The sequence below is a fragment of the Catellatospora bangladeshensis genome, from assembly GCF_016862575.1.
In the GTDB taxonomy this organism is placed as follows: Bacteria; Actinomycetota; Actinomycetes; order Mycobacteriales; family Micromonosporaceae; genus Catellatospora; species Catellatospora bangladeshensis.
The window spans coordinates 226,201-281,516 of the sequence record NZ_BONF01000005.1 but is presented as its reverse complement, the minus strand read 5'-3'; the positions used below and the strand labels follow the sequence as shown (position 1 = coordinate 281,516).

At 72.8% G+C, this 55,316-nt stretch carries 51 protein-coding genes and 2 pseudogenes (1 of these 53 running past the window's edge); 25 read left to right on the top strand and 28 right to left on the bottom strand.

The features are described 5' to 3' along the window. The 3 genes from Cba03nite_RS04175 to Cba03nite_RS04165 form a co-directional block, all read left to right on the top strand. Positions 1 to 1,065, top strand: partial view of an NAD-dependent epimerase/dehydratase family protein gene (locus tag Cba03nite_RS04175; protein ID WP_203741938.1) — the 3' portion only. It extends 21 nt beyond the left edge of the window; only the last 1,065 of its 1,086 coding nucleotides appear in the window; its start codon lies beyond the left edge, outside the window; it ends in the stop codon at positions 1,063 to 1,065. Beyond that, the gene (locus Cba03nite_RS04170) at positions 1,062 to 1,934 is read left to right on the top strand and encodes a lysophospholipid acyltransferase family protein (protein WP_203741936.1); all 873 of its coding nucleotides are present in this window, start codon (positions 1,062 to 1,064) and stop codon (positions 1,932 to 1,934) included. Before Cba03nite_RS04175 ends, Cba03nite_RS04170 begins: the two co-directional genes overlap by 4 nt. An 83-nt stretch (positions 1,935 to 2,017) precedes the next feature. Beyond that, positions 2,018 to 3,472: an AAA family ATPase gene (locus Cba03nite_RS04165; RefSeq protein ID WP_203741934.1), complete on the top strand. Its 1,455-nt coding sequence runs from the start codon at positions 2,018 to 2,020 to the stop codon at positions 3,470 to 3,472. A 3-nt stretch (positions 3,473 to 3,475) separates the two neighbouring features. Here Cba03nite_RS04165 and Cba03nite_RS04160 read toward each other — a convergent pair whose 3' ends face one another. The 4 genes and pseudogenes from Cba03nite_RS04160 to Cba03nite_RS04145 form a co-directional block, all read right to left on the bottom strand. Next, positions 3,476 to 4,570, bottom strand: a complete 1,095-nt coding sequence (locus Cba03nite_RS04160) for a TolB-like translocation protein (protein ID WP_203741932.1) — start codon at positions 4,568 to 4,570, stop codon at positions 3,476 to 3,478. Continuing rightward, positions 4,567 to 5,463 (bottom strand): HAD family hydrolase, encoded by an 897-nt coding sequence (locus Cba03nite_RS04155; RefSeq protein ID WP_203741930.1) that lies wholly within the window; start codon positions 5,461 to 5,463, stop codon positions 4,567 to 4,569. Before Cba03nite_RS04155 ends, Cba03nite_RS04160 begins: the two co-directional genes overlap by 4 nt. 362 nt (positions 5,464 to 5,825) lie before the next feature. Continuing rightward, positions 5,826 to 6,662, bottom strand: a pseudogene (locus Cba03nite_RS04150) (DUF5667 domain-containing protein); the annotation flags it as partial. 142 nt (positions 6,663 to 6,804) lie between these two features. Then, positions 6,805 to 7,731 (bottom strand): ECF subfamily RNA polymerase sigma factor, BldN family, encoded by a 927-nt coding sequence (locus Cba03nite_RS04145; protein ID WP_203741927.1) that lies wholly within the window; start codon positions 7,729 to 7,731, stop codon positions 6,805 to 6,807. Between the two features lie 442 nt (positions 7,732 to 8,173). Here Cba03nite_RS04145 and Cba03nite_RS04140 point away from each other — a divergent pair, with 442 nt between their 5' ends. The 8 genes from Cba03nite_RS04140 (at position 8,174) to hemB (ending at position 16,745) form a co-directional block, all read left to right on the top strand. Continuing rightward, entirely contained in the window at positions 8,174 to 9,682 is a 1,509-nt protein-coding gene (locus Cba03nite_RS04140; RefSeq protein ID WP_203741925.1) for a class I adenylate-forming enzyme family protein, read from the top strand. Positions 9,683 to 9,707: 25 nt separating this feature from the next. Continuing rightward, on the top strand, positions 9,708 to 9,944 hold the full coding sequence (locus Cba03nite_RS04135; RefSeq protein ID WP_203741923.1) for a glutaredoxin family protein: 237 nt from the start codon (positions 9,708 to 9,710) through the stop codon (positions 9,942 to 9,944). A gap of 9 nt (positions 9,945 to 9,953) precedes the next feature. Continuing rightward, on the top strand, positions 9,954 to 10,610 hold the full coding sequence (locus Cba03nite_RS04130; RefSeq protein WP_203741921.1) for an HAD family hydrolase: 657 nt from the start codon (positions 9,954 to 9,956) through the stop codon (positions 10,608 to 10,610). 397 nt (positions 10,611 to 11,007) lie between these two features. Continuing rightward, the gene (locus Cba03nite_RS04125) at positions 11,008 to 11,877 is read left to right on the top strand and encodes a redox-sensing transcriptional repressor Rex (protein WP_203741914.1); all 870 of its coding nucleotides are present in this window, start codon (positions 11,008 to 11,010) and stop codon (positions 11,875 to 11,877) included. Further along, complete coding sequence (locus tag Cba03nite_RS04120; protein WP_203741912.1) at positions 11,874 to 13,202, top strand: glutamyl-tRNA reductase; 1,329 nt, start codon at positions 11,874 to 11,876, stop codon at positions 13,200 to 13,202. Before Cba03nite_RS04125 ends, Cba03nite_RS04120 begins: the two co-directional genes overlap by 4 nt. Continuing rightward, positions 13,202 to 14,116, top strand: coding sequence for a hydroxymethylbilane synthase (hemC, locus tag Cba03nite_RS04115; RefSeq protein ID WP_203741910.1), 915 nt, complete (start codon positions 13,202 to 13,204; stop codon positions 14,114 to 14,116). The genes Cba03nite_RS04120 and hemC overlap by 1 nt, the downstream gene beginning before the upstream one ends. Then, positions 14,113 to 15,693 (top strand): bifunctional uroporphyrinogen-III C-methyltransferase/uroporphyrinogen-III synthase, encoded by a 1,581-nt coding sequence (locus Cba03nite_RS04110; protein ID WP_203741909.1) that lies wholly within the window; start codon positions 14,113 to 14,115, stop codon positions 15,691 to 15,693. The genes hemC and Cba03nite_RS04110 overlap by 4 nt, the downstream gene beginning before the upstream one ends. A gap of 68 nt (positions 15,694 to 15,761) precedes the next feature. Next, the gene (gene hemB, locus Cba03nite_RS04105; protein ID WP_203741907.1) at positions 15,762 to 16,745 is read left to right on the top strand and encodes a porphobilinogen synthase; all 984 of its coding nucleotides are present in this window, start codon (positions 15,762 to 15,764) and stop codon (positions 16,743 to 16,745) included. Positions 16,746 to 16,872: 127 nt separating this feature from the next. Here the strand turns inward: hemB and Cba03nite_RS04100 are convergent, their stop codons facing one another. The 3 genes from Cba03nite_RS04100 to Cba03nite_RS04090 form a co-directional block, all read right to left on the bottom strand. Further along, positions 16,873 to 17,091, bottom strand: coding sequence for an FmdB family zinc ribbon protein (locus Cba03nite_RS04100; RefSeq protein WP_203741905.1), 219 nt, complete (start codon positions 17,089 to 17,091; stop codon positions 16,873 to 16,875). 4 nt (positions 17,092 to 17,095) lie between these two features. Continuing rightward, positions 17,096 to 18,121, bottom strand: a complete 1,026-nt coding sequence (locus Cba03nite_RS04095) for a GNAT family N-acetyltransferase (protein WP_239125442.1) — start codon at positions 18,119 to 18,121, stop codon at positions 17,096 to 17,098. 153 nt (positions 18,122 to 18,274) lie between these two features. After that, complete coding sequence (locus Cba03nite_RS04090; RefSeq protein WP_203741901.1) at positions 18,275 to 19,252, bottom strand: lytic transglycosylase domain-containing protein; 978 nt, start codon at positions 19,250 to 19,252, stop codon at positions 18,275 to 18,277. A 265-nt stretch (positions 19,253 to 19,517) separates the two neighbouring features. Here Cba03nite_RS04090 and Cba03nite_RS04085 point away from each other — a divergent pair, with 265 nt between their 5' ends. Next, a complete protein-coding gene (locus Cba03nite_RS04085; protein WP_203741899.1) occupies positions 19,518 to 22,208 on the top strand; it encodes an ATP-binding protein in 2,691 nt (896 codons plus the stop codon). Between the two features lie 77 nt (positions 22,209 to 22,285). Here the strand turns inward: Cba03nite_RS04085 and Cba03nite_RS04080 are convergent, their stop codons facing one another. Both Cba03nite_RS04080 and Cba03nite_RS04075 read right to left on the bottom strand, forming a co-directional pair. After that, on the bottom strand, positions 22,286 to 22,816 hold the full coding sequence (locus tag Cba03nite_RS04080) for a phospholipase (RefSeq protein WP_203741897.1): 531 nt from the start codon (positions 22,814 to 22,816) through the stop codon (positions 22,286 to 22,288). Positions 22,817 to 23,050: 234 nt separating this feature from the next. Continuing rightward, positions 23,051 to 24,691 (bottom strand): glycoside hydrolase family 10-like protein, encoded by a 1,641-nt coding sequence (locus tag Cba03nite_RS04075; protein WP_239125441.1) that lies wholly within the window; start codon positions 24,689 to 24,691, stop codon positions 23,051 to 23,053. Between the two features lie 161 nt (positions 24,692 to 24,852). On the opposite strand from Cba03nite_RS04075, the gene Cba03nite_RS40200 reads away from it, so the two are divergent. Then, on the top strand, positions 24,853 to 26,100 hold the full coding sequence (locus tag Cba03nite_RS40200; RefSeq protein ID WP_275411532.1) for a hypothetical protein: 1,248 nt from the start codon (positions 24,853 to 24,855) through the stop codon (positions 26,098 to 26,100). Positions 26,101 to 26,163: 63 nt separating this feature from the next. Here the strand turns inward: Cba03nite_RS40200 and Cba03nite_RS04065 are convergent, their stop codons facing one another. The 3 genes from Cba03nite_RS04065 to Cba03nite_RS04055 all read right to left on the bottom strand — a co-directional run bounded on the left by Cba03nite_RS04065 (position 26,164) and on the right by Cba03nite_RS04055 (position 31,047). Then, positions 26,164 to 27,195, bottom strand: coding sequence for a 2-oxoacid:ferredoxin oxidoreductase subunit beta (locus tag Cba03nite_RS04065; protein WP_203741893.1), 1,032 nt, complete (start codon positions 27,193 to 27,195; stop codon positions 26,164 to 26,166). After that, positions 27,188 to 29,020 carry a 2-oxoacid:acceptor oxidoreductase subunit alpha gene (locus Cba03nite_RS04060; protein ID WP_275411535.1) on the bottom strand — a complete coding sequence of 611 codons (1,833 nt, stop codon included), beginning with the start codon at positions 29,018 to 29,020 and terminating at the stop codon, positions 27,188 to 27,190. Before Cba03nite_RS04060 ends, Cba03nite_RS04065 begins: the two co-directional genes overlap by 8 nt. 257 nt (positions 29,021 to 29,277) lie before the next feature. Next, positions 29,278 to 31,047, bottom strand: coding sequence for a SigE family RNA polymerase sigma factor (locus Cba03nite_RS04055; RefSeq protein ID WP_203741889.1), 1,770 nt, complete (start codon positions 31,045 to 31,047; stop codon positions 29,278 to 29,280). Between the two features lie 81 nt (positions 31,048 to 31,128). Between Cba03nite_RS04055 and Cba03nite_RS04050 the strand changes: the two genes are divergently transcribed. The 3 genes from Cba03nite_RS04050 to Cba03nite_RS04040 all read left to right on the top strand — a co-directional run bounded on the left by Cba03nite_RS04050 (position 31,129) and on the right by Cba03nite_RS04040 (position 32,647). Further along, positions 31,129 to 31,500 carry an NADH-quinone oxidoreductase subunit A gene (locus Cba03nite_RS04050; RefSeq protein ID WP_203741887.1) on the top strand — a complete coding sequence of 124 codons (372 nt, stop codon included), beginning with the start codon at positions 31,129 to 31,131 and terminating at the stop codon, positions 31,498 to 31,500. A 119-nt stretch (positions 31,501 to 31,619) separates the two neighbouring features. Further along, positions 31,620 to 32,174 carry a DivIVA domain-containing protein gene (locus Cba03nite_RS04045; protein ID WP_203741886.1) on the top strand — a complete coding sequence of 185 codons (555 nt, stop codon included), beginning with the start codon at positions 31,620 to 31,622 and terminating at the stop codon, positions 32,172 to 32,174. Next, on the top strand, positions 32,171 to 32,647 hold the full coding sequence (locus Cba03nite_RS04040) for an SRPBCC family protein (protein ID WP_203741884.1): 477 nt from the start codon (positions 32,171 to 32,173) through the stop codon (positions 32,645 to 32,647). Before Cba03nite_RS04045 ends, Cba03nite_RS04040 begins: the two co-directional genes overlap by 4 nt. Before the next feature lie 103 nt (positions 32,648 to 32,750). On the opposite strand, the gene Cba03nite_RS04035 is transcribed toward Cba03nite_RS04040, so the two are convergent. Then, complete coding sequence (locus tag Cba03nite_RS04035) at positions 32,751 to 33,602, bottom strand: sterol desaturase family protein (protein ID WP_203741882.1); 852 nt, start codon at positions 33,600 to 33,602, stop codon at positions 32,751 to 32,753. A gap of 42 nt (positions 33,603 to 33,644) precedes the next feature. Between Cba03nite_RS04035 and Cba03nite_RS04030 the strand changes: the two genes are divergently transcribed. Next, positions 33,645 to 34,226 (top strand): DNA-3-methyladenine glycosylase I, encoded by a 582-nt coding sequence (locus tag Cba03nite_RS04030; RefSeq protein ID WP_203741880.1) that lies wholly within the window; start codon positions 33,645 to 33,647, stop codon positions 34,224 to 34,226. Between the two features lie 15 nt (positions 34,227 to 34,241). Then, positions 34,242 to 34,439 (top strand): annotated as a pseudogene (locus Cba03nite_RS04025) (hypothetical protein); the annotation flags it as partial. Positions 34,440 to 34,463: 24 nt separating this feature from the next. On the opposite strand, the gene Cba03nite_RS04020 reads toward Cba03nite_RS04025, so the two are convergent. Both Cba03nite_RS04020 and Cba03nite_RS04015 read right to left on the bottom strand, forming a co-directional pair. Then, positions 34,464 to 35,249 (bottom strand): enoyl-CoA hydratase-related protein, encoded by a 786-nt coding sequence (locus Cba03nite_RS04020; RefSeq protein ID WP_203741875.1) that lies wholly within the window; start codon positions 35,247 to 35,249, stop codon positions 34,464 to 34,466. Continuing rightward, positions 35,249 to 36,040, bottom strand: coding sequence for a PaaX family transcriptional regulator (locus Cba03nite_RS04015; protein WP_203741873.1), 792 nt, complete (start codon positions 36,038 to 36,040; stop codon positions 35,249 to 35,251). The genes Cba03nite_RS04020 and Cba03nite_RS04015 overlap by 1 nt, the downstream gene beginning before the upstream one ends. 287 nt (positions 36,041 to 36,327) lie before the next feature. Between Cba03nite_RS04015 and Cba03nite_RS04010 the strand changes: the two genes are divergently transcribed. Together Cba03nite_RS04010 and Cba03nite_RS04005 are read left to right on the top strand one after the other, a co-directional pair. Further along, complete coding sequence (locus Cba03nite_RS04010) at positions 36,328 to 36,495, top strand: DUF3117 domain-containing protein (RefSeq protein ID WP_120317235.1); 168 nt, start codon at positions 36,328 to 36,330, stop codon at positions 36,493 to 36,495. 341 nt (positions 36,496 to 36,836) lie between these two features. Further along, a complete protein-coding gene (locus Cba03nite_RS04005) occupies positions 36,837 to 38,288 on the top strand; it encodes a leucyl aminopeptidase family protein (protein WP_203741871.1) in 1,452 nt (483 codons plus the stop codon). Positions 38,289 to 38,480: 192 nt separating this feature from the next. On the opposite strand, the gene Cba03nite_RS04000 is transcribed toward Cba03nite_RS04005, so the two are convergent. Then, positions 38,481 to 39,095, bottom strand: a complete 615-nt coding sequence (locus Cba03nite_RS04000; RefSeq protein ID WP_203741869.1) for an O-methyltransferase — start codon at positions 39,093 to 39,095, stop codon at positions 38,481 to 38,483. Between the two features lie 81 nt (positions 39,096 to 39,176). On the opposite strand from Cba03nite_RS04000, the gene Cba03nite_RS03995 reads away from it, so the two are divergent. Further along, positions 39,177 to 40,448 carry a trypsin-like peptidase domain-containing protein gene (locus tag Cba03nite_RS03995; protein WP_203741867.1) on the top strand — a complete coding sequence of 424 codons (1,272 nt, stop codon included), beginning with the start codon at positions 39,177 to 39,179 and terminating at the stop codon, positions 40,446 to 40,448. A gap of 65 nt (positions 40,449 to 40,513) precedes the next feature. Beyond that, a complete protein-coding gene (locus Cba03nite_RS03990; protein ID WP_203741865.1) occupies positions 40,514 to 40,933 on the top strand; it encodes a twin-arginine translocase TatA/TatE family subunit in 420 nt (139 codons plus the stop codon). Positions 40,934 to 41,156: 223 nt separating this feature from the next. Here the strand turns inward: Cba03nite_RS03990 and Cba03nite_RS03985 are convergent, their stop codons facing one another. The 5 genes from Cba03nite_RS03985 to Cba03nite_RS03965 all read right to left on the bottom strand — a co-directional run bounded on the left by Cba03nite_RS03985 (position 41,157) and on the right by Cba03nite_RS03965 (position 45,766). Beyond that, positions 41,157 to 42,299: an Mrp/NBP35 family ATP-binding protein gene (locus tag Cba03nite_RS03985; RefSeq protein ID WP_203741863.1), complete on the bottom strand. Its 1,143-nt coding sequence runs from the start codon at positions 42,297 to 42,299 to the stop codon at positions 41,157 to 41,159. Between the two features lie 130 nt (positions 42,300 to 42,429). Further along, positions 42,430 to 42,972 carry a DUF1003 domain-containing protein gene (locus tag Cba03nite_RS03980; protein WP_203741861.1) on the bottom strand — a complete coding sequence of 181 codons (543 nt, stop codon included), beginning with the start codon at positions 42,970 to 42,972 and terminating at the stop codon, positions 42,430 to 42,432. A gap of 25 nt (positions 42,973 to 42,997) precedes the next feature. Next, positions 42,998 to 44,248: a magnesium transporter MgtE N-terminal domain-containing protein gene (locus tag Cba03nite_RS03975; RefSeq protein ID WP_203741859.1), complete on the bottom strand. Its 1,251-nt coding sequence runs from the start codon at positions 44,246 to 44,248 to the stop codon at positions 42,998 to 43,000. A 39-nt stretch (positions 44,249 to 44,287) separates the two neighbouring features. Beyond that, positions 44,288 to 44,764 (bottom strand): hypothetical protein, encoded by a 477-nt coding sequence (locus Cba03nite_RS03970; RefSeq protein ID WP_203741857.1) that lies wholly within the window; start codon positions 44,762 to 44,764, stop codon positions 44,288 to 44,290. Positions 44,765 to 44,830: 66 nt separating this feature from the next. Beyond that, positions 44,831 to 45,766, bottom strand: a complete 936-nt coding sequence (locus tag Cba03nite_RS03965) for a DMT family transporter (protein ID WP_203741855.1) — start codon at positions 45,764 to 45,766, stop codon at positions 44,831 to 44,833. 129 nt (positions 45,767 to 45,895) lie between these two features. On the opposite strand from Cba03nite_RS03965, the gene Cba03nite_RS03960 reads away from it, so the two are divergent. Beyond that, positions 45,896 to 46,621, top strand: a complete 726-nt coding sequence (locus Cba03nite_RS03960; RefSeq protein WP_239125439.1) for an HAD family hydrolase — start codon at positions 45,896 to 45,898, stop codon at positions 46,619 to 46,621. Positions 46,622 to 46,756: 135 nt separating this feature from the next. On the opposite strand, the gene Cba03nite_RS03955 is transcribed toward Cba03nite_RS03960, so the two are convergent. Next, the gene (locus Cba03nite_RS03955) at positions 46,757 to 47,524 is read right to left on the bottom strand and encodes an SDR family NAD(P)-dependent oxidoreductase (RefSeq protein ID WP_203741853.1); all 768 of its coding nucleotides are present in this window, start codon (positions 47,522 to 47,524) and stop codon (positions 46,757 to 46,759) included. Between the two features lie 89 nt (positions 47,525 to 47,613). Here Cba03nite_RS03955 and Cba03nite_RS03950 point away from each other — a divergent pair, with 89 nt between their 5' ends. Both Cba03nite_RS03950 and Cba03nite_RS03945 read left to right on the top strand, forming a co-directional pair. Beyond that, the gene (locus Cba03nite_RS03950) at positions 47,614 to 48,057 is read left to right on the top strand and encodes a DUF4190 domain-containing protein (RefSeq protein ID WP_203741851.1); all 444 of its coding nucleotides are present in this window, start codon (positions 47,614 to 47,616) and stop codon (positions 48,055 to 48,057) included. 33 nt (positions 48,058 to 48,090) lie between these two features. Next, positions 48,091 to 49,227, top strand: coding sequence for a class I SAM-dependent methyltransferase (locus Cba03nite_RS03945; RefSeq protein ID WP_203741848.1), 1,137 nt, complete (start codon positions 48,091 to 48,093; stop codon positions 49,225 to 49,227). Between the two features lie 166 nt (positions 49,228 to 49,393). On the opposite strand, the gene Cba03nite_RS03940 is transcribed toward Cba03nite_RS03945, so the two are convergent. The 6 genes from Cba03nite_RS03940 to Cba03nite_RS03910 form a co-directional block, all read right to left on the bottom strand. Continuing rightward, entirely contained in the window at positions 49,394 to 50,416 is a 1,023-nt protein-coding gene (locus Cba03nite_RS03940) for a hypothetical protein (protein ID WP_203741846.1), read from the bottom strand. Positions 50,417 to 50,441: 25 nt separating this feature from the next. Next, positions 50,442 to 51,380 (bottom strand): biliverdin-producing heme oxygenase, encoded by a 939-nt coding sequence (locus Cba03nite_RS03930; protein WP_239125438.1) that lies wholly within the window; start codon positions 51,378 to 51,380, stop codon positions 50,442 to 50,444. Between the two features lie 108 nt (positions 51,381 to 51,488). After that, positions 51,489 to 53,213, bottom strand: a complete 1,725-nt coding sequence (locus Cba03nite_RS03925; protein ID WP_239125437.1) for a DEAD/DEAH box helicase — start codon at positions 53,211 to 53,213, stop codon at positions 51,489 to 51,491. Positions 53,214 to 53,513: 300 nt separating this feature from the next. Further along, positions 53,514 to 54,170 carry a ferritin-like fold-containing protein gene (locus Cba03nite_RS03920; RefSeq protein WP_239125436.1) on the bottom strand — a complete coding sequence of 219 codons (657 nt, stop codon included), beginning with the start codon at positions 54,168 to 54,170 and terminating at the stop codon, positions 53,514 to 53,516. Between the two features lie 71 nt (positions 54,171 to 54,241). After that, positions 54,242 to 54,469, bottom strand: a complete 228-nt coding sequence (locus Cba03nite_RS03915) for a DUF3107 domain-containing protein (protein ID WP_203741842.1) — start codon at positions 54,467 to 54,469, stop codon at positions 54,242 to 54,244. 85 nt (positions 54,470 to 54,554) lie between these two features. Next, positions 54,555 to 55,208, bottom strand: a complete 654-nt coding sequence (locus Cba03nite_RS03910; protein WP_203741840.1) for a TetR/AcrR family transcriptional regulator — start codon at positions 55,206 to 55,208, stop codon at positions 54,555 to 54,557. Positions 55,209 to 55,316 lie beyond the last annotated feature (108 nt).

Sequence of the window (55,316 nt, the reverse complement as noted above, 5' to 3'; positions counted from 1 at the left end):
TCTGCCGGTGACCGCGCACGCGCACCCCGGGTCGTCATCGTCACCGGCGTCAGCCGGTTCCTCGGCGCGACCGTCGCCGCCCGCATCGCCGCCGACCCCCGGGTTCAGCGGGTGATCGGCGTCGACCGCACGGATCCGCCCGCCGAGCTGGCGCCGCTGCTCAGCGGCATCACCCTGCGCAAGGTCGATCTGACCGAGGGCGCCGCCTCGCTGATCGGCACGGGCGCCGAGGCGCTGGTGCACCTGGCCATCATGTCCTCGCCCGACCCGGCCGCGGGCGGGCGCGCGGCGATGAAGGACCAGAACGTCATCGGCACGCTCCAGCTGCTGGCCGCCTGCCAGCAGATGCCGTCGCTGCGCCGGCTGGTGGTGCGCTCGTCCACCGCGGCGTACGGGGTGTCGTTCCGCGATCCGGCCGTGTTCACCGAGGACACCGAGCCCCGGGACGTGCCGCGCGGCGGCTACGGCCGGGACATCCTCGACATCGAGTCGTACGTGCGCGGCTTCCGCCGCCGCCGTCCCGGCGTGGTCACCACGGTGCTGCGCTTCGCCCCGTTCATCGGGCCGCAGGCCGACACCGCGCTGCTGAAGTTCCTGGCCCGGCCCATGGTGCCGACCGTGCTGGGGCGCGATCCGCGGCTGCAGTTCATCCACGTCGACGACGCGCTGGAGATCCTGCGCCGCTCGGTGCTGGAGGACCACCAGGGCACGTTCAACGTGGCCGGGCGGGGCACGCTCACGCTCTCGCAGGCGGTGCGCCGGTCCGGGCGGCTGGAGCTGCCGGTGCCCGAGCCGGCCATGCACGCCGCCGCCTCCTTCCGCCGCGGCGTCGCCGGGCTGAGCCTGGACCAGGTGGACCTGTTCGTGCACGGACGGGTGGTCGACACCGCCCGGCTGGTCCGGCAGTATGGCTTCACGCCCCGCTCGACCGCCGCCGCCTTCGACGACTTCGTCCGGGCCCAGGAGCCCGGCGCGGTCATCACCCCGGCCCGGGTGGCCGCCGCCGAGCAGCGGCTGCTCGACATGATCCGGACGGTACGCGAACGGAGAGGGGCTGCCAGGTGACCAGGCCCGAGATCGCGCCCGAGATCGACGACGAGTTCGACGAGCGGGTCGCCGCCGGGCTGGCCTTCCTGCGCCGCCGTCTGTCCGGGCAGTACGAGATCGACGAGTTCGGCTTCGACCCTGAGCTGACCGACCAGGTGTTCCAGCCGCTGCTGCGCCAGCTCTACCACCGCTGGTTCCGCACCGAGGTGATCGACGTCAAGAACCTGCCCGCCGAGGGCGGGGCGCTGGTCGTCGGCAACCATTCGGGCACCATCGCGCTGGACGCGCTGATGCTCTCGGTCGCCTGCCACGACGAGCACCCGGCGCACCGGCACCTGCGGCTGCTCGGCGCGGACTTCGTGTTCCGCATGCCGTTCGTGTCGGAGCTGGCCCGCAAGTCGGGCGCGACGCTGGCCTGCAACCCCGACGTGGAGCGCCTGCTGCTGCAGGAGGAGCTGGTCGGCGTCTTCCCGGAGGGGTTCAAGGGCGTCGGCAAGCGCTTCGCCGACCGATACCAGCTGCAGCGCTTCGGCCGGGGCGGGTTCGTCTCGGCGGCGCTGCGCACCGGCCGGCCCATCGTGCCGGTGGCCATCGTCGGGGCCGAGGAGATCTACCCGCTGCTCGGCAACATCAAGCCGCTGGCCCGGCTGATCGGCGCGCCGTACTTCCCGGTGACCCCGACGTTCCCGTGGCTCGGGCCACTGGGGCTGGTCCCGCTGCCGAGCAAGTGGCTGATCCGATTCGGCGAGCCCATCGACACGGAGCCGTACGCCGACGCGGCCGACGATCCCGCGGTCGTCTTCAACCTCGCCGACCAGGTCCGCGAGACCATCCAGACGATGCTCCGCGAGACCCTGGAGCTGCGCCCCGACCCCTTCGGCGAGTGATGCCGAGGTTTGTGGGAGTACAGTTACCATAACTGTGGTCCCACAAATCCAGGAGGGCGCGGATGCTGTCCAGGCCGCCGGCGATGTTCGATCGGGCTCACGAATGGGCCGCGCTGAGCCGCTTCATCCTCGACGAGCAGGCCGGAGCGACCCTCGGCGTGGTGTCCGGCCGACGCCGCCAGGGCAAGACCTTCCTGCTGGACGCGGCCTGCCGGGCAGCAGGGGGCTTCTTCTTCGGGGCGACCGAGGCGACCGACGCCGACTCGCTGCACCGGCTGGGCGAGGCGCTCACCGAATACACCCGTCCGGCCACGCCGATCCGGCTGACCTCGTGGTACGAAGCGGTGGACGCGCTGCTGGCCCTCGGTCGGGAGCGGCCGGTGCCGGTGGTGCTGGACGAATTCCCTTACCTGGCCAAGGCGAACCCCTCCCTGCCGTCGATCATCCAGGCGGCATACGGGCCGCTGCGCACGGAACGGGTCGAGTCCCGCACCCGGCTGCTGCTCTGCGGCTCGGCGATGTCGTTCATGGGCGGCCTGCTCGCGGGCAACGCGCCGCTGCGCGGCCGGGCGGGACTGGAGATGGTGGTGCGCACCCTCGACCACCGGCTGGCCGCCGAGTTCTGGGGCTTGAGCGACCCCCGGCTGGCCCTCATGGTCAACGCGGTCGTCGGTGGCACCCCCGCCTACCGGCGTGAACTGGCCCGCAACGACTCGCCCGCCGACGCCGGCGATTTCGACGCCTGGGTGACGCGCACCGTGCTGAACCCGGAGAGCCCGCTGTTCCGCGAGGCGCGCTACCTGCTCGCCGAGGAGCCCGACCTGCGGGACACCGCCCTCTACCACTCCGTGCTCGCCGCGGTCGCCGAAGGCAACGCCACCCGCGGCGGCATCGCCAGCTTCCTGGGCCGGAAGGCGGCGGACGTGGCTCATCCGCTGGACGTGCTGGAGGACGCCGGCCTGATGGCCCGCGACGCGGACGCCTTCCGGGACAACCGCAGCAGCTACCGCATCGCCGAACCGCTGATCAGCTTCTACGGCGCGGTGATGCGCCCGGTCTGGAGCCAGCTGGAGCGGCCGGGCAGCGCGACCCGCGTCTGGCAGCAGGCGAAACGGCGCTTCGAAAGCAACGTGATCGGACCCCGCTTCGAGCAGGTCTGCCGCGAGTGGGCGCTGTACCACGACGATGCCGAGCTGCTGGGCGGCCTGCCCGCCCGGGTCGGCACGGGAGTGGTCAACGACGCCGCCGCGAAGGCGGCGCACGAGGTGGACGTGGCGGTCGTCGGGGTGTCCGACGGTGCGCAGAAGCCGCCGCTGCTGTCCGTCGGCGAGGCGAAATGGAACGAGGTGATGGGCGTGCCGCACCTGACCCGGCTGCGGCGCATCCGCGACCTGATCGTCGCTGGTGGCCGCTACGACACGGCGGCCACCAGGCTGGCCTGCTACAGCGGCGCGGGCTTCACCCCGGAGCTGCGCTCCGCGGCGGACCGTGGCGAGGTCGTGCTCGTCGACCTGGCCACGCTCTACGGCCTGCGGTAGCGATCAGAGTCCGCGCAGGTCGAGCGCGTGCCAGACGAGGGTCTCGTTGTCGCCGGTGGACCACCACAGCACGCCGCCGCGGGCGACCACCCGACCCGCGTTGTCGCTGACCTGGACCAGCTCGCGGGTGCTCAGGTCGTAGAGCAGCAGGCGGCTGCCGGTCACCACCGGGCTGGAGCGGGTGTAGATCTCGAACCGGTCCAGCAGCGCGACGTCGGCCACGGCCGAGGCGACCGCGCCGCTGACGGTGCGGACCCGTTCCGCGCCCTCCGGGCGGGTCAGCTCGATGACCGTGGACGCCTCCGTGCTGCCGATCACGATCGACCGGCACCAGGACGGGGAGCAGGTCAGCAGCTCGTTGGGGCGTACGCCGACGGTGAAGCGGCGGCCGGAGTCGATGTTGGTCGCGGTCACCTCGCCCGCGTCGGCGGCCGATTCGCTGACCAGCCACGGCCAGGCGCTGATGGCGTACCCGCCGGCCAGTTCCCGGACCTCGGGGGTGCCACCGGCCAGCGGCACGGTGCGCAGCGCGGAGTAGCCCTCGCGGCCGCTGTCGGCCATCCAGCTCACCCGGCCGTCGTGCAGGGCCAGGTCGCCCTGCTTGTCGAACAGCATCACCGCACCGGTGTCCTCGGTGACCACCCGCGCCGGGCCGCCGTCCAGCCGGGCCGCCCAGATGCGGCTGCGCCCGGCGCCGTCGGGATCGCTGGTCAGCTCGACCCAGACCAGCTCGGCTCCGTCGCTCGCGAATCCGGCGAACTCGCCCGCCTGGTCCCGCGGCAGCCGGCGCAGCTCGCGCAGGCCGTCCCCGGAGCGCAGCAGCAGGCGCACGTCGGCCCCGCCGGGGCTGGCCGCCGTGCCGACCGAGCGTCCCGCGTCCAGGAAGAACAGCGGGGTGTACGCGGCACCGTCCGGCAGCGTCCCCGGCGTGTCGAGCACGTGCGCACCGGCGTACGCGACCGACAGCGGCACCTCGCCGGTGCGGCGTGGGGGCGGCGGCTGCCGGGGGTCCAGGGCGAGCATCGCCGCGCTCGCGCCGAGCGCCGCGACCAGCGAGACGACGCGGGTAAGCGGCGGCCGGTCCGCGGTGGCGGTCACAGCTTCTTACGGCGGCGGGACAGCGCCATGCCACCGGCGACCGCGCCCGCCAGCACGCCCGCGCCGAGCGCGACCGGCACGGCGACCTTGGCGGCCTTGCGGCCGTGCCGGAAGTCGCGGATGTCCCAGCCCTGCGTACGGGCCATGCGGCGCAGCGCCCCGTCCGGGTTTACGGCGACCGCGGTGCCGACCGTCGTCAGCATCGGCACGTCGTTGATCGAGTCGCTGTACGCGGTGCAGCGGGCCAGGTCCAGCCCCTCGGCGGCGGCGAGCGCCTCGATCGCGTGCGCCTTCGCCGGGCCGTGCATCATCTCGCCGACCAGGCGGCCGGTGTACGCCCCGTCGCGGATCTCGGCGACGGTGCCCAGCGCCCCGGTCAGGCCCAGCCGGGACGCGATGACCCGGCCCAGCTCGACGGGGGCGGCGGTGACCAGCCACACCCGCTGCCCGGCGGCGAGGTGCTGGTCGGCCAGGGCCCGGGTGCCGGACCAGATGCGGTCGGCCATCAGCTCGTCGAAGATCTCCTCGCTGAGCCGCTGCACGTCGTCCACCTGCCAGCCCTGGATGAAGGCGAGCGCGGCCTCACGGGCCTGCGAGATGTCGCCGGAGTGCTCGGCCGCCAGCAGCCGGAAGCGGGCCTGGCTGATGGCGAACCGGGCCAGGTCGATCGTGGTGAAGTAGCGGCGGGAGGCCAGGCCGCGGGCGAAGTAGTACAGCGAGGCGCCTTGCATCATCGTGTTGTCCACGTCGAAGAAGGCGGCCGCGGTGCGGTCGGGCGCGGTGACCGGCGTGGTGCCGGGCACGGATATCGGCGCGGACACGGGCGCGGGCACCGCGGGACCCGCCTCGCTCGCGATAGCGGCGGTCGGCGCGGGACTGCGACGGTGTGCCATGGCCCCTCCTTCTGCGGACGGCGTCCTTCGTGCCACGTGACGGCTAGAGCGTATGCGCCGGAGGCCGCTACACGCAGTAGGGGCGCGGCACCTCATCGGTGCCGCGCCCCTGATCCGAACGTGCGTTTCCGCTAGCCGAGCAGGCCGCCGAGGATCCGGCCCAGCTCGTCGAGCAGGCCCTCGTCCTGCGTCTGCTCGGGCTGGCCGTCGGGTGCCGGAGCCGGGGAGGCGGACGCGCTGGGCGCCGCGGAGGCGGCCGGGGCGCTCGGGCCGCCGTTGGCCTCGGGCTTGCCGCTCTCCTTGCTCGGCTGCGGCTCGCGCTGCTGCTCGGGCCGGTTCGGCTGGGACGACACCGCGTTGGCGCAGGCTCCCGGCACGGCACCGAGCTTGTCGCTGCCGTTGGTGCCGGCGCCGCAGGCCAGCGCGGTGCGGGCGGCGGCGGAGCGCTTCTCGATCCGGTCCAGCAGCGCCAGCGAGCCGGTGACCTTGTCCCGGTCCGTGGTGCCGCCGTCGAGCAGCTGCCCGACGAGCATGCGCTGGTCGGCGACGAACCGGTCGACCGCGTCCAGGGCGGAGGTGTCCCGCCGCGCCATGGCGGCGGTGACGAGCATCCGTACGCCCTGGGTGGTGTCGCTGTCCATGTCCGTCAGCGCCGCGGCGAACCCGCCGGCGTCGGTGCGCACGGCGTGCGCCTCGTTGAGCCGGGTCCGGGCGAACTCCAGGTAGAGCCGGCCCCGGGACAGGTCCGAGCCGGCCAGCGCCAGCTGCGCCTTCTCGGTCTGCCGCTTGACGCCGTAGAGGGCGTCGCCGGGGATCGCCTCACCGCTCGCCACCGACACGCCGGACAGCGCCAGCGTGCCGGCGGCGATGCCGACCACGATCGCACCCCGGGCGCGGGCCCGCCCTGAGGTGCGGGCCGACCACGCCGCGTTGCCGCGGTCGCCGGCCTCCGGTCGGGCGGTGACGCCGATGCCGTCGCGTTCCGCGGTGGCGATCAGCTGTGCACGCAGATCCCGTTTGAACGCGGCCTCGGGCACGCCGGGCAGCGTCACGGTGCGCAACTGCTGCCCGACCACGACCAGCTCGGTGAGCTGGTCGTCGACCCGGGACCGGGTGTGGTGACGGCGGCCACCGTTGGCCTCGTCGAGTAGCTGGGCGAAGCGCTCGGCGCGCCGGCGATCGAACAGGGACGTGTTCACCGCGGGCACCCCCCTTCGCTGATCGCGGTGTTTGCTGAGGCGAGCGTCGAGATTGCCGCTCGCACCCGGTCAAACGGGACCAGGGCACGATCAGTTACGGCTGCTCGAAGCCTGTGACCGCTCCGAGTGACATGAATCACGTTCACGGCTGGAACCCCTCGGGGAGCAGGCGGGCGAGCGCGCGCACGGCGCGGTACTGCAGGGCCTTGATGGCGCCTTCGTTCTTGCCCATCGCCTGGGCCGTCTCCGCGACGGAGAAGCCCTGCAGGAAGCGCAGCACGATGCACTCCTGCTGCTCGGGGTTGAGCTGCTTGACCGCGGTCAGCAGGGCGACGTTGGTGATGTGGTCGACGACGGCGGTCTCCGGGCTGCCCTCGGGGCCCCGGTCCTCGCGGTCGGCGTCGAGCACGTCGCCGGTGGTGACCTCCAGCCGGTAGCGGCCGGACTTGAAGTGGTCGGCGACCAGGTTGCGGGCGATGGTGACCAGCCACGCGCCCAGGTCGCGCCCCTGCCAGGTGAAGCTGCTGATGCGCTTGAGCGCGCGCAGGAAGGTGTCCGAGGTCAGGTCCTCGGCCAGCGGCCGGTTGCCGACCCGGAAGTAGATGAACCGGAACACCGTGTCGACGTACCGGTCGTAGATGAGCCCGAACGCCTCGGCGTCGCCCTGCTGGGCCCGCTCGACCAGCGTCCACACCTCGTGGGCGGCGTCGCTGGGATCGGGCCGGTCGGGGTAGCCGGTGCCGCCGGTGCCGGCGCCGCCCTCCTCGACCGCGGGCAGCACCTGGGTGTCCCCGTCGGCCGCGGTGGCTCCGCTCACCTGGGTGGGCATGCCGCTGCGGGTGCCGTTGACCCGGCCGCCGACCGGCTTGGTGCCGGGGGGCTGGTGCCGGACCGCGGCGTCGTTGCCCTGCCGGGTGCGGATCCGCTGGGTGCCGCCGTCGCCACGTACCGCCGTGGCCAGCATCTCGTTGAGCGAAGTGCGGAGCAGGCTCAGGCCGTCGACCAGGGCCCGGCGGGCCGCCGCCACTTCGCTGGTGACCAGCTCATCGCCGAACAACAGAGAACTCATCCCGCCACCTCCGCATGCCCCCAGACCGATCCGCTCCGGCTGTGCGGCGGGCGCGTGCGACCACCGTCATACCGGGCAGTCTCCACCATAAGCCGCACAACACCCGTTACGTACTCGTTCGGTGCGATAAACGGCACAAAGGCCTCCTCTGGCTGAGGGGTGTCGACTCATGGCAAAAGGGGTGAACCGACCCTGAGGATGATAGGGCCACAGCTCACCCAGCGGTGTGGAGTCAGTTGCACGCCGGACCGAAATGTTGTCCGCTCACCCGCAGGTGTCGTCGCACAACGTGTGCGCCCTGCCCCGCTGCGTGTGTCAGGTCTGTGCCAATGACGGGGGTGCACCTCACCCGGCCGGGTGAACCTGCTGTCACGGCCCGGTGTCGCGGATGTGAAACGACGGGGATAGGCGGGGGCCGTCCGCTGTGGAAAACTCAGCCCCCGTGAACCTCGCCACACTGCTGCGAAACCATGCCGCCGCACGGCCGGACCGCATCGCGCTGCGCGCGGGCGAGGAGACGCTGACCTGGGCGCAGTGGGACGCCCGGGTCGACGCCGCCGCCCGCGGCCTGCGCGCGCTCGGCCTGCCCGCTTCCGCCGGGCATCCCGCGCGTGTCGCGATCGCGCTGCGCAACGACCTCGACTTCGCGGTCACCCTGCTGGCGGTGCTGCGCGCCGGGCACGTCGCGGTGCCGTGCAACCCCGGCCTCACCCCGCGCGAGCTGCGCCACGTGCTCGCCGACAGCGGCGCCGAGCTGCTGGTGGCGCCGGAGGCGCTGCGGGCGGGCCTGGCCGGCGCGGTGCCGCAGGGGCTGGACCGGCTGCCGTCGGCCGAGGGCGAGCCGCCCGCCGAGGAGGCGGGGGAGGGACTCGCCCTGCTGCTCTACACCTCGGGCACCGAGGGCGCGCCCAAGGGCGCGATGCTGCCGCATCGGGCGCTGCTGGCCAACCACCGCCAGCTGGCCGCGGTCGAGCCGCCGCCGCTCGGCCCCGGCGACGTGGTGCTGCTGGCCATCCCGCTGTTCCACGCGTACGGCCTCAACACCGGCCTCGGCGAGGTGCTCTTCCACGGCGCGTGCGGCGTGCTGGTGGCCGACTTCGACGCGGCCGGGACCGCCGCGCTGATCGCCGAGCACCGGATCACCGTGCTGGTCGGCGTGCCGCCCATGTTCCTGGCCTGGAGCGCGCTGCCCGACATCGGCGAGCGGCTGGGGTCGGTGCGGCTCGCGGTGTGCGGCGCGGCCGCGCTGGAGCCGGCGGCCGCCGCCCGCTTCACCGAGCTGACCGGGCACACCGTGCAGATCGGGTACGGCCTGACCGAGACCGCCCCGGTGCTCACCTCGACCATCGCCGCGCCCGCGGTCAAGCCCGGCTCGATCGGCCGCGCGCTGCCCGGCGTCGAGCTGCGCCTGGTCAACCGGGCGGGTGAGGACGTGTGGCGGGCGGGCGAGGCGCTCGCCGCCGACGACGAGGACGACCTCGACCTCGGCGTGCCGGACTCGCCGGGCACCGACCCGGGCGAGATCGTGGTGCGCGGGGAGAACGTGTTCGCCGGGTACTGGCCCGACGGCCGGGACGGCCCGGACGCGGCGGGCTGGTGGCCCACCCGCGACGTGGCGTACGCCGACGGCGACGGCGACCTGTTCCTGGTGGACCGGCTCGGGGAGCTGATCCTGGTCAGCGGGTTCAATGTGTACCCGGCCGAGGTGGAGCAGGTGCTGCTGGCGCACCCGGCGGTGGCGCAGGCCGCGGTGCTCGGCGCGCCGCACCCGATGACCGGCCAGCAGGTGCGCGCCGTGGTGGTGCCCGCACCGCGCAGCGAGGTGACGGCGGCCGAGCTGGCCGCGCACTGCGCGCGCAACCTGGCCCGGTTCAAGTGCCCGAGCGAGATCGAGTTCGCCGACACCCTGCCCCACTCGGTGATCGGCAAGGTCCGCAAGGGCATGCTCTGACACGCGGACCCCGCTCCTTGCGAGAATGACGTCCGTGACGACGAGGCTGACTCTCTACACCCGGCCCGGCTGCCACCTGTGCGAGGTGGCGGTGGAGGCGCTCGAGCGCATCGGCGAGCCGTACGAGGAGATCGACATCACCGGCGACCGGGAGCTGGAGGCCGAGTACGGCGACCGCATCCCGGTGGTCATGCTCGATGGTCGGGAACACGGCTACTGGCGGGTGGAGGAGGAGCGGCTGCGCCGTGATCTCGCACGGTAAATTGGCACGATGAAGCGCGGCACGAAGCACCTGGTGTGGGACTGGAACGGCACCCTGATCGACGACCTGCACCTGGTCGTGTCGTCCACCAATGCGGCGTTCGCCGCGGCCGCGCCGGGCCGGTCCATCGCGGTGACCGCCGACGAGCACCGCCGCGACTTCCGCCGTCCCATCAGCGAGTACTACGGCTCGGTGCTGGGCCGGACGGTGGACGAGATGGAGTTCGCCGCCCTCGACCGGGTGTTCCACGACAACTACCGGACCGGCCTGGAGTCCCTGCTGCTGGCCGCCGACGCGCTCGATGCGCTGCGCGGCTGGACCGGCACGCAGTCGCTGCTGTCCATGTGGTTCCACCGCGAGCTGATCCCGACCGTGCACCGCTACCAGCTCACCTCGCATTTCATCCGGGTCGACGGCCTGCCCGAGCGGCTGGGCGGTGAGCAGGCGCACAAGGCCGGCCACCTGAAGCGGCACCTGGGCGAGATGCGCCTGGACGGGGCGGACGTGGTGCTGATCGGCGACTCGATCGACGACGCCGACGCGGCGAAGTCGGTCGGCGCCCGCTGCGTGCTCTACACCGGCGGCTTCACCGACCCCGACCGGCTGCGCGCGTACGGCGTCCCGGTGGCGGACACGCTGCTGGAGGCCGTCGCTCTCGCGGCGTGACGTTCATCTCGCCGCCCCACCTGGTGATCGATGTCTGCGGGCGCTTGGTGGCTATTTGCCGCTTTTACCCGTATATGCAGTGATTCGGGTGGGCGTGTTTTGTGGGTCGATGTCATGGTTGCGACATAATCGCGGAGCAGCGCCCATCCGGATACCCGTGGCGAACCGCCGTTTCGGCGACTCTCCGTGACGGGTGGAGAGCGGTTCGGCCAGAGTGGGGGCACACATGCCGCGGGGGCATTCTGGCCGATTCGTGATCCCGGATGGGCGCGCTTTCAAGATCGCGATTTGTGCACCCCTTCACAAGCGCCTACTCTGTTACCTCGACGTTCCCCGCTAGCACAGAGCCGTTCGGCCATGTGATCGGGGGTCTAAGCCTTGTTCGGCACGGAGTCTCATGAGTCAGCAGCGCACCGGTCACGAAGCCGGGATCACCGGCCGTGTCGGCGCGGTCACTCCCTCGGCGGTCCCGGATTTCCCGGACCTCCCCGAGGCGACGGTGGCCCGCCTGCCCGAGTATCTGCGTGCCCTGCACCACCTCGCCGAGACCGGGCACGACACGGTGTCCAGTGAGGGGCTGGCCAGCGCCGCCGGGGTGAACTCGGCCAAGCTGCGCAAGGACCTCTCTCACCTCGGGTCGTACGGCACCCGCGGCGTCGGCTACGACATCGAGCCCCTGGTCGGCCAGATCGAGTACATCCTCGGCCTGAACATGCGCCGCGCCGTCGCCCTGGTCGGCGTCGGTAACCTCGGCCACGCGCTGGCCGGGTACGCCGGCTTCGCCAGCCGCGGCTTCCGTATCGCCGCGCTGTTCGACGCGGATCTCAGCCGGGTCGGCGAGCTGATCAACGGCCTCGCGGTCCGGCACGTCGCCGACATCCCCGAGGTCGTGAAGACCGAGGGCATCTCCATCGCCGTGCTCGCCACGCCCGCCGGGGCCGCCCAGGCGGTCGCCGACCAGCTCGTCGCGGCCGGTGTCACCAGCATCCTGAACTTCGCCCCGGTCGTGCTGAACGTGCCGGAGCAGGTGGACGTCCGCAAGGTCGACCTGGCGGTCGAGCTGCAGATCCTTTCGTTCCACGAGCACCGCAAGTCGGCCCGTAACGGGGCCGACCAGAACGGCTCAGGGGCCCGCAACGGGGCCGACCAGAACGGTGCCGAGGCGCGCAACGGCGCCAAGGGCACGACGTCGCGGGGACGGGTGGCCCGCGTCATCGCGGAGGTCAACGGCACGGCGGTGGCCGCGCGGGGGGAGGTGGCCGCGTGAACCTGATCGTGGTCGGCGCGTCGTACCGGACCGCGCCCGTGGAGCTGCTGGAGCAGCTGTCCCGGGTCGACGGCCCGCAGGCGCTGCCGAAACTGCTGTCCGGCGGCGAGCTGGCCGAGGCCGTGGTGGTCTCCACCTGCAACCGGGTGGAGGTCTACGCCGCGGTCCCCGCGTTCCACGCCGGTCTCAGCCGCCTCGGCGAGGTGCTGTCCGAGCTGTCCGGCGTGCCCGCCGAGCAGCTCGCGAACACCCTCTACGTGCACCACGGCCAGGACGCCGTGCGCCACGTGTTCCGGGTCGCGGCCGGGCTCGACTCGATGGTGGCCGGCGAGGCCCAGATCCTCGGCCAGCTCCGCGAGGCGTACCAGCAGTCGACCGAGGCCGACGCGACCGGCAAGGTGCTGCATGAGCTGCTGCAGCAGGCGCTGCGGGTGGGCAAGCGGGCGCACGCCGAGACCGGCATCGACCACGCCCCCCGCAGCATGGTCAGCGCCGCGCTGGATCACGCCGTCACCGCCGCCGACGGCGACTGGCTGGTGGTGGGCGCGGGTGCGATGGGCGCGCTGAGCGTCGCCGAGCTGACCCGCCGCGGCGCGGGCACGGTCACCGTGCTCAACCGCGGCCTGGACCGGGCGCAGCGGCTGGCCGACGCGTACGGCTGCGCCGCCGCCCCGATGGACCGGCTGCCCGAGCTGCTGGCCACGGCCGACGTGGTGATCACCGCGACGGCGTCGGCCGAGCACGTGCTCACCGTGGAGAACGTCGGAGCGGCGCGCGCCGGGTCTCCCAAGATCCTGACTATCATCGATCTGGCGCTGCCGCGCGACGTCGAGCCGGCGGTCGCCGCTCTCGACGGGGTGCGGCTCGTCGACGTCGCGCGCTTGGGCACCGTGCTCGATCCGGGCGCGGCCGGGGCTCCGGTCTGCCGCCGCTCGGCCGCCGACCGCGAGGTCGCGGCGGTGGAGGAGATCGTCGCGGGCGAGGTCGAGACGTATGCGAGCTGGCTGCGCGGCGCCGAGGTGGCGCCGACGGTCGCCGCGCTGCGGGCGCGGGCCGAGGACGTGGTCAGCGCGGAACTGCGCCGGCTCGCCCAGCGCCGCAGCGACCTCACCGACGAGCAGCGCGCCGACGTGGCGCACACCGTGCACCGGATCGTGCAGCGGCTGCTGCACCAGCCGACCGTGCGGGTGCGCCAGCTCGCCGCCGAGCCCGGTGGTGAGGCGTACGCGCGCCTGCTGCGTGACCTGTTCGACCTTTCGGTGATCCCCGGATCGCCGGACCACACGACCGTCGCCGACGTGCCGGATCTGAAGGGGGGTGCCTGATGGGTACCAAGCTCCGCCTCGGCACCAGGGGCAGCGCCCTCGCCATGGCGCAGTCCCAGACCGTGGCCGACCTGGTCACCGAGGTGACCGGGCAGCCGGTCGAGCTAGTGGAGATCACCACCGCGGGGGACCGGTCCACCGCGCCGGTGCAGCAGCTCGGCGTGGGCGTGTTCGTGTCCGCGCTGCGGGACGCGCTGCTCGCGAAGGAGATCGACTTCGCGGTGCACTCGTACAAGGACCTGCCCACCGCGCCCGCGGACGGCCTGGCCATCGCGGCCGTGCCGGAGCGGGCCGACCCGCGCGACGCGCTCGTCGCCCGCGACGGGCTGACCCTGGCCGAGCTGCCCGCCGGCGCCGTCATCGGCACCGGGGCGCTGCGCCGCATCGCGCAGATCGCGGCGCTCGGCATGCCCGTGACCACCGTGCCCATCCGCGGCAACGTGGACACCCGCCTGCGCAAGGTCGCCGACGGCGAGCTGGACGCGGTCGTGCTGGCCCGCGCCGGGCTGGCCCGGCTGGGCCGCGCGGGCGAGGTCACCGAGATCCTGGACCCGATGCTGATGCTGCCTGCGCCCGCCCAGGGTGCGCTGGCCGTCGAGTGCCGGTCCGCAGATACCGACCTGGTCGAGGCCCTGGCGGCGCTCGACCACCGGGCCACCCGGGCGGCGGTCACCGCCGAGCGGGCTTTCCTGGCCACGCTGGAGGCAGGGTGCAGCGCACCCGTCGCCGCGCTGGCCGAAGTGACCGAAGACGACGAGATCTACCTGCGCGGTGCGGTGATCAGCGTGGACGGGCGGTTCGCCCTCCGGCTGTCACGCACCGGAACGCTCGCCGACGCCGAGGAGATCGGTCGCGCGCTCGCCGCCGACCTGCTCGAAGACGGTGCCGAGAATGTACTTGGGAGTGCAGAATGACCCGCACCCGTAAGCCCGCCGGGCACGTCGCGTTCGTCGGGGCCGGACCCGGCGACCCCGGACTGCTCACCCGCCGTGCGTACGACACGCTGCTCGAGGCCGACCACATCGTGTACGACCGCAGCGTGCCCGACGCGCTGCTGGACACGCTGAAGGCCGAGACCGGCGAGCAGACCGAATACAGCCCCGCCGAGGGTGTGCCCGGCGACGTGGCGAAGGTGCTGCTGTCGGAGGCGCGTTCGGGCCGCAACGCGGTGCACCTGGTGACCGGCGACCCGTTCGGCCACGACGCCGTGGTCAAGGAGGTCCAGGCGGTGGCCCGGACCAACGTGCGCTTCGCCGTGGTGCCCGGGGTGCCGCAGTCGGCCGGTGTCGCGACCTACGCGGGCGTGCCGCTGTCCGGCGTGCGCACCGCCGCCGACGTGGACGACGTGACCACGCTCGACTTCGACGGGCTGGCCGCCGCGGTGCGGCACGGCTCGGTCGCGCTGGCCGTGGACGCGGGCGACCTCGCCTCGGTGCGCGACGGCCTGCTGGCCGCGGGCGTCGACGGCGCCGCCCAGGTGGCCATCACCGGCGACGGCACCGGCGACACGCAGTACACGACCACCTCGTCGGTGGACAGCTTCGTCGCCGCGGCGCTCGGCTTCAGCGGCCGGGTCGTGGTGACGGTCGGCTCGGGCGTCGCCCACCTAGACAAGCTCGGCTGGTGGGAGCGGCGGCCGCTGTACGGCTGGCGCGTGCTGGTCCCGCGCACCAAGGAGCAGGCGGGCGTGATGAGCGCGCGGCTGCGGGCGTACGGCGCGATCCCGTGCGAGGTGCCGACGATCGCGGTCGAGCCGCCCCGGACCCCCGCCCAGATGGAGCGGGCGATCAAGGGCCTGGTCGACGGCCGCTACGCGTGGGTCATCTTCACCAGCGCCAACGCGGTGCGTGCGGTGTGGGAGAAGTTCGGCGAGCACGGCCTCGACGCGCGCCACTTCGGCGGCGTGAAGATCGCCTGCATCGGCGAGGCGACGGCCGAGGCGGTTCGCTCGTTCGGCATCCAGCCGGAGCTGATCCCGGCCGGCGACCAGACCAGCGAGGGCCTGCTGGCCGAGTTCGCGCCGTACGACGAGATCTTCGACCCGGTGGGCCGGGTGCTGCTGCCCCGCGCCGACATCGCGACCGAGACGCTGGCCGCCGGGCTGACCGAGCGCGGCTGGGAGGTCGACGACGTCACGGCGTACCGGACGGTCCGCGCGGCGCCGCCGCCGGAGGAGATCCGCAACGCCATCAAGTCGGGTGGGTTCGACGCGGTCCTGTTCACGTCCAGCTCGACCGTGCGTAACCTCGTCGGCATCGCCGGCAAGCCGCACCAGCGCACGGTCGTGTCGGTGATCGGCCCGAAGACGGCGGAGACCGCGATCGAGTTCGGCCTGCGCGTCGACGTGCAGCCCGAGCACGCCTCGGTGCCCGACCTGGTCGAGGCGCTCGCCATGTACGCCGTCGAGCTGCGCGAGCGGCTGGCCGCGATGCCCGCCAAGCAGCGCCGCGGCTCCAAGGTGCAGGGCCCGACCGCCCTGCGGTTCCGCTAGGTCACGAGATCGGCGCGTCCTCGATCACCACTGGGGACGCGCCGAAACCGACAGCCAGGGAGTGCCCGATGTCCTTCCCGAACGTGCGGCCCCGCCGGCTGCGCACCACCGCGGCGATGCGGCGCATGGTCAGCGAGACCAGGCTGCACCCGGCAGAGCTGATCCTGCCGCTGTTCGTGAAGGAGGGCATCACCGAGCCGCGCCCGGTGAAGTCCATGCCCGGCATCGTGCAGCACTCCCGCGAGTCGCTGCGCAAGGCCGTCGCCGAGGCGGCCCAGGCGGGCGTCGGCGGCGTCATGCTGTTCGGCATCCCGACCGAGAAGGACGCCGTCGGCTCCGGCGGCATCGACCCGTCCGGCATCCTCAACGTCGCGATCCGGGACGTGGTGAGCGAGGTCGGCGACAGCGTCGTGGTGATGAGCGACCTGTGCCTGGACGAGTTCACCTCGCACGGGCACTGCGGCCTGGTGCGCCCCGACGGCTCGGTGGACAACGACGCGACGCTGTCCGCGTACGCCCGGATGGCGGTGGCCCAGGCCGCGGCCGGGGTCCACGTGGTCGGCCCGTCCGGCATGATGGACGGCCAGGTCGCCGTGGTCCGCCGCGCCCTCGACGAGGCCGGGTTCCGCGACACGAGCATCCTGGCGTACGCCGTGAAGTACGCCTCCGCCTTCTTCGGCCCGTTCCGCGACGCGGTCGAGTCGTCGCTGGAGGGCGACCGGCGCAGCTACCAGCAGGACCCGGCGAACCTGCGCGAGTCGCTGCGCGAGGTCGAGCTGGACGTCGCCGAGGGCGCCGACATGGTGATGGTGAAGCCGGGCCTGCCGTACCTCGACGTGATCTCCGCGGTGCGCGACCGGGTCGACGTGCCCGTCGCGGCGTACCAGGTCAGCGGCGAGTACGCGATGGTCGAGGCCGCGGCCGCCAATGGCTGGCTCGACCGCGACCGGGTGATGATGGAGACGCTGTACTCCATCCGCCGCGCGGGCGCGCAGCTGATCCTCACCTACTGGGCCGTCGACGCCGCCCGCCGCCTGCGCGCCGAGTTCTAGCCGCCCCACGGGTGGCGTGGGTCTCGGGGCGGACAGTCATGATCGGAGTTTCGTGTCCAAAGCTGGGGTCTGACCACAGGTTCTGACACGAGACAGCGATCTTCGCGCCTGCCGGCCGCTTCCGGCGTCAGCTGCAGCAGCCGCCGCCGCAGCAGCCGCCACCGCCGGACGGGGCAGGCGCGGGGGAGCCGGCGCCCGCGCGGCCGGCGAGGCCGACGGTGGTCAGCAGCTTCACGGTGTCGTCGTGACCGGCCGGGCAGGGCGCGGGGTCGCCCGCGGCCACCATCGGCCGGTTCACCTCGAACGTGTCGCCGCAGGCGCGGCAGCGGAAGTCGTAGCGTGGCATCGGATCAGCTTATGCCCAGGCGGTGGGCCAGTTCCAGGACGTCGCCCTCGTACTCCAGCCATTGACGATCGGCGACGAAGCCCAGCTCCTGGTTGACCTTGATGAGCGGCTCATTGATGGCGGCGTTCCAGGTCTGCACCTCGGTGAGCTTCGGCTCGGCCGAGCGCAGCTCGAACAGCATGCGCGCCTTGATGGCGCGGCCCACGCCGTAGCCGCGGTGCCGGGGCACGACGACGGTGTCGTACTGGTCGGCGCGGCCGGGGCGCTGGGCGGGCACGACGACCTCGGTCAGGCCGGCCACCTCGCCGGTCTTCTCCTGGACCGCGACCACCACGTAGAGCTTGAGCCCACGCGCGGCCAGCGTGTGCAGGCTGGCCTGCAGCCGCTCCGGCTCGTACGAGCTGGGCCGCAGCTCCAGGTCGCCGAGGTCGTAGTTCTCGCGCACCTCGGCCTTGGCCGCCGCGTACGGCGCGATCAGGTGCTCGGGCGGCCCGTCGGCGTAGAACTCGATCTGATACCCGGCGCCCACGCCGCCGGCGAGGTCGCCGAGCGTGAACCAGTCGACCGTGTCCAGCCGCAGCACGCTGCGGATCTCGGTGAAGGCGAGCATGAAGCCGTACGACGTGTAGAAGTCGACCGCGACGGTGCCGCCGGCCACCTCCACGCCCAGGGTGGTGAAGTTGTGCCGCAGGGCCGTCCGGACCTGCTCGACGAGCAGGGCGCGGCCGATGTTCTGGCGGCGCGCCTTGGGGTGGACCAGAATCTCGACGACGCCGATGTCTCCGAGCAGGAGGATGCTGCCCGCGCCCAGCGGCGGCACGCCCCGCGCGGCGTCCCCCTCGTGCTCCTCGACCAGCCACATCAGCTTGCGTTCACCGGGCATGGTGACCGCCAGGTAGTCGCGCATCATGCCGTCTTGCCACAGCGGATCATCAGGTAGGTCGACCGCCGACACCTCGTTGAGGAGGGCTACCAGAGAGGTGATCTCAGTGGCGGCGGCGGTACGGGGATCCCATTCGCGCACCTTCACCTGTCCAGCTTGCACATTGGGAACGCGAAACGGAAGGGTCCCACCTGTCATCGTATGCAAACCATTACTCTGAGTGTCGGTTGATGGCAGCTGCGGTGGCACACGGTAGTGTTATGGGCCGTTTCGCTGATCTGTGCCCGGACGTCCGGATGCTTACGCCTGGCTGCTCCGGCCGTACGCCTGCGCCGTGTCGTACACCTTCTGCAGGTACACCCCGACGTTGTTGTACGACAGCACCACGGACTTCCAATTGGCGACGACCGACAGGTCCTTGCCCGAGGCGCAGAGGTAGTACGCCGCGGCCAGTGACGCGTCGTCGAGATCGTGGGGATCGGCGAGCTGGTCGTTGTCCGCGTCGACCGCGTACGCCACCCAGGTCGACGGGATGAACTGCATCGGCCCGACGGCGTGGTCCCACTTCTTGTCGAAGTCGAGCGTGCCCGCGTCGGTGTCCGCGATGCGCTTGTTGTTCTTCGTGCCGTCCAGGGCCGGCCCGAGGATCGGCGGCAGCGCCTTGGCGTCCTCGCCGAGCTTGGCGCCCTTGGTGCGGCCGTGGTCGGACTCGATCTTGCCGATCGCCGCGAGCGTGGTCCAGCGCAGCTTGCAGGTGGGCTTGGTGGAGGTCAGCACCCACTCGGCGTACGCGTACGCCTGCAGCGCGGTCACCGGCACGTTGACCTTCGGCGAGGCGGCCTCCGCCCAGCGGCGGAACGCCTCGGCGGGGCGGGCCGCCGGGCTCGCCGAGGCCGTCGCGGTGGGCATGGGCGAGAAGCTCGGGCTCGGCGTCTCGCTGGAGGGCGCCTCGCTGGAGGCCGAGGGCTCCGCGGCGGCCGGGGGCTTCGCGCCGCCCAGCGCCGGGATCAGCAGCGCGCCGGTCACCGTCGCCGCCGTCACCAGCGCGACCAGCGTGCCCGCGATGGTGGTGAGCCGCCCCACCGGCCGCCGTGACTCGCGCACCACGGCCCGCCCGGCGTCCATCGCGGCCGAGCGCAGCCGCACCAGCGCCTGTCCAACGGAGACCGTCTCAGCGGGCGGCGCGCCCTCAGCCGCCGTGGTCGCGGCGGCAGCGGGCGCGGCGGGGGGCTCGTGGCCCGGCGCCGTCGCCTCGTTCTTGTCCTCCCCGTCACGCACGCGTCCGAGTATGCCTTGCCCGCGCCCGGCTCGTCATGCGCACGAGGTGTCCGTCGGGTGATCCGGTTGTGACCTGACGGACCACATCCGCCCCGCGGTGTCGTCGTTACGACGGTTGGCAGCTCGACACGCGAGTGATCGTCTGCTTCGGTCCGAGGTGGTGGCACCTCGGGCGGCTCGATCAACCCGTTCTCACGATGTCCCGCGCAGGTGGGGGTACGGCAGCATGAACCGCGACTTCCAGGGGGGCGGAGGTTATCCGCGCGTGCCGCAGCGTTCACACCTGCCGCGTGGGCAGGTGACGTTCTTGTTCACCGACATCGAGGGCTCGACCCGACTGGCCCAGATGCTCGGTGACGGCTATCGGCCGGTGCTCCACGAGCATCGGCGGGTGCTGCGCGCCGTCCTCGCGTCCGCCGGCGGCGTGGAGCTGTTCACCGAGGGCGACTCCTACTTCTTCGCCTTCGCCGACGCGGCGACCGCCGTGGAGGCCTGTGCGGGCGCGCAGCGGGCGCTCGACGCGCACGCCTGGGCGGACCCGCAGGCACAGCCGAAGGTCCGGATGGGACTGCACACCGGCTTCGCCGAGCCGCACGGCCGCGAGTACGCCAGCCCCGAGGTGCACCGCGCGGCCCGGGTCGCGGCGGCCGCGCACGGCGGCCAGATCCTGCTGTCCGCCTCCACCGCCGAGGCCGCCACCAGCCTGCCCGACCAGGCCTGGCTGCTCGACCTGGGGCTGCACCGGCTGCGCGGCTTCGACGGCCGGGAACGTCTCTTCCAGCTGGTCGCCCCCGACCTGGAGCAGCACTTCCCCCGTCCGCGCACCGAACGCACCGCGCCGCACAACCTGCCCTGCCCGCTGACCTCCTTCGTGGGCCGCACCGCCGAACGCGCCGAGCTGGCCGAGCTGCTGTCGGCGCACCGGCTGGTGACCGTGGTGGGCGCGGGCGGCGCGGGCAAGAGCCGGCTGGCCGTCGCGGTCGCGCACGACCTCATCGAGTCCTATCCGGACGGCATCTGGTCGGTCGATCTGGCCACGGTGACCGACCCGGGGCTGCTGGCGTTCACCATCGCCACGGTGCTGGGGCTGCGCCCGGAGCCGGGCCGCCCGGTCTCGGAGACCCTGGTGGAGCACGCCTCCACCCGCCGCCTGATGCTGGTGCTGGACACCTGCGAGGCGCAGCTCGGGGTGGTGGCGGCGCTGATGGCGCAGCTGCTGGCCGGGGCGCGGGAGGTCACCGTGCTCGCCACCAGCCGGGAGCCGCTCGGCATCCCGGGCGAGCTGGTCTGGCGTATCCCGTCGCTGTCCCTGGCCCCTGCCGACGGCGGCCTGAGCGACGCGGTGACACTGCTGGCCGAGCGCACCGCCGCGGCCCGCGGTGGGCGCGCGGTCGAGCCCGCCGAGCTGGCCGACCTGGCCCGGGTCGCGGCCCGGCTGGACGGCCTGCCGCTGGCCATCGAGCTGGCCGCGGCGCGGCTGCGGGTGCTGTCCGGCAGCGAGCTGGCGGCGCGGCTGCACGCCGAGCTGACCGCGGAGGAGAGCGACCCGCTGCGGGCGCTGGACGCGGGCGCCTCGCCGTCCGGCGCGCACGCCCGGCACGCCACCATGCAGGCCACCGTCACCTGGTCGTACCGCACGCTCACGCCGGAGGCGGCGCGGCTGCTGCGCTGGATGTCGGTGTTCGCCGGGCCGGTGCGGCTGTCCAGCGTGCAGTGGCTGATGGACGGCGACCCGCTCGACGCGCTCACCGTGCTGGTGGACAAGTCGCTGGTGCAGGCCGAGCCGGGCGCGCAGGGCACGACGTACCGCATGCTCGACCCGATCCGCGGCTACGCCGCGCGGCGGCTGGCCGAGCACGGCGAGGAGGCGGCGGCCCGGGACCGGCACGTGGCCTGGGCGCTGCGCGCCCTGCACAGCGTCGGCAGGGGTGCGGACGGGCAGCCGGTGACGCTGTCGCTGTACTCGATCGACCCGCTCGCCGCCGAGCTGCGGACCGCGCTGCGCTGGTGCGGCACCGGCGGCAGCGCCCGCTCCGGCCTGCACATCTCGGCCGGGCTGGACCAGTGGTGGCGCGAGCGGGGGCTGGCGCGGGAGGGCCGGCTGTGGCTGTTCCGGCTGTACGCGCGGCTGTCCGAGACCGGCGAGCAGGTGGCCGACGCGGAGCTGGCGCGGGCGTACCACGCGCACTCCGGGCACGCCGCCGTGGACGGGGAGTTCGCCGAGGAGCTGCGCTTCAGCCGCCGGGCCGAGGCGTCCGCCCGGCGGGCCGGCGATCCGGGCCTGCTGGCGCGGGTGCTGGCCGGGCGGTCGGGCGCGCTGCGGCACGCGGGCAGACCCGACGAGGCCGAGACGGCCTGCCGGGAGGTGATCGCCTGGGCCACCCGCTACGAGGTGGCGCCGGACGCGCTGTTCGCCGTGTGCAACCTGGCCGAGCTGCTGTGGCTGCGCGGCGCGCTGGACGAGGCGGCGGCGCTGCTTGCCGCCTCCCGCCAGCTGGAGCAGCTCCGCCCGGCCGAGCGCGGCCGCCGCACGCTGGACCTGCTGCTGGGCATGGTGGCGCTGCGCCGGGGCGACCTGGTGGCCGCGCACGAGCACCTGACCGTGGCGCTGCGCTCGCGCATGGCGTACGGCTTCCAGGGCCGCGCCTGCGTCGCGATCAAGGCGATGGCGGCGCGCTGCGTGCAGGGGGGCGACCCGACGACGGCGGCGATGCTGTTCGGCGCGGCGGAGCAGGCGACGGTCCGGCTGCACTGCGGCCCCGGCATCTTCGCCGCCTACTGGGCCGCGCAGCAGGAGGCGGCCCGCGCCGCGCTGGGCGACGCGGTGTTCGACGAGGCGTACGCCCAGGGCGCGGCGCTGTCGCTGGGCGAGACGGCGTCGCTGGCGCTCGCGGTCGAGCACCCGGACATGGCGGTGGACTCCAGCCGCTTCGCCGAGCTGCCCAGCGGCTCCTGAGGCGAAGACGAGACCGCGCGGCCTTCCCGGAGACGGATCGGGAAGCCCGCGCGGTCTTTCACGGTGGGAGCGGGTCGTCAGCCCTCGGCGGCGGCGGCGCGCAGCGCGCTCTCCTTCATGCGCTGGGCACGCGCGATGTCGGCCTTGCTCACGGCGACGCTGCCGAAGTTCTTCACGGCCTGGTAGTACGTCCAGGCCAGGCTGTAGCAGGCGGGCCGCACGACCACGTTGTACGTGGCGCACTTGCGCTTGAGGTCCTCGTAGAACGCGCTGTCGAGGCGGGCCTTGTTCGCGGAGAACTGGCCCATCTCCTTGTAGTTGCGGTAGCCGAAGTCGTGCCGGTAGCAGGACAGCTTGAAGTCGAACCCGATCGGGTTGTCCGGGCTCGACGAGCAGTAGTCGGTGCTCCAGTTGAAGGCGTACGCCGACCACGCGCCCTGGTTCTGCCGGGCGCTGTTCCATGCGTTGTAGCTGGTCGAGCTGGTCTGGGTCCAGCTGGACAGGACGGACAGCTTCTCCGCCGTGGTCACGGCGGCGGCCGGCGACGCGGTTGCCAGTACGGCGATCGCGGCGACGGCTGGGACGAGGAGCATGCGCAGGCGGGACATGGCTTCACCTCGGCTGACGGGGTCGTCGGGGGTACAACGAGCCGGTGTTCCGATGCCGGGGTATGCATCGGTGGGCCTGAATGTAGTCGTTGCCGCGATGTTTCGGAAGTGTTGATTTCAACCACCTGCCCACAGGCAGAAGGAAGGGCACCTTCTTATCGCTATGCGTATAAGAAGGTGCCCTTCTTAACCGGAGCGCCGGATCACGGCGTTCCCGGGCTCAGCGCCCCCAGGTCACGGCACGAAGCGGGCCGGGCTGGGGAACGACTCGTTGTACAGCCGGTCCAGCGAGGTCACGAAGTACGTGTACCGCTGTCCCGCCACCGCCGAGGTGTCCGTGAAGGACGTGCCCCGGGTGGTGCCGACCAGGTTGGTCGCGTCGGCCAGGTCGCAGCCCGTGGGCAGCAGCTTCAGCCCGTCGAACCGGTACACCGCGTACGACGCCGCCTCGCCGAACGGCCCGGCGTTGTTCGCCAGCGGCTGCCACTGCAGCGCCACGCCCGCGTCGCCGCGGTCGGCCTTGGTGACGACCGGGAACAGCAGCGGCTTGCTGGGCAGGTGCGTCATGGCCGGGACCAGCGACGGCTTCGAGTAGTGCTCCGCCGCGTACAGGTCGGTGGCCCCGATCCGGTTCGCCCGCACCTGCACCGCGCTGAAGTGCACGTTGCCGGCCACGTTGTAGTCGCGGTTGAACGTCAGGTGCCTGCTCATCTCGGCCGGGTCGAACCACGCCGCGGGCTGCCCCGCGGTCGCGATCTTGTAGTCGGCCTGGCCGATGTAGAGCTGCGTGTTCGTGCCGGTGACCACGTCCGACCACCACGGCACCAGCTTGGCGTAGTCGGCCACGGCCAGCCCGATGTTCCAGTAGACCTGCGGCACGATGTAGTCCAGCCAGCCCTCCTTCACCCACTTGCGGGTGTCGGCGAAGTTGGCGTCGTAGGACTGGGTGCCGTTGGTCTCCGAGCCGAGCGGGTCGGCCGCCTTGTTGCGCCAGATGCCGAACGGGCTCACGCCGAACTTGACCCACGGCTTGGCGGCCTTGATGCGCTGGCTCATCTCGTGCACCAGCAGGTCGATGTTGTTGCGCCGCCAGTCCGCCTTGCTGGCGAAGCCGGCCCCGTACTGCTCGAACGTGGCCTGGTCGGGGAAGTCCTGACCGGCGGCCGGGTACGGGTAGAAGTAGTCGTCGAAGTGGACGCCGTCGATGTCGTAGTTCTCGACCGCGTGCATCATCGCGTCCTGCACGTGCTGGCGGACCTCGGGGATGCCGGGGTTGTAGTAGAGCCGGCTGCCCGCGGCGTTGACGGGGTAGGCCAGCGCCCAGTCCGGGTGCTGGCGAGCGGGGTGGTTGGGAGCCAGGTTGTTCACGTCGGTGCCCGCGCCGAGCCCGCTCGCGCTGGTCGGCATCGAGATCCGGTACGGGTTGAACCAGGCGTGGAACTCGAGGTTGCGGGCGTGCGACTCCGCGACCAGGAAGGCCAGCGGGTCCCAGCCGGGGCCGACGCCGTCGCGCTTGCCGGTCAGCCATTCCGACCAGGGCTCGTACGGCGAGGGCCAGAAGGCGTCGGCGGTCGGCCGGACCTGCACGACCACCGCGTTGTGGTTCAGGCGCTGCGCGAGGTCGAGCCAGGCGCGATACTCGGCCTTGAGCTCCTCCTCGGCCTTGCCCGCGGCACTCGGCCAGTCGATGTTGACCACGCTGGCGATCCACATGGCCCGGAACTGCCGCTTGGGCAGTGCGGGGTTGAGCGTGCAATCCGCGGTCGCGGTGGGGGCCGGCGTCACGGCGAGGGGCTCGGCCTGCGCGCCACCGGGGGCGAGCAGGGTGCCGAGCAGCGCCGTCGCGAACGCCGCCGCGATCAGTCTTCCGCGCATGAGAATTCCTCCGATAGTCATGTGCAGTACGAAGAAAACTTTCACCTCCTGCTCAAGAACGCAAGCCCCTCGATCCTTAAGGTTCCCGAGGATCGCTCACCTGCCGCTACGATCTGGCGGGCGGCGCAGGCCGCTCCGTGGACACGTGGGGAGCAGCAACCATGTCCTACCCCGACTACCGGCGCGACGAGCCGGACGGCTATCCGCAGGACGCCTGGGGCCGCGACACCGAGTCCGGCCGGCACGGGCAGCAGGAGCCGCCGACGGGCGGGACATATCCCCAGCAATACGGATATCCCCAGCAGAACGCCGGTTATCCACAACAGGGCGGCTATCCACAGCAAAGCGGTTATCCACAGGCCGGTGGGCGGTCCGGATACGGCGCCCCCGCGCAGCCCGCCGGCTATCCACAGCAGGACCACCCCGTCTCCGGTGGTTATCCCCAGCCCGGTGGCAATCCCCAGCCCGGGGGATATCCACAGCCTGGTGGGTATGGCGCACCGCCCGCCCAGGGCGCCCAGAGCGGCTACGGCCAGCCGGGCGGGTACGGCCAACAGGGCGGCTACGGCCAACAGAGCGGCTACGGCCAACAGAGCGGCTACGGGCAGCAGGGCGGCTACGGCCAACCGGGCGGCTACGGGCAGCAGGGCGGCTACGGGCAGCCTGGCGGCCGTCCGGGCGGTGCCCCCGGCTACGGACAGCCCGGCAGCCGCCCCGAGCCCGGCGGCTTCCTGGACGGGGCGGACGGCGACTACGACGACCCGTTCCCGGACCACAAGCCGCGCAAGCGCCGCTACGAGCCGGAAGCGGCCCCGCGCAAGTCACGCAAGGGCCTGTGGATCACGCTGATCGTGCTGCTGGTGGTGTGCGGCGGCGGTGGCGGCGCGGGGGCGTACCTCGTGCTCAGCGGGGTCAAGGAGAAGGTCGACGAGGCCGCGAGCATCTCGGTGAAGGAGCCCGCGCAGCTCGGCGGGCGGGAGAAGAACACCACGCCCGAGCTGGTGAAGCTGGCCGACGAGATGCGCGCCGAGATGTCGAAGGACCTGCCGAACATGACCGGCGCCGCGGCGGCGTACTACGGCACGCTGGAGGAGAAGAACCTGGCCATGGTCTTCGCGGCGGCGGTGCTGAACCCGAGCCCCGAGAGCGCGATGAAGGCGTTCACCGAGGGCCTGGGCGGCGAGCTCGGCGTCACCGGCGAGTGGGCGCAGGTGCCGCCGGGCCCGCTCGGCGGGCTCGCCAGGTGCACGTCGGCGACGATCGAGAAGATGCCGGTCGCGATCTGCGTGTGGAGCGACGGCGGCAGCCAGGGCGCGATCATCTACTACCAGAAGAAGGCCGACGAGGTGCAGGACAAGTTCGCCGGCGACCGGGCCCAGCTGGAGACGCGCCTCGAACCCGAGGACTGAGGTCCCCTGACGAGAAAAGGCCCCGCTCACCTGAGCGGGGCCTTTTTCAGACGTGCCGGGCGGTCAGAGGATCGTCCAGGTGTCGCCGGAGTTGAGCAGGGCGGCCAGGTCGGCCTCGGGCTCGCCGGCCTTGGCCTTCGCCGCGTCGAGCTGGTTGCGCACCAGCTCGTCGTAGGACGGGCGGCGCACCGAACGGAACACGCCCACCGGGGTGTGCCGCAGGTCCGGCCCGGCCAGCCGGGACAGCGCGAAGGCGTACGCCGGGTCCTCGGCGTGCGCGTCGTGCACCAGCACCTCGGCCGGGTCGACGTCGGCCTTCTCCCGCACGGCCAGCCCGAAGCTGCCCGCCGGGTGCGTGACCACGTGGGAGCCGTCGTTGCCGAGCGTGATCGGCTGCCCGTGCTCCAGCCGGATCAGGTACGCGTCGCGAGTCTCCGGGTCCTTGAGCACCTCGAACGCGCCGTCATTGAAGATGTTGCAGTTCTGGTAGATCTCCACGAAGGCCGAACCCTGGTGCTCGGCGGCCTGGCGCAGCACCGACTGCAGGTGCTTGCGGTCGGAGTCGATGGTGCGGGCCACGAACGAGGCCTCGGCGCCCAGCGCCAGCGAGATCGGGTTGAACGGGGCGTCGGACGAGCCGCCCGGCGTCGACTTCGTGATCTTGCCGAGCTCGCTGGTGGGCGAGTACTGCCCCTTGGTCAGGCCGTAGATCTTGTTGTTGAACAGCAGGATCTTCAGGTTGACGTTGCGGCGCAGCGCGTGGATCAGGTGGTTGCCGCCGATGGACAGCGCGTCGCCGTCACCGGTGACCACCCACACGGTCAGGTCCGGGCGCGACACCGACAGGCCGGTGGCGATCGCCGGGGCGCGGCCGTGGATCGAGTGCATGCCGTACGTGTTGAGGTAGTACGGGAAGCGCGAGGAGCAGCCGATGCCCGAGACGAAGACCGTGCGCTCGCGAGGGATGCCCAGCTCGGGCAGGAAGGTCTGCATCGCGGCCAGGATCGCGTAGTCACCGCACCCGGGGCACCAGCGCACCTCCTGGTCGGACTTGAAGTCCTTCGCCGACAGCTGGACCGGCACCGCGTTAGACATTCTTGATCACTTCCTCGAGCATGGTCTCCAGCTGGGTGGAGGTGAAGGGAAGACCACGGACCTGGTTGTAGCTCACGATGTCGACCAGGAAGCGCGCCCGGAGCACCTGTGCGAGCTGGCCCAGGTTCATCTCGGGCAGGACCACCTTGTCGTACGCGGCCAGCACCTCGCCCAGGTTCTTCGGCAGCGGGTTGAGGTGCCGCAGGTGCGCCTGCGCGATGTTCACCCCGCGCTGGCGCAGCGCACGGGCCGCGGCGCCGATCGGGCCGTAGGTCGAGCCCCAGCCCAGCACCAGCACCTTCGCCTCGCCCGACGGGTCCTCGACCACCACGTCCGGCACGTCGATCGCCTCGATGCGGGCGGCCCGGGTGCGCACCATGAAGTCGTGGTTGGCCGGGTCGTAGGAGATGTCACCGGTCTTGTCGGCCTTCTCCAGGCCGCCGATGCGGTGCTCCAGGCCCGGCGTGCCCGGCACCGCCCACGGACGGGCCAGCGTCTGCGGATCGCGCAGGTACGGGTAGAACTTGCCGTCCTCGCCGTTGGGGCCGGACGCGAACTCCACCCGCAGGTCCGGCAGGTCGCTGATCTCCGGCAGCAGCCACGGCTCGGAGCCGTTGGCGACGTAACCGTCGGACAGCAGGATGACCGGGGTGCGGTAGGTCAGCGCGATGCGGCAGGCCTCGATCGCGGCGTGGAAGCAGTCGACCGGCGACTGCGCGGCCACCACCGCGACCGGCGCCTCGCCGTGCCGGCCGTGCAGGGCCATGCTCAGGTCGGCCTGCTCGGTCTTGGTGGGCAGGCCGGTGGACGGCCCGGCCCGCTGCACGTCCACGACCACCAGCGGCAGCTCCAGCGCCACCGCCAGCGAGATGGTCTCGCTCTTGAGCGCCACGCCGGGGCCGCTGGTGCTGGTGATGCCCAGCGCGCCGCCGTACGACGCGCCCAGCGCGACGCCGACCGCGGCGATCTCGTCCTCGGCCTGCACCGTGGTCACGCCGAACTTCTTGTGCTTGCTCAGCTCGTGCAGGATGTCCGAGGCCGGGGTGATCGGGTAGGCCCCGAGCACGACCGGGAGCTGGGCCCGCACGCCCGCGGCCACCAGGCCCAGCGCGAGCGCCGTGTTGCCGGTGATGTTGCGGTAGTTGCCGGGCGCCATCTGCGCCGGGGGCACCTCGTAGCGCACCGCGAAGCTCTCGGTGGTCTCGCCGAAGCTCCAGCCCGCCTCGAAGGCGGCCTTGTTGGCGGCGACCAGCTCGGGCCGGGCGGCGAACTTGCGCTCCAGGAACGCCATGGTCGACGCGTGCGGCCGCGAGTAGAGCCAGCTCAGCAGGCCGAGGGCACACATGTTCTTGGCCCGCTCGGCGTCCTTCTTGCTGATCGTGTGGTCGGCCAGCGCGCCCACGGTCATGCTGGTCAGCCCGACCTTGTGCACGTCCCACCCGGCGAGCGAGCCGTCCTCCAGCGGGTTGCCGTCGTAGCCGACCTTCTGCAGGTTGCGCTTGGTGAACTCGTCGGTGTTGACGATGATCGTGCCGCCCTTGGGCAGGTCGGCGAGGTTCGCCTTGAGCGCCGCCGGGTTCATCGCCACCAGCACGTTCGGCGCGTCGCCCGGCGTGAGGATGTCGTAGTCGGCGAAGGCCACCTGGAAGCTGGAGACGCCGGGCAGCGTGCCGGCAGGCGCGCGGATCTCCGCCGGGAAGTTCGGCAACGTGGAGATGTCGTTGCCGAGCTGGGCGGTCTCCGACGTGAACCTGTCGCCGGTGAGCTGCATGCCGTCGCCCGAGTCACCCGCGAAGCGGATCACCACCCGGTCGAGCTGGTGGATCTCCTTTGCGGGATGCCCGGGCTCGCTGAGCTGGCCGGCGGGGCCGGTGCCCTCACGATGTTCGGCCACTGGACGCGACCTCCTGCTTGGGGTGGTGTGCTGTCACTTCTCGATTAAGGTCAGCCTACGTCGGAGGTAGGGAATCGGGGTGACACGGCCCCCCCAGCGAAACCGTGCTGAACGTGATAAACACGACAGCGTCCAGGGGGACGGGTCGCGTACATCACTGACCCGTCCCACGAAGTGGCACGCCGCCGCTATCGCGTGAATGAGGTCCCGTTCCACCTGAACGTGGTCGTGCGGCTCAGCTCATTCAGCCGTCCGTGGTCCACGCTCAGGCCGCCCGGGACCACCCGCCATTGGCTGACCAGGTAATCCTCCGGCGGGGTGGGCACCCGGGTCAGCGCCCGCCAGCCGTCCGGCGCCAGGTCGAACAGCACCAGGTTCTCGCTCGGCTGCACGTCGGCCGTGGCCCCCGGGGTGTCGTCGACCGCGCACGACACCCGCAGCAGCAGGTAGGGCGGCCGGGCCGGGTTCAGCCGCACCAGGTACGGGCCGTTCGACGGCGCCCCCGGCATCAGCGTCCACTCGCGGTCCCCGCCGTCGGCGACGCCGTCCGCGTCGAACACCGGGCGCAGCTCGCCGGCGGGCGGCGGCAGGTCGTTGCAGCGCAGTTCCCCGGCGACCGGGGTCAGGTCCAGGCGGCGACCCGCCACGGTCGGCACCACCGGCGGGTACGCGGCCGACACGTCCACCGGCGCGAACGCCTTCCCCGTCCACCGGAAGCCGTACGCCATGCCGATCCGGTAGCCGGTGAGGTCACCGTGCCACGGATGCATCTCCAGGTAGAGCACCTGGTCGGCAACCCAGATCCCCGGGTAGACCGCGCCGCGGTCGCCCACCCAGCCCAGCGCGCGCAGCCGCCCGCCCGCCTCCCGGGTGACCACCAGCTGGTGCGACTTGCCGTCCCCGCTGTCCTCCTCGCTGCCCCAGCACGCCGCCCCGAGCACGGCCTCGGCCGCGCCGTCGCCGGTCAGGTCGCCGTAGACGACGGTGCCGACGTCGAGGGTGATGCGCGGATACCCGGCGGGCGCGGCCACCGGCGCGAAGCCGCCCGCCGCCGGGCGGGTGCGGAACGTGAGCTGCCCGGAGGGGCAGTCCGGGGCGGCGGGCACGGTGATCGTCGTGCGCCGCCAGTCCGTCTTCAGGATGGGGTCGCCCGCGTTCACCGTCGTCACCGGCGCGGGGCTGGGCGGCGGCGCGCTCGGCAGCGGGGTGGCCGAGGGGGCGGCGCTCGGGCTCTGGCTCGGGCTCGGGCTCGGCGTCTGCGCGGGCGGCGTCGGGCCGGGCCACACCGGGCCGACGACCCGGATCGCGAACACGGCCACCAGGGCGCACACGGCCGCCGCGGCTGCGGCCAGCGTGCCGTTGCGGGCCCGGCGGCGCCGGTCGCCGCGCTGCCGTACGGTGTCCGGCGGCACCGGCTCGCCGCCCCGGGAGTGCTCGCCCAGCAGCGCGGCCAGCTCGGTGCGCCCGCGGTGCAGCCAGGACTTCACGGTGCCCGCGGGCACGCCCATCTCCCGGGCCACCTCGTTCACCGGCAGGTCGACCAGGTGATGCAGCACGATCGCCTGCCGCTGGTCCATCGGCAGCGCCCGCAGCGCGGTCACCAGCGCCACGTGCTCCGGGTCGGCCGGGGCGACGTCGACCGGGCGCATCCGGAGCAGGTGCGCGGCGGCGGTGCGCAGGTTGCGCCAGCGGGAGCGGGCCAGGTTCACCGTCACCCGGTACACCCACGCGCCCGGATTGTCGTACGCGGAGATCTCCGGCCAGCGCTGCCAGGCCCGGCAGTACGCCTCCTGCGCGAGGTCCTGCGCCTCGCCCCGGTCACCGGTGAGCCCGAACGCGACGGCCACGGTGCCGGCGTAGTTCGCCTGGTAGAACGAGTCGAAGTCGGCGGCGGCGAGCGCCCGGCGGCCGGCGGGCCGGGGCGCCCGCAGCGGCAGGGCGGGTTGCGGGGCGGGCATCGTCATGCAGGGTCACACACGATGCCCCGCCGAGCGGTTGCATGAATCCCAACCGTTATCGCCGGCGGTTAGGCTGCCGGTGTGGACGGTTACCTCGACGCGTACGCGACGGTGGCGCTGCTGCTGCTGGTGGGTGTTCTGATCATCGGCGGCGCGTTCGGAGCCAACCGGCTGCTGCGCCCGTCCCGGCCCAACGCGGCCGCGGGCAAGCACGACACGTACGAGTGCGGCCTCGACCCGGTCGAGGGCGGCTGGGCACAGATGCAGATTCGTTATTACATCTACGCCTACCTGTACGTGCTGTTCGCGGTCGAGGCCGTGTTCCTGTTCCCGTGGGCCGTCGTGTACGTCCGATCGGGTCTGGCCGTGGTCGTGGAGATGGCGATTTTCGTCGCCGTGCTCGCGTTGGGCCTGCTCTACGCCTGGCGCAAGAACGCGCTCCGCTGGCTGTGACCCCCGCGCGGGGCCGGTGCTTACCCGTGAGTAATGAGCCGGACAGCCCGCGTGTCACCGGCCGGACAGCTCGGGTGGCAGGGTCGCGCTAAAGCGCCACTCGTGCCACGATCGGGGGCGTGGACAACGTGCTGTTGCTGATCGTCGTCGCGCTCACCGTGGGCGCCGTGGTGTTCGGGGTGATGACGCTGGTCACCGGGGGTGACCCGGGCCTGGCGCCGGCCGAGCCGGACGAACGGGCCACACCGTTGCCCGCCGACCGCCCGCTCGTTGAGGGCGACGTGTCCCGGGTGACTTTCGACCCGACCTGGCGCGGCTACCGGATGGCGCAGGTCGACCAGACGCTGCGCCGCTTGGCGTACGACATCGGCTACAAGAGCGAGCTGATCCAGGTGCTGGAGGCGGAGGTCACCGCGCTGCGCGAGGGCCGCGTCGACGACGCCGACACCCTCGCCCGCGCCCGCGCCAGCGCGCTGGGCCAGGTCACCGGGATGGCGGCCGTGCTGGCCGAGGAGCCCGCCGCGGCCGGCGAGGCCGACGGCGAGCCCGCCGAGCTCGCGCCCGCCGCCGAGGCGGAGCAGACCGAGCAGCCCGCGGACGAGCCCGAGCACGACACGGACGCGCCCGAGGCCACCACCGACCCGGCGGCGGCCGGCGAGCCGGTCCGGCGGTGACGGCGCCCGACCCAGCGGCCCCGGGCGCGGGAGAGGTCACCGCCACGGTGATCGTCGCCGCGCCCGCCGAGCGGGTGTTCGCCGCCTTCACCGCCTGGGAGCGGCAGGGCGACTGGATCCCGCTGACCAAGGTGCGCGTGGTCGAGGGCGACGGCGGCGAGGGCACCGTCATCGAGGCGGTCACCGTGGCCGGCCCGGCGGTGCTGCGCGACGAGATGCGCGTGGTCAAGCTCGACCCGCCGTACGAGGTGCGCGTCGTGCACCAGGGCAAGGTGCTGCGCGGGCCCGGCGTCATGCGCTGCACCCCGATGGGCGGCGACCGCACCCAGGTCGTCTGGCACGAGTGGTTCCACCTGCCCGGCGGGGTCGCCGGCAAGATGGCCTGGCCCCTGCTGTGGCCCGGCTCCAAGGTCAGCCTCAAGCACTCCCTCAAGCGCTTCGCCCGCCTGGTCGAGTCCGGCCGCCTCCCCTGACGCCCCGCCGGTCCCGCCGTCCTGGCGTTGATCGTCCGACTTGCCTGGCACATGGGCGTATCTTGGACGCCCTTTCGCCCATGTGCCTGGCAAGTCGAGCGATCTAGACGGGGCGCTCCGGGTCGGCCGGGGACCAGCCCGGGCCGCGGAGCAGGGTGGCGGGCCACTGGGTGACGCGGCGGCGGCGCAGGTCGCGGAGGATGGCCGCGTACTCGTGATAGGCCACCCGCAGCGGGTTGTGGGTCTCGATGTTCTTGGTGAGGCCGTACACGGGGCGCTCCAGCTCCGGCGCGAACGAGCCGAACATCCGGTCCCAGACGATCAGGATGCCGCCGTAGTTGCGATCCAGGTAGCTGCCCTGCGAGGCGTGGTGCACGCGGTGGTGCGAGGGCGTGTTGAACACGAACTCGAACGGCCGCCACATGCGGTCGATGCGCTCGGTGTGGATCCAGAACTGGTACAGCAGGTTGATGCCGCCGCAGAAGGCGGTGATCGCCGGGTTGACGCCCAGCGCCGCGAGCGGCAGGTAGAACATGAAGCCGGTGAAGCCGGTCCAGGACTGACGCAGCGCCGTGGACAGGTTGAACGCCCGGGACGAGTGGTGCACCACATGCGACGCCCACAGCAGGCGGATGACGTGGTGGCCGCGGTGCGACCAGTAGTAGCAGAAGTCCTGCGCGATCAGGAACAGCGGCAGCGCCCACCAGGCGAACGGGATGCGCAGCGGGGTGAGTTCGAAGACCGCCGCGGTGGCCAGGCCGGTGCCCAGGCCCCACAGGACGTCCCAGCCCAGGCTGCCCAGGCCCATGCCGATGCTCGTGGCGCTGTCCTTCAGCCCGTACCCGATCTCGTCCTCGTCGGGATGGAACCGGTAGGACACCCGTTCGAGGACCATGAGCAGAATGAACAGCGGCACCGAGTACAGCACCACAGGTGGGAAGTCCGGGAGCGTCATGGGTTCCGAAGGCTATTCGCGTTCTGGTAAGGGGGCAAGAGGGTGAACGACCTTATCGTCGGGGAGGACGGCAAGGCCCGCTGCGCGTGGGCGGCGAGCGCTCCGGAGTACCGGGCGTACCACGACGAGGAGTGGGGCACGCCGCTGCGCGGCGACGACGCCCTGTTCGAGCGGGTGAGCCTGGAGGCGTTCCAGTCCGGCCTGTCCTGGATCACGATCCTGCGCAAGCGGCCCGCGTTCCGGGCGGCGTTCGCCGGGTTCCACATCGAGACCGTGGCCGGGTTCGGGTCCGCCGACGTGGACCGGCTGCTCGGCGATGCGGGCATCGTGCGCAACCGTTCCAAGATCGAGGCGACGTTGCACAACGCCCGGGTGGTGCTGGGGCTGCCCGGCGGGCTGAGCGCGTTGCTGTGGTCGTACGCCCCCGACCCGGCGCGGCGGCCCCGGCCCGCGACCCGGGCCGACGTGCCCGCCGTGACGGCCGAGTCGACCGCCATGGCCAAGGACCTGAAGAAGCGCGGTCTGCGCTTCGTCGGGCCCACCACCGCGTACGCGCTGATGCAGGCCACCGGCATGGTCGACGACCATCTGGCGGGCTGCCACGTCGCCGCGAAACGCCTGTGATGGGATGAACGGGTGCGTAGGGAGTGGCTGGTCAGCGTCGCGTTGCCGATCGAGGCGGAGTCCCCGGAGGAGGCCGTCCGGGAGTACTGGCGGTACGTCACCGAGCTCGGCCCGGACGAGCTGCCCGCCTACGTCTCGCCCGCCGGTGACGAACTGCAGATGAGTGCGTACGTCACCGACGGCGTCGCGCCCCTGGACCCGGAAGAGGACTGAGCCGCGACGGCTGCGGGACGGGGCTCACGCGCCGTGGAAGACGGGCTTCTGCTTGGCGACGAAGGCGTGGGTGCTGTCGCGGTGGTCCGCGGTGCGGCCCGAGACGGTCTGCGCGGCCAGCTCGACGTCGAGGGCGTCGGCGAGGGTGCCGGTGGCGCCGTGCAGCAGCTCGCGCTTGATCTGCCCGTACGCCACGGTGGGCCCGGCGGCCAGCCGCGCGGCCAGCTCCTGCGCGGCGGGCAGCACCTGCTCGTCGTCCTCGACCAGCCGGGTCAGCAGGCCCAGGCGGGCGGCCTCGGCGGCGGGCACCGGCTCGGCGAGCAGCAGCAGCTCGGCTGCCTTGGCGCTGCCCACCATCCGGGGCAGGGTCCACGAGACGGCGGTGTCGGCGGCCAGGCCGACCCGGGCGAAGGCCATCAGGTACGACGTCGAGGGGCCGCCGATGCGCAGGTCGGACAGGAAGGCCAGGCCCGCCCCGGCCCCCGCGGCGGCGCCGCGCACCGCGGCCACGACGGGCTTGGGCAGCTCGGCCAGGGCCAGCGCGAGCGGGTTGTAGTGCTTCTCGACGGTGTCCAGCGGGGCGTCCCCGCCCAGCGCGGCGACGTGCTCGCGCAGGTCCTGCCCGACGCAGAAGGCGCGACCGGCGCCGGTCAGCACCACGGCCCGGCAGCCGGCGTCGGCGGCCAGCTCCAGGAAGGTCTCCCGAAGCGCCTCCTTGAGCGCGACGTCCAGCGAGTTCAGCGACTCGGGACGGTTCATCGTGACGGTGACGACGCCCTCGGCGCGGTCGACGAGCAGCGGTGCGGACATCAGCTCTCCCTGAGGCAGTGATCGACGAAACGGTCGGCGGCGGGCCGCAGCCGGGCGGCCTGCCGGTCGAAGAACGCGGCCGCGGCGGTGCCGGGCCAGTCCGGGGGCAGCAGCGAGGCGGGCAGCTGCGGGTCGCGGAAGAGGAACGCCCGCCAGGCGTGCACGAGGGCGCACCGGGCGGCGTACGCGGTGCGGTCGTCGGTCAGCCGGGTCACCGCGCTCACCACCGGCGTGAGCTGCGCGACGAACCCGGCGTACGCGGCACCGACCGCGGAGACGTTCCACGCTCTCATGATCAGCTGCCGGGCGCCGTTCTCCCCGCCGACGTGCGCGGCGGAGAAGCGCTCGAAGCGCACCCCGGCGTCGGTGAGCAGCTGATCGACCTCGCCGGCCGGGCGGGCGGCGAGCCACACCGCGCTCTCCAGGCGGCCGTATCCGAGGAAGGTGAGGTCGGCGGAGAGCCGGTCGCGCTCGGCCCGCGCCTCGGGTGGGCTGACCACCAGCAGGTCGAAGTGGCCGTCCCAGGAGCTGCGGCCGGTGCGGTAGATGCGGGCGGCGGCCTCGTCGAGCCGGCGCACCGCCCGCGGGGAGAGCTGGTAGCCGGGTCCGGCCTCCAGCCGCACCGGGGAGAGCCAGCCCTGTCGCACCATGCGGGACACCGCGGTGCGCACCGCCGGTGCGGCGATGCCGAGCGGCGCGAGCAGCCGGATGAGGGCCGCGATGGTGGCCCGGCCGCCGCGTTGCCGCAGGTGATCGCCGTAGAGGTCGAATAGTGCGGAACGGGCCTGCATGAGGGGTGATTGTGACAGATGTGAACTGCGCTGGCGAGATGATGTCACAACGTGACCGGCCCGGTTTGGGCTTAGCGGAGTCCATCAGGGAAAATCATTGGTCGGCACCCGAACGTGTGGTCCCACCCAACCACACGGGGTGCCGGAAGGCGTACACCGGTGACGCATCGTGACCGGCCGTGGAAACGCGGCCTCGCGATGTTTCGGCGGTGGAGCAGGCGGGGAGACCCGCCGAGTCTTGCATTCCATCCCGGGTGCAGAACTGGCAAGTCTGAGGGGAGACACACATGGCGGCGATGAAGCCGCGGACGGGCGACGGTCCGCTGGAGGTCACGAAAGAGGGCCGGGGAATCGTCATGCGCGTGCCGCTGGAGGGCGGCGGGCGGCTTGTGGTGGAGATGACACCAGACGAGGCCACTGCCCTGGGCGAGGCGCTCAAGCTGGCCGTCGGCTGACAAACGGGACCGGCCGGCGCCGGTGGTGCGCCCGCCGGCGGCCCGTCTCCGCGACGGCCGCCAGGCGTTCCACTGGCCCCACCCGGCCGAACCCGACCCACCCCTCCTCGGCACGGCGTCCTCGCCCGGCGCGGACGCCTCGCCGTTCACACCCCCCCGCAGTAACACCCTCCTGACCAGCGGGAAACATCCCCGTCCCGATTCCGCCGCGGCCACGGCGAACCCCCGCGGGACGGGGCGCGCACACCTGCCTCCGTCGCGGCCGGCGACCGGGGCGGCGCGATAGGGTCAGGCGGTCGGCGGTGTGAACGCCCTCGGTACAGGCTGTGAAGGGGCAGGTAATGATCTCGATTCGTCTGGACGGCGCGGCGAGCGCGGCCGGAACCGTCGCGTGCCCGGTGGGCGCCGCCGTGGGCGACAGCCCGCTCGGCACGCCGCTGGCCGTGCTGCCCGACGAGATCAGCGCCGAGGTCGAGGCGTACCTCGCCGCCACCGAGCACAAGGGCGCGCCCGGCGCGGTCCAGACGCTGCCCCGCCCGCTGCGCGAGCCGGCGAAGGTGCTGCTCGTCGGCGTCGGCGCGGGCGACGAGGCGGGCTGGCGCGCGGCCGGCGCGGCGCTGGCGCGTGCCGCCGCCAAGGAGCCGGCGCTCACCGTGCCCGTGCCCGCCGACCTGTCCGAGGCCGCGCTGCGCGGGCTCGCCGAGGGCCTGTGGCTCGCGTCCTACCGGTTCGCCCTGACCGAGGAGAAGGCCGAGGCCGCGCCGAAGCTGGCCGAGGTCGTGGTCGCGGTGGACGCCACCCCGGAGCGGGAGGCGGCGCTGGCCGCCGCGCGCATCGTGGCCGGGCACGTCCGCTTCGCCCGCGACCTCACCAACACCCCGTCGGTGATCAAGACGCCCGAGTGGTTCGTACGCCAGGTGCGGGAGCGGGCCGGGGACGGCGTCACGGTGACCGTGCGCGAGCAGGCGCAGCTGGCGGCCGAGGGCTTCGGCGGCATCCTCGCCGTGGGCGGCGGCTCGGTGAACGAGCCCCGCCTGCTGGAGCTGACCTGGGCACCGGAGGGCGCGACCCGGCACGTGGTGCTGGTCGGCAAGGGCATCACGTACGACACCGGCGGCATCGACATCAAGCCCACCGAGGCGATGCAGCTGATGCGCAAGGACATGGGCGGCGCGGCCGCGGTCGTCGGCACCCTGCTCGCCGTCGCCGAGCTGGGCCTGCCCGTCAAGGTCACCGCGCTGGCCCCGCTGGCCGAGAACATGGTCTCCGGCTCGTCCTGGCGGCAGGGCGACGTCGTCACCCACTACGGCGGCCTCACCTCCGAGGTGCGCAGCACCGACGCCGAGGGCCGGGTCGTGCTCGGCGACGCGATGGCGTACGCGGTCAAGAACCTCTCGCCCGACCTGCTGATCGACCTGGCCACGCTGACCGGCGCGTCCCGCATCGCGCTGGGCAAGAAGACCGCCGCCCTGTTCGGGGCCGACGACGAGCTGGTCGCGGCGCTCAGCGCGGCCGCGGCGGACGCGGGCGAGCAGCTGTGGCGCCTGCCGCTGGCCGACGAGTACGCCGCCGACGTCAAGTCGGACCTCGCCGACCTGGACAACGCGGCCGGCAACCCCGGCACCATCACCGCCGCGCTCTACCTGCGCGAGTTCGCCGGCGACCGGCGCGACCGCTGGATCCACATCGACATGTCCTCGCCGGCCTGGTCCGCCGCCCCCGACGCCGAGCTGGCCAAGGGCGCCACCGGCTGGGGCGTCCGTACCCTCACCCGCTGGCTCACCACCCTCTGACCGAGGCGAAGGAAGGGCACCTTCTTAACGCTATGCGTAGAGGAAGGTGCCCTTCTTAACGTCCGGCGGGGCCGGGGCGCCCGGTTCGGCGGGCTCGGCCCGCCATGATCGCGGGTTCGTGTCATAACCCAGCGCTAGACCGCACTTTGTGACACGAAACCGCGATCATCAGCCGGGAGCCGGGAGCCGGGGTCAGACGCGGACGGCGGCCAGGAGGCCCTCGCCCAGGGGCAGCACCGCGGGCTGCCAGAGGTCGCTGTCGCGGACGCTCTGCGCCAGCTCGCGCACCGTGAACACGTCGCGCCCGCTGGTCAGCACGCCGTGCAGCACCACCAGGCCGCCGGGACGCAGCAGCCGGGCGGCCGCGTCGACGAATGCGGCGTACTCGGTCGCGTCCGCGTCGACGAAGATCAGGTCGTACGCCCCGTCGGCCAGCCGGGGCAGCACCTCCAGCGCCCGCCCGGTGATCACCCGGGCCCGCGAGCTGGAGAAACCGGCCTCGACGAACAGCCGCCGGGCCATGCGCTGGTGCTCGGCCTCCAGGTCGATCGTGGTGAGCACGCCGTCGGGGCGCATGCCGCGCAGCAGCCACAGCCCGCTGACGCCGGTGCCCGTGCCGATCTCGACGACCGCCTTCGCCCCGCAGGCGGCGGCCAGCATGCGCAGGGCCGCGCCGGCCGACGGCGCGACGGGGTGCAGGCCCACCTCGACGGCCAGTCCGCGCGCGGTCTGCGCGATCACGTCCTCAGGGACGAACGTCGCGACGAAGTCGCCCGCGCTGCCGGCCTGCCGATGCAGCGTCGTCATTGATGCACCTTCCGTGAACAGTGAATTCTCACGTTGAAACCGTGCCATCCTGAAGCCGGGGAACGGACGGAGGGCAGGTCAGTGACCGACGGCTGGGGTTATCGCCGGCCGGATGACGACGACTGGACGGCAACGCAGCAGACGCCGCCGGCCGTCGCACCGCCGGCGTCGTTTTGGTGGTCCGATGCGCTCAACGATCCGTGGCGCGATCCGCACTCGCCGGTGGCGCTCGTGCCACCCGCCGAGCGCGTGTCCGCGCCCGTGCCGGAGCCGTTGGCCGAGCCCGACCCTACCCGACGTCGTACGTTGTGGACAGTCGCCGGAGTGGCCGTCCTCGCGGGCGTACTGGCCGGGGTCCTCGGCGGGGCGATGGGGGTGCGCTTCAGCGACGACCGGGCCGTCGCCCCCTCCGTCCTCGGCCAGGCCGCCGCGACCCCGCAGCGCGCTCCCGATTCGCTGGCCGCCGTGGCCAGGATGGTGCTGCCCAGCGTGGTCACGATCCGGGTGCCGGTGGAGGGCAGCGTGTCGCTCGGCTCGGGCTTCGTGGCCAGCGCCGAGGGCCACATCATCACCAACGACCACGTCGTGTCCGGCGGCTCCGGAGTGGCGAGCGTCATATTCGACGACGGCACCAGCTCGCCCGCGAAGGTGATCGGCGCCGACCCGGAGTCGGACGTGGCGGTGCTGCAGGTGCAGCGCAAGGACGTGCGCCCGGCGCTGCTCGGCGACTCCGACGCGGTCGTGGTGGGCGACCCGGTCGTCGCGGTCGGCTCGCCGCTGGCGCTGCGCGGCACGGTCACCGCGGGCATCGTCAGCGCCCTGGACCGGCCCATCGCCACCAACACCGACGACGGCGGGAACAGGTACTACGCCGCGATCCAGACCGACGCGGCGGTCAACCACGGCAACTCCGGCGGGCCGCTGGTGGACGCCGCGGGGCAGGTCGTCGGGATCAACGCCGTGATCAAGTCGATGGGCGGCAGCGAGGAGTCGGCGGGCAACATCGGCCTCGCCTTCGCGATCCCGATCAACCACGCTCGGCGCGTCGCCGACGAGATCATCTCGGACGGCCGGGCGCACCGTACCGTGATCGGGGCGGAGGTCGAGGAGGCGTTCCGCGGCCCCGCCGGCGGGGTGCGGCTGGGCGAGGTGGTGGCCGCCGGGCCGGCGGCCGAGGCGGGCCTGCGCCAGGGTGACGTGGTGACCAGCTTCGGCGGGCGGCCGCTCAGCGAGCCCACGGACCTCATCGCACTTGTGCGGAAAACTGCACCGGGTGAGGTGGTCCAGGTGGCCTACAAACGCGGTCCCACCAGCCATAACGCCTCCGTGACACTCGTCGCTGACGCCGACTGAGGGGTGGCCTGTCCGGCCGTGCCGCACGTACCCTTGCGACGTCGGGCACACCTCGGGAGGCAGCGGTGTTTGAGAATCTGAACAGCTGGGAGTTCATCGCGCTCCTGCTGCTCGCACTGTTGATCTTCGGAGAGCGGCTGCCCAAGGTCATCAGCGACGGTCTGCGCATGCTGCGCAACCTGCGCGCCATGGCCACCAACGCCACCGGCGACCTGAGCCGCGAGCTGGGCACCGACATCAAGCTCGAAGACCTCAACCCCAAGGCGTTCGTACGCAAGCACCTGCTCAGCGAGGAGGACGAGGCGGCCCTGCGCAAGCCGCTGACCGGCCTCTACGACGACCTCAAGGGCGAGCTGAACACGGTGAACAAGCTCGGCGCCGACGCCAAGGCCAACGTCAACGCCATGGCCGCCACCCCGAGCGGCACGACGTCGTCCACCGCGTCCCCGGCCCCGTCCGCCTCCCGCTTCGACGACGCCACCTGACCTTCACCCCGCAGTCCCGCCGCGCTCGCGCGCCGTCCCCGGCGTGCTTGATCATCCAACTTGCCAGGCACGTGGGCGAAAGCGCGCCCAAGATACGCACAAGTGCCAGGCAAGTCGGACGATCAAGGCCCGGCGGACCCGGGACGGTCATGGCCCGGCCGGGTTCGGGGACGGTCATGGCCCGGCCTCCGGGAGGAGGCGCGGGCCATGGGGCAGGGCGCGGTCAGCGTTTGGCGGGGGAGAGGCCGAGGGAGCGGCCGACCAGGGACTCGCGGCGGACGGCCAGGCGGTCGGCGACCGCGTTCAGGGCGCTGCCGGCGGGGGAGCCGGGGGCGCCGAGCACCACGGGGGTGCCCTCGTCGCCGGCCTCGCGTACGCCGGTGTCCAGCGGGATCTGGCCGAGCAGCGGGACCGACGCGCCGGTGAGGCGGGTCAGCGAGTCGGCGACGGTCTGCCCGCCGCCCGCGCCGAAGACCTCCATCCGGCTGCCGTCGGGCAGCTCGAGCCAGGACATGTTCTCCACGACGCCGACCAGGCGCTGGTGGGTCTGCAGCGCGATCGCGCCGGCCCGCTCGGCGACCTCGGCGGCCGCGGCCTGCGGCGTGGTGACCACCAGGATCTCGGCGGTGGGCAGCAGCTGGGCCAGCGAGATGGCGATGTCGCCCGTGCCCGGCGGCAGGTCGAGCAGCAGCACGTCCAGGTCGCCCCAGTACACGTCGGCGAGGAACTGCTGCAGCGCGCGGTGCAGCATCGGCCCACGCCACACGACCGCGGCGTTCCCGCTGGTGAACATGCCGATCGAGATGACCTTCACACCGTGCGCCTGCGGCGGCATGATCATGTCTTCGACCTGGGTGGGGCGGCCCTCGACGCCGAGCATGCGGGGCACCGAGTGGCCGTAGATGTCGGCGTCGACCACGCCGACGGACAGGCCGCGGGCGGCCAGCGCGGCGGCCAGGTTGACGGTGACGCTGGACTTGCCGACGCCGCCCTTGCCGGAGGCGACGGCGTACACGCGGGTGCGGCTGCCGGGCTGCGCGAACGGGATCACGGGCTCGGCCGCGGCGCCGCCGCGCAGCTTCTTCTGCAGGTCCTGGCGCTGGTCCGGGCTCATCACGCCGAAGTCGATCTCGACGGCGGTGACGCCCTCGACCGTCGTCGCGGCGGCGGTGATGTCGGTGCGCAGGGTGTCCTTGAGCGGGCAGCCGGCGACGGTCAGCAGGATGCGTACGTGGGCCACGCCCGCGTCGACCTTCACGGACTCGACCATGCCGAGCTCGGTGATGGGTCGCTTGATCTCCGGGTCGTTGACGGAGGCGAGTGCGGCGAGAACGGCCTGCTCGTCGGCGTGCACAGCGGTGGACATGGGGCCATGCTACCCGTGGCACAGATCATGATCGGGCAATGCGTGCGGCGGGTGGTACGCGCAACATTCTCGCGACCCATTGCCCGCGCTCGCCCGATCGTGGGACCATCGAAGGAGTTGAAGCCGCGCGTCATGCCCCTTGCGACGCGCGGCTTTTCCTGTCCGCCTTCGCCTCCTTGCGCGCGGCCTTCTCCTGCTGGTGGCGGCGCTCGGCCGCGTCGTCCAGCTCCTCGGCGAGCTTGGCCAGCTCGGAGCGGATGTAGTCGCGGGTGGCGACCTCGTTGAGGGCCATCCGCAGCGAGGCGATCTCGCGCGCCAGGTACTCGGTGTCGGCCTTCTGGGCCTGGGCGCGGCGGCGGTCCTCGTCGAGGGTCAGCCGGTCCCGGTCGGCCTGGCGGTTCTGGGCGAGCAGGATCAGCGGCGCGGCGTACGACGCCTGAGTGCTGAAGAACAGGTTGAGCAGGATGAACGGGTAGGGGTCCCACTTCAGCCCGAAGACGCCGATCAGGTTGAGCAGGATCCAGACGATCACGAAGATCGTCATGTAGACGATGAACTTCGCGGTGCCCATGAACCGGGCGAACTTCTCCGCGAAGGCGCCGAACGCCTCCGGGTTCCACTGCGGCAGGCGCACCGCGCGGGGCTCCCGGGGCTGGTCGAGACGGTCGCTCACCGGCCCGCCCCCCGCCCGGCGCGGCTCATGACGCCGTTTCCGGGCCCGGGCTGCGCTCCCGCCAGTCGCGCGGCAGCAGGTGGTCGAGGACGTCGTCCACGGTCACCGCGCCGACCAGCCGGTCGTTGGAGTCCACCACCGCGATCGCGACCAGGTTGTACGTCGCCATCCGCCGGGTGATCTCGGCGAGCGGCAAGCTGGGCGGCAGCGGCTGGATGTCGCGTTCCAGCACGCCGCCGAGCAGGTCGCCGGGCGGCTCGCGGAGCAGCCGCTGGAAGTGCACCACGCCCAGGTAGCGGCCGGTCGGCGTGTCGATCGGCGCGCGGCATACGAAGACCTGCGCGGCCAGTGCGGGGGACAGGTGCTTCTCGCGGATGCGGGCCAGCGCGTCGGCGACGGTGGCGTCCGGGGTGAGGATCACCGGCTCGCTGGTCATCAGCGCGCCGGCGGTGTTGGGCCGGTAGTGCATCAGCGCGCGGACCGGCGCGGACTCCTCCGGCTCCATCAGGTCCAGCAGCAGCGCCCGCTCGCTGGGCGGCAGCTCGGCCAGCAGGTCCGCGGCGTCGTCGGCGTCCATCTCCTCCAGCACGTCGGCGGCGCGCTCGCGGTCCAGCCGGGCCAGGATGTCCACCTGGTCGTGCTCGGGCAGCTCCTCCAGCACGTCGGCGAGGCGCTCGTCGTCCAGCGCCGCGGCGACCGCGTGCCGCCGCTGGTCGGGCAGCTCCTGCAGGGCGCTGGCCAGGTCGGCCGGGCGCATCTTCTCCAGCACGGTGAGCAGCGACGCGGTGCCCTGTACGGCGGCCGAGTCGACGAGCCCGGTCAGCTCGTCCCACTCGAACTGGTGCAGCTGGCCGCGGCGGCCGAGGCGGCTGGCGATGTCCCGTACCGCGACCCGGCCCAGGTTCCACTGCCCGGCCCGGTCGGACTCCATGGCCACGTCGACCACGGCGGCCGGGGTGCCGTTGGGGGTGGTGATCCGGCGGTCCAGCAGGTCGGCGAGGACGAGCAGCTCGGCCGGGCCCTTCTGGAAGCGGCGCAGGTTGATGGTGCCCGAGCCGAGCACGACGCTGTCGGAGTCGATCGAGGTGACCCGGCCGATGGGCAGGAAGATCTGGCGCCGCATCGGCATCTCGGCCATCAGGCCGACCACCGCGGGCGGGCCGTCGGAGCGCAGCCTGGCCACGGCGTCGCGGACCCGGCCCACCTGGTCGCCGTTCGGGTCGAAGACGGGCAGCCCCGCGAGCCGGGCGACGAAGACCCTGGTCAGCGTGGCCATATTGGCATGGTATGCGTATTTATCCGGCCCGGTGGGGTGTTACCGGCGGCGTACCCGGTGCAGCCGGAACGGCTTGCGGGTCGCGTTGGCGGCCGGGGTCGGGCGCGGCTCGGCGCTGCCGGACGCGTCGCCGCGCGGCTCCGGCTCACCCGCGGGCGTGAGCGCGACCAGCACACACTCCCGGCCCCACCGCTCGGCCAGCGCCTCGGCGGTGCCGGGGGCGTTCAGCCGCTTGCCCGCCATCGTCACCGCGACCGCGTCCCACCGCTCGCCGCCCGGTTCGACCCGCTCGACGGTCGCCGGATAGGTGACCACCGCCCCGCCGTGATCCCCGCGCAGCGTCACCGTGGCCCGCTCCGCCTCGGCGAGACCTGGCAGCTCCTGCTCCCCGGGACCGACCACCACGTGCAGCCGGCCCTCCAGCGGCAGGCACCAGACCGCGTACGCCGGCCCGCCGACCGACACCCACGCGACCGCCGCCTTCTTCGCGGCCTCCTCCACCAACGGATACGTCATGCCGCCATTCTCCCCCACAAAGGAAGGGCACCTTCTTAACGCTATGCGTAGAGGAAGGGCATCTTCTTAACGCTTGCCGGGCACGGGCAGGTCGACGTCGACGGGGTCGGGAGTGGGGAGGGCGGCGGGGCGGCGGGCGTCGAGGATGACCAGGGCGACGCCGCCGGTGAGCAGGGCGATGCCGGGCCAGGCGGCGGCGGGCGGCACCTGGTCCAGCCAGGCCCAGCCGAGCAGCGCCGCGCCGGGCACCTCCAGCAGGATCAGCACGCTGATCGTGGTCGCCGAGATCTTGTGCAGCGCGTAGTTGAACATCGAGTGCCCGAGCAGCTGCGCGCCCGCCGTAAGCGCGATGATCGCCAGCCACGTCTGGTCGTCGAAACCGGTGAGTCCCACCCCGAAGAGCAGGCACACCGCGAGCAGGACCAGGGCGCAGACCGAGTAGCAGACCGTCGTGTACGTCGTGGTGGTCGTCCGCTCCCGCGCTTTCTCGCCGAGCGCCGTGTACACCGCCGCGAGCAGTCCTCCGGCCACCGCGAGCAGGTCACCGGCCACCGCCGTACCCCCGCGGGTGAAGTCGGCCCCGGTGGCGATCGCGGCGCCCGCGACCGCGGTGCCGATGCCCAGCCAGGTCCAGCGGCCGAGGCGGCGGCCCTGCCCGAGCGCGATGAGGCCGGCCCAGATCGGCTGGGTGGCCACCAGCGCGGTCGCGGTCGCCACGGTGGTCATCTTGACGCTGGGCACCCAGGTCGCGAAGTGCGCGGCGAGCGCGACGCCGGCCAGCACGCTCCACCGCCAGGCCCGGCCCTCGCGCAGGCCGAGCAGCTCGCCGCGGCGGCGGGTGAGGGTGACCGGGGCGAGCACGCCCACCGCGAGGGCGTTGCGCCAGAACGCGATGGCCAGCGCGGGCGCGGCGGCGTACGCGATGAGGGCCCCGGAGGACGAGACGGCGATGATCGCCACGGTGACGGCGGCGATGGTGAGCGAGTCGAGCCGGGGGCGCATGAGGCCCGATCCTGCCAGGTGCAGCTCAGCGCGGCGTCGGCAGATCGACATCTACTCCCTGGAATCAGGCACGTACTGAACGCGATCATCCTATGTACTTCACGTGATCGCCTGATTACCCTTCCGCGAATGGATTCAGAACCCTCGTTATCCTGCGCCGTGCCGCGCGCGATCCTCTTCGATTTCTACGGCACGCTGACCTCGGCCTGCACGCGCGGGCCCGCGCACGCGACAGTCCCCCGGCTGCTGGGCTGCGACCCCGCCGACTACTTCGCGGTGCTGGAGACCTCGTTCTACCCCCGGTGCCGGGGAGCCCACGGCGACGCGCTGGAGACCATGCGCTGGGTGGCTGATGAGCTGGGCGTACGCGTCACGCCGGCGCGGCTGCGGGCGGCGCAGGCGGCCCGGCTGACGGCGATCCGCGCCGACACCCGGCTGCGGCCGGAGGCCGTGCCCGTGCTCTGGGCGCTGCGCCGGATCGGGGTGCGGCTCGCGGTCGTCAGCGACTGCGCCTGGGAGCTGCCCGAGATCATGCGGGCGCTGCCGATCGACCACCTGATAGACGCGAAGGTGTACTCGGTGCACGTGGGGCAGAGCAAGCCGCATCCCCGCATGTACCTGACCGCGTGCGAGCGGCTCGGGGTCGAGCCGGCCGGGTGCGTGTTCGTCGGGGACGGCGGCTCGCGGGAGCTGACCGGCGCTCAGGCGCTGGGCATGCGGGCGATCCGGCTGGCCGCGCCGGATCTCGCCGAGCACCTGCAGTACGCCAGCGACGACGGCTTCACCGGCGAGGCGGCGGCGAGCCTGGCCGAGGCGGCGGCGCTGGCCATGGCGGCGCAACCGGTCGCGGTCTGACCCACGAGGCCGTTCGGCCCGCCGAACCGCACGGGTGAAGCCAAGCCGGGCCCGGCGGTGCGGAGGCCGCTGACCTGCGCGGTGTTAAGAAGGGCACCTTCCTCTACGTAAAGCGTTAAGAAGGTGCCCTTCCTTTCAGCCCTGGCGGATGGACTGGCCGCCGTCGATGACCAGCATCTGGCCGGTGATGTAGCCCGCGGCGGGGGAGCAGAGGAACGCGATGGTGGCGGCGACCTCGTCCGGGGTGCCGGGGCGGCCCATCGGGGTGTCGTAGCCCTGCTTCAGCTCGGCCAGGGTCGAGGCCGAAGTGTGGATCTTGCCGGGGGCGACCGCGTTGACGGTGATGCCGTCCGCCACCAGCTCCATCGCCAGCGCGCGGGTCAGGCCCAGCACGCCTGCCTTCGCGGCGGCGTAGCCGGCCTCCGCGGGCAGCGCGTTCACCGGGCCGGCCGTGGCCGACAGGTTCACGATGCGGCCCCAGCCGCGCTCGGACATGCCGCCGAGGAACGCCCGGCTGCACAGGAACGCCGTGGTGAGGTTGCGGTCGATCTCGGCGTGCCACTCCTCGAAGGTGAGCTGCGCGACCGGCCGGATCACCTCCACGCTGGCCCGGCTGGTCAGGCCGGCGTTGTTGACCAGGATGTCGACGTCGCCGAGCTGCTCGGTGACCGCGTCCGCCAGGGCGCCTACCTCCGCCTCCAGGGTGAGGTCCGCCACGAAGCCGAGCACGCCCAGCTCGCCCGCGCGTTCGTGGATGCGCCGGGTGGTGGAGACCACGGCGACCTTCGCGCCGAGGGCGGCCAGCTGGCGAGCGGTGGCGAAGCCGATGCCATGGGGGCTGCCCGCACCGGTGACGAGTGCGACCCGGCCGTCCAGCCGGAAGAGATCCATCCGCTCGTTCATGGCTCGATCCTGCCGGTTTGTCCGGGCTGACGCCAGTAGGGGGCCGCCGCTTACGCTGAGCGTCACTCCCAGACGTGGACGGAGCAGCGATGACCGACCCCTCCGCGCCGCCGCCCGGCGTGGCCGCGCCCGTGCCGAACCCGTACCAGGCGGGGCCTCCGCCGGGTATGCATCCGGCGTACGCGCCGTACGGCTACCCGCAGCAGGTCTACGCGGTGCACCCGTACGCGATCGGGCGGCGCACCAACGGCATGGCCATCGCGTCGATGGTGACCTCGCTGCTGGCCCTGGCCTCGATCTGCATGTACGGGCTGCCCACGATCGTGCTCGGGCCGGTCGGGGCGGTCATGGGCCACGTCACCCGGCGCCGCCTGCGGACCACGGGCGAGGAGGGCGACGGCATGGCGCTGGCCGGCATCATCATCGGCTGGGTGTCCACCGGGCTGGCCCTGCTGTGGATGGCCGTCATCGTGGTGCTGGTGATCTACAACATGGACGCGCCGCCGCCGGCGGTCCCGGAGGACTCCTTCTGACGGCCCGCGCGGGCGATCACGCATCCTTGACGTATGGCCGCACTTCCTGAAGCCCTCGCCGAGGTACGCGAACTCCTGCTGGCACCCGACCTGGTCCGGGCGACCGCGGGCGGGCAGCGCCGGGGCGGGACCCCGTCGCTGGTCAGCGCCACGCTGCGCCCGGTCACCCTCAAGGCGGGGCAGCGCGTGCAGCTGGTCACCGAGGACGGGCAGCGGCCCACCACCGTCAACCTGGCGCCCGGCGCCGAGCTGGCGAGCCGGGTCGACGAGCTGCTGGACGAGCCGTTCGGCAGCTGGGTGGTGGAGACCGGGCGCGGCACGCTGCGGCTGCAGGCGACGAAGAAGGGCGCGGTGCTGCACCGCTCCGCGGGGGCGGCCCCGGCCGCCGACACCGGGCACGACCGGGCCAAGGAGCACCTGATCGACCCCGGCGACCCGCTGTACGCCGTGATCGGCGGCGACGCGGCCAAGCGCCGCCAGGTCGACGCGTTCCTGCGCGCGCTGGACGCGACGCTGCCCGACCCCGCGCAGCTGCCCAGCCCGCTGCACGTGGTCGACCTGGGCTGCGGCAACGCGTACCTGACCTTCGCGGCATACCGCTACCTCTCCGGCCGGGGCGTGGACGTACGCCTCATCGGCGTGGACGTGCGGGCCGACCAGCGGGAGCGCAACACGGCGCTGGCCGAGCGGCTGGGCTGGACCGAGCACGTGACGTTCGTGGCCGGGACCATCGCCGACGCGCCGGTGCCCGCCGCCGACGTGGTGCTCGCGCTGCACGCCTGCGACACCGCCACCGACGACGCGCTGGCGCGGGCCCTGGAGTGGGACGCGCGGTGGATCCTGGCCGCGCCGTGCTGCCACAAGGACCTGTCCCGCCAGCTGCGCCGCCAGCCGCCCGCCGGGCCCGCGGGCCTGCTCACGGCGTACGGCATCCTGCGCGAGCGCTTCGCCGACGTGCTCACCGACACGGTGCGCGCGGCGCTGCTGCGCGAGCACGGCTACACCGTCGAGGTCGTCGAGTTCATCGACTCCGCGCACACCCCGCGCAACGCGATGATCCGCGCCCGGCGTACCGGCCGCACACCCACCGCGGAGGAGAGCGCCGAACTGGCCGCCCTCCTCGCCGAGTGGCGCATCACCCCCCACCTCGCCACCCTGCTACCAACCTGACCCCTGCCCCACCCCGCCCCGCCGCCAAGATCGCGTCGATCTTGCGCGAAGTGTTGCCCATATGTCCGTTTAGCGCGTGTCGCACCCACAGTCCGCGCAAGATCGGCGCGGGAGAGGGGTGCGTCCCCACGGGCCGCGCGGGATCAGCGTGGGGAGAGGGGTGGGGTCAGGGGGTTAGGGCGCGGGTGAGGGTGGTGGCGGTGTCGGCGAGGAGGGTGTCCTGGGGGAGGGGGGTGCCGGCGAGGGTGGAGATGAGGGTGGGGAAGCCGGGGAGGGGGTAGCCGTCGTCGGTGGCGATGGCGGGGGCCTGTTTGGCCAGCGAGGCGCGGGTGCGGGACCAGGCGTCGAGGAGTTCGCGGCGGGAGGGTACGCCGAAGCCGTGGCCGACGGGGGCGCTGTGGCGCAGGCGGACCACGGCCGAGTCGGTGAGGGTGGCGGCCAGGCGGCAGCCGTGGGTGATCTGCTCGGCGCGGCGGGGGTCGAGGCGGCTGTAGACGCTGCAGCGGCGGTGGCAGGACGTGGCGCACACGGACAGCGCCTGCGCGGTGTTGGAGTGCTGGCGGTCCAGGTAGGCCCGCCAGCCGGCGTTGTTCTCGTGGGCCACGGTCAGCACGCGCCGGGCGGCCGACTTCTCCGGCTTGGTGTGCGGGCACTCGCGGTCCTCGAAGTCGCCCCAGGCGCTGCCGTCGCCGCCGACCGCCGCGGGCAGCCGCACCGGGTCGGCGGCGTGCCCGAGCACCCGCTCCCAGACCAGCAGCGGGCCGTACTCGCTGGCGATGTGCACCACCGCGACCACCGCATTGGTCTCCCCGCGCCGGAAACGCGCGTCGAGCACCTCCAGCAGCAGCCGGAACGCCGGGCGCATGCTGCCCAGCGCGCCGCGGTGCGCCTCGCGGGGAGCCTGCGGCATCCGGCAGGCCAGCGCCCGCTCGCGCAGCTGTTCGGGCACGCTGTCGCCGGGCACCCGGTCGGCGACGGCGTGCTCGGTGTTGGCCTCGAAGACGGCGTTGCGCTCGCCGAAGTCCTCGGCGTCGAGGTCCATCAGCCGCTGCCCGAAGGCGCACAGCCGCTGCACGTGGGCCACCCGCGCCGGGCTGAGACCGCCCGCGCCCTGCGCGGCCAGGGCGGCCACGTCGGCGAAGGAGTACCGCGCGGCGAGCGCGATGAGCACCTCGTGCGCCGTCTTCACACCGGTCAGTGTTCCACGTGCGGGCTCAGCGGGACGGCACCCCGAGCAGCGCGCACGCCTCCCGGTAGAGCCGGGTGACCTCGACGCGGACCTGGGCACGCTCGGTGAGCCGGTGCGACCACGGCACCCGGATCGCCGTCTCCACGCCGTCGATCACGGCCTTGAACTCGATCGCCTGGTTGTCCATGCCGGACATGGCCGCCGCGGTGGCCGCCGGGCGGGTGTCCTCGGGCAGCGTGGCGCGGCAGATCAGCAGCGAGTCGCCGGCGTGGTCGTCGTTCATGTGCTTCATGATCTGGGCGACGACCTCGGGCGGGAACGGGTTCGGGTGCAGCCTGCCCAGGTCGGCCAGGACGTCGGTGTTGAGCCGGTAGGCGAGCTTCACCTCGTCGATCACCCGGTCCTGCTCGTCCGCGTCCCACGGCGCGGCGTCCAGCCGGGCGCGGTAGGCGTTCTTGAACCCGTCGAGATCGGCGACGCCGTCGAAGGCGTAGAAGCGCAGGCCGTCGCCGCCGAGGGGCAGCCCGTACGCGCGGGCGAGGGCGCGGGCCACGTACTGCCCGCCGGACAGGTCGCCCAGGTAGCGGTTGTAGTGATGGGCCACGTAACCGGCCGGCCAGGTGAACGCGATCTCGCGCAGGCGGGCGGCGTACTCGGCGGTGGCGGGGGTGGGCGTGAGCGAGTCGCGCCAGGCCGGGCCGAGCAGGAAGGACAGGTCCGCGGCGAGCGCGGGCAGCCGGGTGAGCGCCTCGGTGTGGAAGCTCCCGGCCACGGGGTCACCGCTCCAGTGCGCGGCGGCCTCCTCCAGCACCTCGTAGATCAGGTAGTGCTGGGCGGTCAGCGCGGCGTGGGCGGCGACGGTGAGCCGGCCCCGGGTGAGGTCGTCGAGGAACGTCGTCCGCTCGGCCGAGCTGTGGTCGGTCCAGGTCGCGGCGCGCAGGCGGGCGGAGAAGGGCTCACTCATGGCCAGCACCGTACGCGAGTAAGGGAACCCTAACCTCAAACTTTAGTTGGGAAAGGGGCGCCCCGTGCTGTGTTTCCACAGCACGGGACGCCCCTTCCGGTGCTTTCGTCAGCCTTCGACCGAGCTCTCCAGGGCACCCTCGGCCCCGCCCTCGGCACCCCGGCCGCCCGAGCGGCGACGGCGGCGGCGCGAGCGGGAACGGGACGCGCCCGCCTCGGCGGACCCGGCGGGCTCCGCCGGGCCGTCCGAGTCGCCGGCGGACTGGACGGTGAGCGAGCCGTCGGAGAACTGCACGGCCGGTGCGCCGTTCTCGTGGGTCACGGCCGCGATCGCGGCAGAGCCACCCCGGCGGCGACGGCGGCGGCTGCGGCCCTCACCCGTGCTCTCGCCGGAGTCGGCCGCACTCGTCTCGGCGGCGCCCGTCTCGCCCTGCTCGGCGGGCTGGTCGTCGCCGGTCAGGCGACGGCGGCGGCGCGGTGCGCGCTCGCGGGGCGGCGCCTCCGCGACCGGCCCGCGCTTGCTGCCGCGGCTGCCGCGCGAGCGGCCGCCCAGGTCCTCCTCGACCTCCGCGGACAGGCCCGCCCGGGAGCGCTGGGCGCTGGGCAGGGTGCCGCTGACGTCAGTCGGGATGTCCAGGTCGGTGTAGACCCACGGCGAGGTGTGGTACGTCTCCGGGGGCCCGTCGGGGCCGGTCAGCTCCAGGCCGAGCGTCTTGTCGACGATCCGCCAGCGGGGCATGTCCTCCCAGTCGACGAACGTCGCCGCGACACCGGTGGCCCCGGCGCGGCCGGTGCGGCCGATGCGGTGCACGTAGGTCTCCGCGTCGTCCGGGCAGTCGTAGTTGATGACGTGGGTGACGCCGGAGACGTCCAGGCCGCGCGCGGCCACGTCGGTGGCGACCAGCACGTCGATCTTGCCGGCCCGGAAGGCGCGCAGCGCCCGCTCCCGGGCGCCCTGGCCGAGGTCGCCGTGGACCGCCGCCGCGGCGAAGCCGCGGAAGTCGAGGTCCTCGCTGACCCGGTCGGCGTTGCGCTTGGTCCGGGTGAAGATCATGGTCAGGCCGCGGCCGTTCGCCTGCAGGATGCGGGCCAGCAGCTCCAGCTTGTTGAGCTGGTGCGTGCGGTAGACGACCTGCTTGGTCTGCGGGCTGACGCCCGGCTCGGTGGTGTGCCCGGCGTGCACCGTGACCGGCGTACGCAGGAAGCGGCGCGACAGCGTCACGATCGGGTCGGGCATGGTCGCCGAGAACAGCATGGTCTGCCGCTCTTCGGGCAGCATCTTCAGGATCTTCTCGACGTCGTCGAGGAAGCCCAGGTCGAGCATGCGGTCGGCCTCGTCGAGCACGAGCGCCTTGACCTTGTCCAGCTTGAGGTGCTTCTGCTTGCACAGGTCCAGCAGCCGGCCGGGCGTGCTGACCAGGATCTCGACGCCCGCCTTGAGCGCCTCGACCTGCGGCTCGTAGGCCACGCCGCCGTACAGCGCGAGCACCCGCACGCCGCGGGACTTGCCGGCGCCCGCGAGGTCCTTGGCGACCTGGAGGCCCAGCTCGCGGGTCGGCACGACGACGAGCGCCTGCGGCTGGCCGCCGGTGTCGCCCTCGCCCGGGGCGACCGCGCGGTCGATCAGCGGGATGCCGAAGCCGAAGGTCTTGCCGGTGCCGGTGGGCGCCTGGCCGATCATGTCGCCGCCGCGCAGCGCGATCGGCAGCGCGTACTCCTGGATCGCGAACGCGCGCTCGATGCCCATCGCGGCCAGCGAGGCCACGGTCTCCGGGCGGACGCCCAGCTCGGCGAAGGTCGGCGCGAGGGTAGGAGTGTTCTTGATTTCCGTCATGGAGTTCTGGGGTGCCCTCTCAGTGATCCGCATACGGCGGACCCTGGGGGTTGCCCTGCGGATGTCGGTACGCCCAGTTTTCATCGAAGGGCGTATATGTAGTCTCGGCGCGGGGGCGCGGCGCGACAGTGGAGTGCCTCCCCGTCGCGGTCGCGATCCTGGGGGACCGCGGCGCCGCACACGCGACGACATGGGCATCGGGCCCATGTCAACGTGGTCCATCGTACGGCGTAGTGGCCGTCTGGTCACCTGGTGTGTGGCGAATTCCCGGCTGTTAGTGGGATATGCCACGCAAATCGGTCAATTATTGAGGCCGACCGCGCCCATCCGGGCCGTGTGCGCGGCGGTCAGCCGCCCGAAAAGCTCCTCCAGCGAGCCGCCGTCGATGCCCGACAGCACCAGCGCGGTGAGCGGCGTGCGCTCCAGCGCCACCTGCTGCGCCTGTGACAGCGCCTCGCCGGTGAGCCGGCGCGCCCACATCGACAGCCGGTTGGCGACCTTCGGGTCCGCCGCGATCGCGGCCTTGATCTCGGCCGCCGCGAAGCCCGCGTAGCCGTCGTCGTGCAGCACGTCCAGCACCAGCGCCCGGTCGGCGTCGGCCAGGCTGCCCGGGGGCAGCACCCGGGCCACCTCCCGGAAGAAGTCATCCGAGATGCCCTCGCCGACGTACGCCTTGGTCAGCGCCTCCAGCCAGTCGCCCGGCTCGGTGTTGTCGTGGAAGCTGCGCAGCGCCGCGACGAAGGGGCGCATCGCGTCCTCGGGCTCGGCGCCCAGCTCGCCCAGGCGGTCGGCCAGCCGCCGGTAGTTGCCCATCTCCGCCGCCGCCATCTCGGCCAGCGCGGCCTGGCGGGACAGGTCCGGGGCCAGCCGCGCGTCGGCCGCCATCCGGTCGAAGGCCAGCAGCTCGCCGTAGGCGAGCATGCCCAGAAGATCGATCACACCCGGGTCAGCGGACACGTGCGCAGGATACCGGCCGGACGCACGGACGGCACGGCGCGAGCGCCGTGCCGTCCGTCAAAGGAAGTGCCTCAGCGGGCGGTGAAGCCCACGCTGCGCGTCGAGGCTTCCGCGATCTCCACATAAGCGATCTTGTCCGCCGGTACGACGACCCGGCGGCCCTTCTCGTCGACCAGGGTCAGCACCTGGGACTTCGACGCGAGCGCGTCGGCCACCAGCTGCTCGACCTCGGCGGGCGTCTGCGCGCTGTCCACCACCAACTCGCGGGGGGCGAACTGCACACCGATCTTGACCTCCACACAACCTCCTCGGCTCGTCCTTGAGCCTACCGCCGTCCGGGCAGGACGATGGCGTGGCGGCCCGGCAGCTCTCATCGATCTTGCGTCAGTGGTCGGCGCCGCTGAGCGGGAAACTGCTGATGCCACGCCACGAGAGGGTGGTGATGAGCTGCTCGGCCTCGTCCTGGGCCACGACCCGGCCACCGGCCAGCCACCAGCGGGCCGAGACCTGGGCGGCGCCGCACAGACCCGCCGCGAGGACCTCGGCGCGGGCGCGCGACACGCCGGTGTCGGACATGATGGTCTCGGTGATCGCCTCGACGGACAGCCGCTCCATCCGGTCCACCCGCTCGGCGACCGCCGGGTCGTTGCGCAGGTCGGACTCGAAGACCAGGCGGTAGGCCTCGCTCTCGTGGGAGACGAAGTCGAAGTAGGCGCGCATGGCTCCACGGACACGTTCCTTGTTGTCCGTGGTCGCCGCCATCGCCGACCGGATGCGCTCGGCGAACGCGTCGCAGTGGGTGTCCAGCAGCGCGAGATACAGCTCCAGCTTCCCGGGGAAGTGCTGGTAGAGGACCGGTTTGGACACCCCGGCGCGCTCGGCGATGTCGTCCATCGCGGCGGAGTGGTAGCCCTGGGCGACGAAGACGTCCTGAGCCGCGGCGAGCAGCTGCTTGCGTCGTGCCGACCGGGGCAGCCGGGTCGGCCGGCCCGTGGCTGTGGAGCCGTTCGGGTTGGCGCCACTGGTGGCCGCGGTCATGGAATCTCCTCACCCTGCGGACGGATCCTTCGACGGATCTTGCAAACTGGCCCGTCGTTGCAACTTATCGTCATTCGCCGTTCACGGTAGCCTCAGCGTGGGCGACGG

What these genes read in the sequence shown, in the direction of transcription:
- Cba03nite_RS04165 (WP_203741934.1), top strand. Translation starts at nt 2,018, where the DNA reads ATGTTCGATCGGGCTCACGAATGGGCCGCGCTGAGCCGCTTCATCCTC.
- Cba03nite_RS04155 (WP_203741930.1), bottom strand. Translation starts at nt 5,463, where the DNA reads ATGGCACACCGTCGCAGTCCCGCGCCGACCGCCGCTATCGCGAGCGAG.
- Cba03nite_RS04145 (WP_203741927.1), bottom strand. Translation starts at nt 7,731, where the DNA reads ATGAGTTCTCTGTTGTTCGGCGATGAGCTGGTCACCAGCGAAGTGGCG.
- Cba03nite_RS04135 (WP_203741923.1), top strand. Translation starts at nt 9,708, where the DNA reads ATGACGTCCGTGACGACGAGGCTGACTCTCTACACCCGGCCCGGCTGC.
- Cba03nite_RS04130 (WP_203741921.1), top strand. Translation starts at nt 9,954, where the DNA reads ATGAAGCGCGGCACGAAGCACCTGGTGTGGGACTGGAACGGCACCCTG.
- Cba03nite_RS04125 (WP_203741914.1), top strand. Translation starts at nt 11,008, where the DNA reads ATGAGTCAGCAGCGCACCGGTCACGAAGCCGGGATCACCGGCCGTGTC.
- hemC (WP_203741910.1), top strand. Translation starts at nt 13,202, where the DNA reads ATGGGTACCAAGCTCCGCCTCGGCACCAGGGGCAGCGCCCTCGCCATG.
- Cba03nite_RS04110 (WP_203741909.1), top strand. Translation starts at nt 14,113, where the DNA reads ATGACCCGCACCCGTAAGCCCGCCGGGCACGTCGCGTTCGTCGGGGCC.
- hemB (WP_203741907.1), top strand. Translation starts at nt 15,762, where the DNA reads ATGTCCTTCCCGAACGTGCGGCCCCGCCGGCTGCGCACCACCGCGGCG.
- Cba03nite_RS04100 (WP_203741905.1), bottom strand. Translation starts at nt 17,091, where the DNA reads ATGCCACGCTACGACTTCCGCTGCCGCGCCTGCGGCGACACGTTCGAG.
- Cba03nite_RS04080 (WP_203741897.1), bottom strand. Translation starts at nt 22,816, where the DNA reads ATGTCCCGCCTGCGCATGCTCCTCGTCCCAGCCGTCGCCGCGATCGCC.
- Cba03nite_RS04075 (WP_239125441.1), bottom strand. Translation starts at nt 24,691, where the DNA reads ATGCGCGGAAGACTGATCGCGGCGGCGTTCGCGACGGCGCTGCTCGGC.
- Cba03nite_RS40200 (WP_275411532.1), top strand. Translation starts at nt 24,853, where the DNA reads ATGTCCTACCCCGACTACCGGCGCGACGAGCCGGACGGCTATCCGCAG.
- Cba03nite_RS04065 (WP_203741893.1), bottom strand. Translation starts at nt 27,195, where the DNA reads ATGTCTAACGCGGTGCCGGTCCAGCTGTCGGCGAAGGACTTCAAGTCC.
- Cba03nite_RS04055 (WP_203741889.1), bottom strand. Translation starts at nt 31,047, where the DNA reads ATGCCCGCCCCGCAACCCGCCCTGCCGCTGCGGGCGCCCCGGCCCGCC.
- Cba03nite_RS04035 (WP_203741882.1), bottom strand. Translation starts at nt 33,602, where the DNA reads ATGACGCTCCCGGACTTCCCACCTGTGGTGCTGTACTCGGTGCCGCTG.
- Cba03nite_RS04020 (WP_203741875.1), bottom strand. Translation starts at nt 35,249, where the DNA reads ATGTCCGCACCGCTGCTCGTCGACCGCGCCGAGGGCGTCGTCACCGTC.
- Cba03nite_RS04015 (WP_203741873.1), bottom strand. Translation starts at nt 36,040, where the DNA reads ATGCAGGCCCGTTCCGCACTATTCGACCTCTACGGCGATCACCTGCGG.
- Cba03nite_RS04010 (WP_120317235.1), top strand. Translation starts at nt 36,328, where the DNA reads ATGGCGGCGATGAAGCCGCGGACGGGCGACGGTCCGCTGGAGGTCACG.
- Cba03nite_RS04005 (WP_203741871.1), top strand. Translation starts at nt 36,837, where the DNA reads ATGATCTCGATTCGTCTGGACGGCGCGGCGAGCGCGGCCGGAACCGTC.
- Cba03nite_RS04000 (WP_203741869.1), bottom strand. Translation starts at nt 39,095, where the DNA reads ATGACGACGCTGCATCGGCAGGCCGGCAGCGCGGGCGACTTCGTCGCG.
- Cba03nite_RS03985 (WP_203741863.1), bottom strand. Translation starts at nt 42,299, where the DNA reads ATGTCCACCGCTGTGCACGCCGACGAGCAGGCCGTTCTCGCCGCACTC.
- Cba03nite_RS03975 (WP_203741859.1), bottom strand. Translation starts at nt 44,248, where the DNA reads ATGGCCACGCTGACCAGGGTCTTCGTCGCCCGGCTCGCGGGGCTGCCC.
- Cba03nite_RS03970 (WP_203741857.1), bottom strand. Translation starts at nt 44,764, where the DNA reads ATGACGTATCCGTTGGTGGAGGAGGCCGCGAAGAAGGCGGCGGTCGCG.
- Cba03nite_RS03965 (WP_203741855.1), bottom strand. Translation starts at nt 45,766, where the DNA reads ATGCGCCCCCGGCTCGACTCGCTCACCATCGCCGCCGTCACCGTGGCG.
- Cba03nite_RS03960 (WP_239125439.1), top strand. Translation starts at nt 45,896, where the DNA reads ATGGATTCAGAACCCTCGTTATCCTGCGCCGTGCCGCGCGCGATCCTC.
- Cba03nite_RS03955 (WP_203741853.1), bottom strand. Translation starts at nt 47,524, where the DNA reads ATGAACGAGCGGATGGATCTCTTCCGGCTGGACGGCCGGGTCGCACTC.
- Cba03nite_RS03950 (WP_203741851.1), top strand. Translation starts at nt 47,614, where the DNA reads ATGACCGACCCCTCCGCGCCGCCGCCCGGCGTGGCCGCGCCCGTGCCG.
- Cba03nite_RS03945 (WP_203741848.1), top strand. Translation starts at nt 48,091, where the DNA reads ATGGCCGCACTTCCTGAAGCCCTCGCCGAGGTACGCGAACTCCTGCTG.
- Cba03nite_RS03930 (WP_239125438.1), bottom strand. Translation starts at nt 51,380, where the DNA reads ATGAGTGAGCCCTTCTCCGCCCGCCTGCGCGCCGCGACCTGGACCGAC.
- Cba03nite_RS03925 (WP_239125437.1), bottom strand. Translation starts at nt 53,213, where the DNA reads ATGACGGAAATCAAGAACACTCCTACCCTCGCGCCGACCTTCGCCGAG.
- Cba03nite_RS03910 (WP_203741840.1), bottom strand. Translation starts at nt 55,208, where the DNA reads ATGACCGCGGCCACCAGTGGCGCCAACCCGAACGGCTCCACAGCCACG.